Here is a 54,120-nt window from a genome sequence, read left to right on the forward strand (position 1 = left end):
GCTTTCCCGGCTCGCGTCGCGCAAAACACCGTAAATCAACGCAAAGCACAGAGTCGGGTTCTCGGATGGCATTCTTCCCCACCTCTGTCCAGCTCATTCCAGCAAGAAACGCGGTCAATCCCGCTTATCTCGGGCGTTTGCGATGTGCGGTGCAAAGCCGTACGATTTTTATACGTGATTTTTAGTTCACTTTTATGTGGCGGTTACGTTGCCTCGGGCGCCTGACCGGTACGCCTGTTCGCCTGTTCCGCCGCAAAAGTGACGTTGGTCCGAAAGATTTGCCCGTGCTTGCCGTTGTAAGGAAGGAACAGGCCGGCATGGTCCGGCCCTGCATACCTGCATTGTTTTGCCGGAAGCCGCCTTGAATTCCTTACCCTTTCCCACTCGTATTGACCTTGCGCTCGTCGATGCCGATGGCTTGCCGGCCGACTGTCCTGCGCGCGGCGAGCCGCCGGGCTTCTGCCCGAAGCTGGACCTGCTGTCGATGGTCAACGCGCTGACAGAGGGCATCCTCGTGTGTGGGTCAGACCGTCGCGTCACTTACGCCAATCCGAGCGCCGCGCGGCTACTGGGTTTGCCGGTGGAAGCGCTGGTGGGGCGTTTGCTGCCCACGGTCGTTAATGCCGCGGTGGACGAGTTCGACGCGTCCATCCACGAGGCCGACTGGCCCGATCAGGACGTGATCGCCGAAGGGCAGCCGCAGTTGAACCAGATTTTCGGGATGCACTGCGTGGATGGCCGCACGGTGTGGGTTTCCAGCAACTGGACGCCGCTGTATGCCGATGGCGGTCATTCGATGACGGCCTCCCCGCGGGCTTCGGAGGCTGGTGCAACGCCATACTCGGTGCTGGTGTCGCTGGTCGACATCACGCAGATCCGCGAAGCGCAGCAACGCATCCGGCACCTGGCCACGCACGACACGCTGACGGGGTTGCTGAACCGCTCCGCGCTGGAGGATCGCCTGGAGCACGCGCTGGCGATTGCCCGCCGCAATCGCTCGCGCGTCTCGGTCATGTTTCTTGACCTGGATCGTTTCAAGAACGTCAACGACACGCTGGGCCACCAGTTTGGCGACATGCTGCTGCGCGAAGTGGCGGCCCGCCTGCAGGCCTGCGCGCGCGAGGCCGATACCGTGGCCCGGCTGGGCGGCGATGAGTTTGTCGTCATGCTCGAAGCGCTCGACGGGCTGGGCACGCGGCGCGTGGCCGAGCGCATTCTCTCGGCCATCAGCGCGCCGTTCTATATCGAAGGGCAGGAGCTGTACCTGGGTGTGTCGATCGGGATTGCCGTGGCGCCGCACGACGGCGACGACCCGAACACGCTGCTGCGCAAGGCCGATGCCGCCATGTATCTGGCAAAGGAGCGCGGCCGCAACAACTTCCAGACCTTTACGAGCGACCTGGACGACCGCGTCTCGCGCCGCTTCCGCATTGAATCGGGCCTGCGGCGTGCGAGCGACCGCAACGAGTTCTACGCCGATTACCAGCCGCGCGTGGACGTCAAGAGCGGCCGCATCGTCGGCGTGGAAGCCCTCATCCGCTGGAACTCGGCCGATTTCGGCCGCATGATGCCTGGCCAGTTCATTCAGGACGCCGAAGAAACCGGCCTGATCGTCGAGATCGACCGCTGGATTCTGCGCGCTGCCTGCGACCAGCTTGCGCGCTGGCGCCGCATCGGGCTGCCGGACTTGCGCATGTCGATCAACCTGTCGGGCCAGGCATTCAGCTCTGGGCAGTTGAGCGCGATGGTGCGTGGCGCGCTATCAACCAGCGGCTTGCCCGGCAACGCGGTGGAACTGGAGATGACCGAAGGCATTCTGATTCGCGACGATCCGTCATTGCATGCGTTGCTGACCGAGCTGCGCGCGATGGGCGTGTCGCTGGCGCTGGACGATTTCGGTACCGGATATTCGTCGCTGTCGTATCTGCACCGCTTCCCGATCGATACGTTGAAGATCGACCGTTCGTTCGTGCAAGACCTGCCCCATGTGGCAGAGCGCGCGGCCATCACGCGGGCCATCATCATGATGGCGCAGGCCATGGGCATGAAGACCGTGGCCGAAGGCGTGGAGACCACCGGGCAACTTGAATTCCTGCGCGAAGTCGGCTGCGACGAGTTTCAGGGCTATCTGCTCACGCGGCCGCTGGAGCCTGCAGCGGTGCAGGACCTCGTGCGCGAGAACGCCCGCCGCTACGGCGAGCGCGTTCCCCGGTTTCTATAAGTCTTGAGTCTATTTAGGGTCCCGGAAAGCGTAGCGAGCGGCCCGAGGTTGGTGGGAGAAGCGCAGCCGTACATGTGTACGGCGCGCATCGCACCGCCAAGATCGGGCCGCGCAGTAGCTTTACGGGACACCCTAGAGTTGCAGGCCGTTGCTGACCACGTACATGGTCAGCTCGGCGTTGTTGCGCAGCTTCATTTTCGAGAGCACGCGCCCCCGGTACACGCTGACCGTCTTGACGCTGATCTGAAGCGCCTCGGCAATCTCGCCCAACGTGCGGCCGGAGCCGAGCATGCGCAGCGTCTGGAATTCGCGGTCGGAAAGGATGTCGTGGCGGGGCTTGTCCCAGTCGACGTTCAGGTTGTCGGCCAGGACTTCCACAAGGTCCGAAGGCAAGTATTTCTTGCCCTTGGAGATGGCGTTGACGGCGGCCAGCAACTGCGGCTGGCTGGCGTCCATCGGCAGATAGCCAGCGGCGCCCGCCTTGAGCGCCCGGACGGCAAGCAGCGCTTCAGGGTGGCGGCCCAGTGCCAGCACAGCCAGGCGCGCATGCTGCTGGCGCACGGTCTTGATGGTCTGGAATTCGTCTCCGGTGGCCGATTCCACCGAGAAGAGCATGACGTCCCACTCGCGCTGGGCGAGCAGGTCGTTATTGGCATCGCGCAGGTCCGGCACGGCCTCGATCTGCCGGGCCAGGCGCGAATCCTTGAGGATCTGGCGCAGGCCGACACGGGCAATATCGTGCGGTTCGACGATCAGGACATTGAGCATGGTGGGTGTTGCGGGTCAAACGCGGGCTCGCATCGAGCTCTTCTTTCCGCCCGCAGGCCTTCCGGCCGAACTGGCGGGCTTGCAACTCCCCATCTGTGCACTGTGTGGCGCTCTATATATAGAAGGATGCTGGCGCCTATGGACTGGTCGATCGAGTATAGCCGAGGGCCTGCAGGCCAAGAAGCAGGCTCGTCGCCTCTTTTGGAGGGGTGCCGAATGTCAGGCGGCCGCAAGCCCAAACCGCCGCCGACGCACAAATTTGTCAAGGCGACCCTAAACTTTCCTCAGAGGCCACCGATAACCTGAGTACAACGCAGACCTGATCCCCTTCAAGTTGCAGGTCACGTTGCCCGGCCTAGCCGGAATTAGCAAACACGGGCAACAAACCATCGGGAAACTTAGGAGCCGTCATGTCCCTCAGCCTCAATACCAACATCTCGTCCCTGCAAACGCAGCAAGCTCTGTCGCAATCGCAGTCCGCTCTGCAAACGTCGCTGCAACGTCTGTCGACCGGCCTGCGCGTGAACAGCGCAAAGGACGATGCCGCTGCTTACGCTGTGGCTTCCAGCCTGACGACCACGCTGAACTCGCAAACCCAAGGTATCCAGAACGCCAACAACGCACAGTCGTACCTGCAAACGGCTGACTCGTACCTGGGCCAGGTTGAAAACAACCTGCAACGTATGCGCCAACTGGCTGTGGAAGCCAACAACGGCGGTCTGTCGACCACCGACCAGGCCAACCTGGACAAGGAATACCAGCAGCTGGCCACCGCCAACAAGAACATCGAAACGAACGCCAACTACAACGGCGCCAAGCTGTTCGATGGTTCGGTGACCTCGACCACGTTCCAGTACGGCCAAAGCGCATCGACCGACGTCGCCACCGTCACCAACGCCAACCTGGCGAGCTTTGGTACGCTGTCGAGCACGAGCGTGACCTCGACTGCCAACGCAACGGCAGCTCAGGCGGCCATCGATACCGATCTGGCCAACCTGAAGTCGGCACGTGCCAGCCTGGGTGCACAGCAAAGCGGTCTGAGCTCGACCATCAACACGCTGACCTCGTCGAACACGGCCCTGTCGGCTGCCAAGTCGGCCATGGTCGATACCGACTACGCTTCGGAAACGTCGAACATGACTCGCCAGAACATCCTGCAGCAAGCGGGTACGGCGATGCTGGCGCAAGCCAACTCGGCACCGAACAGCATCCTGAGCCTGCTGAAGGGTTAATCAGTAAGTTGGATGCAGCCCAGCCGCTTCGCGATTGGGCCAAGGGCCGGCGCTCCTCGGGGCGTCGGCCTTTTTTCTTTTGTCGGATACCCCACTTTTTCGTGGGTGGCGCCTGCATAACCTGCCCTAAAGAAGCTGCGGCCAGTGCCGTTGTGTAGAGAGACTTCCGCCGGCGCAGATGCTTATCGGACCCGATCATGGCGACTACCACTACCACCTCCTCAACCAGCAACTACGTTCCGCCGATCTCCATTCCGGGCATCGGGACGAGCATCGACGTCAATTCGCTGGTGTCCAGCCTCATGAAGGTGGAAAGCCAGCCTCTGACGCAACTGCAGACGCAGCAAAGCTCGTACCAGACGCAGCTCTCGGCCGTGGGTTCGCTCAAGAGTGCGCTGTCGACCTTTCAGACCGTGCTGTCGAACCTGACGAGCGCGTCGAACTACAGCGCGATGAAGGCCAGCGGCTACGACACCTCGATGCTGAGTGCGTCGGTGACGGGCTCGGCGCCTGCAGGTTCCTACGCGGTCAATGTCACGCAGCTTGCGCAATCGCAGGTGCTGGCGGCGCAGGGACAGACGTCCACCACGACCGCCATCGGCAGCGGCGCGTCGACCACGATTTCGTTCTCGTTCGGCTCGGTGTCGGGCGGCTCGTTCTCGGGCGGCAAGTACACCGGTTCGACGTTCACCCAGAACGGCAACCTGGCGGGTGGCTCGATCACAATCGATTCGTCCAACAACACGCTCGCGGGTATCCGTGATGCGATCAACTCGGCCAACGTGGGTGTGTCGGCCAGCATCGTGAACGACGGCAGCGGCAGCCCGTACCGCCTGGTGCTGACGTCGACCGCGGGCGGCTCCAGCTCTGAGATGAAGATTTCGGTGTCGGGCGACTCGACGCTGCAATCGCTGCTCTCGCAAGACCCCGCCGGCACGCAGAACATGACCGAAGTGACCACGGGCCAGAACGCCCTGGCCACCATCAACGGCATTGCTGTGCAGAGCCCGACCAACACGTTGTCGAACGTGGTGGACGGCACATCGTTCACGCTGTCCAAGACGGGCAGCACGAACGTGACGGTCGCCAACGACCCAACGGCCACCACCACCGCCGTCAACAACTTCGTCAGCGGCTACAACGCGCTGCGCGCGCAACTGAATTCGCTCACCAACATCGACACCGCCAACAGTGCCAACAACGGCCCGCTGGCGGGCGATGTGAGCACCAAGACGCTCATCAACCAGATTACCGACGTGCTCGGCCAGGCGGTCGGCAACGGCAATTACCAGTCGCTGGGCAGTGTGGGCGTGACGATGAATTCCGACGGCACGCTGTCGGTTGACAACACCAAACTGTCGGCTGCGGTTGCAAAGTCGCCCAGCCAGGTGGCCGGTTTGTTTGCCGGTACCGGCACGGCCACCGATTCGCTGGTCAGCGTGCCGACGTTCTCGGATTCCACGCAGTCCGGCAGCTACGCCGTCAACGTGACGCAGTTGGCCACGCAGGGCACGCTTACGGGTTCGGCCGCCGCCAATACGACCATCACGGCGGGTGTGAACGACACGCTCGCGTTCAACATCAGCGGCATGTCCGTCAACGTGACGTTGGCGGCCGGCAGCTACACCGCGGCGACGCTGGCTGCGCAGATCCAGAGCCAGATCAACGCATCGACCACGCTGCAAGGCGCCAAGGTTAACGCGTCGGTGTCGGCTGATGCCAGCGGCGTGCTGAGCGTTACCGATAGCCAGTTCGGCTCGGTGTCGGCAGTGTCTGTATCAGGGGCGGGTGCTTCGTCGCTCTTCGGCGCGAGCCCGACGGCCGCCAACGGTCTGGATGTGCAGGGCACGATCAACGGCGTTGCTGCCACCGGTTCGGGGCAGAACCTGTATGGCATCAGCGGTTCGGCAACCGACGGCTTGACGGTGCAGGTGGCCGGCGGCCCGCTGGGCGCCCGTGGCACGGTCACGGTGCAGCGCGGTTACGCTGCCCAGCTCAACACGGTGATGACCAACCTGCTGTCGTCCAGCGGCATGGTGCAGAACGAGACGGACTCGATCAACAGTTCGCTCACCTCGCTTGCCAGCCAGATCACCGCCATGCAGACGCGACTGGATAACAAGCAGGCGCTGTACTACACGCAGTTCAACGCGTTGTCGGCAGCGGTGGCGAGCATGACGAACACAAGCAATTACCTGACGACGCAGCTCGCGGCCATTACAAAGCAGACTTCGAGCAGCAACTAAGCCAGGTTCAGGTTTAGAGCACAACCCAAAACAAAACAGACTACAGCGAGGACCTTTTCCATGTACGCTGCACGCCGTGCCATCGGTGCCTATGCGCAAGTCGGCATCGAGACGTCCGTGGTAGACGCCAATCCGCACCGCCTGATCGCCATGCTGTTTGAAGGCGCGCGCGCCGCCATCAACCTGGCTGGCGCCGCCATCCAGCGTGGCGACGTGCTGGCCAAGGTGAGGGCGTTTGACAAGGCCATCTCGATCATCGGCCAGGGCCTGCAGGCCAGCCTTGATCACCAGCGCGGCGGCGACATCGCCGTGCAACTGAACACGCTGTACGACTACATGCTGCGCCGCCTGCTGGTGGCCAACGGCAACAACGATCTGACGATCCTTGCAGAAGTGGATGGCTTGCTGGTCCCGCTGCAGGATGCGTGGCTCGCCATTGGCCAGATGGGCCAGCCTGGCGCCGCCGTGGCGAACAGCCACCTGAGCGTTGTGAGCTGATTGCCGGTCGTTTTAGTAAAGCGACCTTTGACTGAATTCGGCCCAACTGGAGCCAATATGCACCGCAACATCCCGATCAAGGACAGCGAAAGTCTGTTCACCTGCTACGAAGCCATCGCACGTCTGACCGCCGAAATGGTCAGCGCGGCCGAAGTGGGTAACTGGGAAGTCGTCAGTACGCTTGAACGCGAGAGCGCCGCCTATGTGGATGCGCTGCGCCGTTCCGAGCCGCATCCGCAACTCTCGCGCGCAGACGTGGAGCGCAAGCGCACGCTGCTCGTACGCATTCTGGAAGATGACGCCCGCGTGCGTGCCATGGTGTATCCGCGCCTGGACCGCCTGCAAAAGCGCATCGACACGGCGCGCCGTGCCACCACCGCAAGCAACGCTTACGGCAGCATGGCGCGTTATTGAGACGAAGCGTCCTGCAGTTGTTTTGACAGCGTCAGATAGTGCTCGGACTTGCGTGCGAGCGCGTGACTCTGCATCTGGTACACGATCGCCAGTTGCTGGGCAGCGAGGAAGCTGCCCCGCCCGACGACGCTGCCGTCCATCTCCGGCTGATCGCCGATCTCAAGGCAGCGGGTGAAGACCTGTTCTGCCAGCGGTAGCCACCGGGCGCCCGCCTCATCAGGGTGTTTGGCCGCCGCATCCAGCAAGACCAATCCCAACGCAAAGCAAAGGTCCGGAAAATCTGGCCACGTCTGGATGGCGACATCGCCTTGCGCGAGCGCTTCTTCAACGCGATCGGCCTTGCCCAGGCTGTACACATAGCGCAGCGTCAGGTTGCGGCGGTACGGCGCATCAGGCGGCGCCAGACTGAAGGCGCGCGCGTAGTAATTCACGGCCTTTGCGTAGTCTTCGTGATGCAGCTCGGTTTCCTTGCCGAGCTGATACAGCACATACGGATCGTCCGGCCGATGCGCGAGTTCATCGAGCAGCAGCTGCATATTGCGCTCGCCTTTCTTCTGCATCTTGGTCGCGGTATAGCCGTCGTGGCGCACCACGATTGGCACGCGCGCCGCAGGCAATGACGACACGGGCTGCTCGTGAATGCGCCCCGTGTAGTGCACGCCACGGGGCAGCACACGCGGGATCCACGCAATCAGCTGGCTGGCGGCTTCGGCCGCGTCGGTATCGTTCTTGACGCACACCACGCCGACAGTGGGCTCCGCACCGCTGAGCGTGCGCAGATGTTCACCACCGCTTTCCAGCCATTCGTCAGCGTCGAGGATGAGGTTCCAGTCGGCGTTGGCTGCCTGCAGTGCGGTGTTGCGCGCGGCTGAGAAATCGTCTGTCCAGGCCATGTGGCTGACGAGCGCGCCGCACGACTGAGCAATGGCCACAGTGTCATCCGTGGAGCCCGTATCCAGCACCACCATGCGATCGACAAACGGCTTCGCGCTGAGCAGGCAGCGCGCAATGCTGGCGGCTTCATTGCGGGCGATGACAACCAACGCCAGATCGACGGAAGCGGACGGGGCGCTCATTCGCGGTCATCCGCCGTGGCAAGGGCGTCGAGCAGCTTGCGCAGCACGTTGCGCGTGGCGCCAATTTCATCGCGTTCGAGCGGAATCTTGCACGCAAGCGCTTCGGGCACCTTGGCGGCGCGTTCGCGTAGCGTGCGGCCGGCATCGGTCAACTCAATAACGACGCGGCGCTGATCATCGGGATCGCGCGTGCGGGTGACGAGGCCCTGTTCTTCCAGGCGCTTGAGCAGCGGCGTCAGCGTGCCCGTATCGAGGTACAGCGTGCGCCCGAGGTCACCCACGGCGCACGGTGCCTGCTGCCAGCACGCCAGCATCACGAGATATTGCGGATAGGTCAGGCCCAGCTCATCCAGCAGCGGGCGGTAGAGGCGCGTCAGCAGATGGCCGGCGGCATACAAAGGAAAGCAAAGCTGCTGATCGAGCGCCAGCACGTCGTTCACGGAAAACTCCCGGGGGGACGGTCTGGCGCCCGAGCGGCGAGTGCCGCATCGGCCCGAAAAGGACTAAGCGAGGCTCAGCGCGTGACCGTGTTCAATTGGACGTCAATATTGCCACGGACGGCATGCGAATAGGGGCATACACCATGCGCGGCAGCCACAAGCGCCTCCGCCGTCGCCGGATCCACGCCGCCCAGGGTGGCAGCCAGCGACACTGTCAACGCAAACCCGCCATCTTCGCGCGGGCCAATGCCCACCGTGGCCGTGACCGATGTCGACGCCAGCTTGATCTGCTTGCCACGTGCAACATGCAGCACAGCGTTTTCAAAGCAGGCGGCATAACCGGCGGCAAACAGTTGCTCCGGGTTCGTGGCGGCACCGCCTGCGCCGCCGAGTTCGCGCGGCAGCGAGAGGGGCAGATCCAGCGTGCCGTCGGCGCTGCGAACATGGCCAGCACGGCCGCCTTCAGCGGTGACTTGGGTCTGGTAGAGCGTCTTCATGGTCGGGTCCTCTTATATGGGAAGCCCGGTCGGCGACACGTCGGCCGGGAGATCGATCCTGAAATCGATGGCGCAATTATATTGCGCACAATATAAATAGCAAGGAAAACCAGAAACCCTCTTCCGGAACGTGGAGACGGGCGGAGGGGCGGAGGGGCGTGATCTCAGATCGACATGCTCATGATGCTTTGATAAGCCGAGACCAGCTTGTTGCGCACCTGCACGGCAGTCTGCATGTCGATGTTGGCTTTTTGCAGCGAGAGCATCACGTCGTGCAGGTCGACGTCGTTGTTGCCCATCTCAAAGCTGCGCGAAATGGCTTCGGCCTTTTGCTGTGAAGCGTCGACACGGTCCAGCGACGACTTGAGCACGGAGCCGAAGTCGACGCTGGGTTTGCCGGCATCGCCGCTGGTGGTGCTGCCGCCGACGGCGCTTGCCGGTGCCAGCACGCTGTTCATCAGCGAGACCACGGAATTGGCGTTGGAGAGGTCCATGTTGGCGTGACGTGACTCAGGGGAATTTGGCGAGCGTTTCGAGTTCCGACACGAAGCGGACTTCACGGCCGGCCGGCACCGCAATGTCCATCGGGATTGGCGTCACGACGATGGTGTGATGCGGAATGGCAGCATCGTCGTCGAGCACCAGAAACTCGGTTTCTGCAAAGCCGTGCGCGTGGTGGAAGACCTGCAGCGGGGCGCGGCGCAGGGTGGCGTACTTGGGCGGCTCGGGCTTGAACGGGTCGAGCTTGGTCAGGTATTCGAACGCCGCATTGACGCGGTACAGGTCATACGGCGCGGGCAGATCGGACACTTCACCCAGCGCGCGGACGCGGTTGGCGATGTAATAGTTGTCGATCCAGTTGCCGCCTTCATGCGTGCGCAGGCGCAGCGCGACCTTCATGCGCGCCAGCACGAACTGGTTGATGGCGTTTAGCCACTCCGGGCGCTCGGCTGCCGGCAGCGTGTGCGAAAACTTGCCGAACAGATATTCCAGACCGCCACGATACCGGTCCCACGCATGCTTCACTTCTTCGTTGCCGGCCTGGGCGCGGGTCTCGTCGGCAAAGTAGCGTGAGACCGACCGATAGAACGGCGTCTTGCTGAAGTACACCGCGCTGGAGCCGAGCATTTCTGCCGCGTGTACGAAGGCGTAGAACGCGTGTTCCGGCGCGCTGAAGTAGATGCGGTCCATCACCTCGCGGCGTGCCAGGTAGATCTCCGGAAACAGGTGGTGCGACAAGACCAGCGCCAGCAGTTTGGCGTAGTCGTGCTGCTCGATCAGGTAGTTGTCGTCCTGGCGATAGAACGCGGTGACATCCTGCCGCGTCGGCAAGTCGTGAATGAACCACGGCGCAAAGATGACATCCACGCCCGGGTTCCGCTCGAAGATGTCGATGTTGTTGTTGATCTCGGCTAGGATCGGCAGGTCATCATCGGCGTGGTAGAGCACGTACTTGCCCTGCGCGCTGCGATAGAGCTGGTTCAGGTTTTCTGCCGAGCCCAGGTTGGACGGGCGGCGGAAATACCGGATGTTCAGCTTGTCCTGATAGCGGCCAACGACCTCTTCGGTGGCGTCTGTCGAGCAGTTGTCGCCGATTAGCAGTTCGTAGCTGAACTTCAGTTCGCCAATCTGCGAGACGAGTTCTGCAAGCAGGTTGTCGAGATAGCGGGCGCGGTTGTAGGTCGGGATGCAGACGCTCAACGCGACCTGCTGGATGACCTCGCCGTGCTTCACGGGCGCGACGTCCTGCAGCGCTTCGGGTTGGATTGCTTCGATCTCACTCATGGATGAACTCGCGCCAGTTGAGGGTCTGAGGGCACATGTACTGTTTGCCGGCCGGGCCATGGTTGGCAATCAGGTCCAGGCTGCTGACAAACGGGGTGAACGCGCCATGCAGTTGCGGATACGGCCGCATGGCGTAGTTCATGTATTCGACGGCGATGCCGTGCTGCTCGAACTCGGCATGGGCTAGGTAGTTCTTGGCGCCGTGCCCGGTGATGTAGGTATCGCCTTGCAGCTTCTGCACGATCGCGAGCACGCGATCGGTATTGCGGCCGGGAATGTCCAGTTCAGGCGAGTCGACAAACTTGCTGTCCAGCTCGATGCCCAGGTAGCGGCACACCGCGCGCATGGACGCCAGCGCCAGCTCGCCCATGTTCGGGTAGTCGGCTTCGTACACGGAGCGCACCAGCGCCAGCATGTCGCTTGCGTGCGGTGCGGCGTCGTAGGCCTGCTCCAGCATGCGCAGATGCTGCGCGCGCCAGTCAACGTTGGTGGCGGGTTTGACCTCGTCGATGCGCGCGCCGAGGTGGAACTTCTCCAGCGGCACCGTCATCCAGCGCGTGCCGGCCGGCTCCTTGATCTGCACGCGGTTGGTGAAGCTGCCCTTGGAGAACTGCACGTCGGCGTAGTTGACGAGCACGTCGGCCAGCATGATCTGCTCAAGCAGGCCGACCCACGGGAACAGCATCGGTTGTGTGATCACGACCTTCATGACGCCAGCATCCGTTCCATGAGGACAACGTCGTGCCAGCGGTTGTCTTGCAGGTAGTGGCCAGCCAACGTGCCGATGGTCCGGAAGTCGAGCTTCTCGTATAGCGCGATGGCGCGTGTGTTTTCGGCCAGCACTTCCAGCGTGATCTTGCGCAGACACAGCGTTTCGCTGGCGTAAGCAAAGGCGGCTTCGCATGCGGCGCGCCCGTGGCCCTTGCCTTGCGCAGACGACGACAGGCAGATGCCGAGCGAAGCGTGCCTGTTCACCGCATCGATGTGGTTCAACTGCAGGTAGCCCAGCACGCTGTCATCTGCCTGGCTGGCAATGACAAAGAGCACCAGGTCGCTCTGCTTGGATTTCGCGATCAGCCAGTCGCGCACGCTCGCGGCCGAGTTGGGTCGCGGGCGCGTCATGAGCTGCAGCTGCGTCGGCACGTCGTTGCGCAACGGCAGCAGTTGCGCGATGTCGCTCTCGCGCCATTCTCGAAGGACGAGTGAGCCGCGCGCGATCATGGCTGGAAGCGGAAATAGCGGAAGCGATTCGGATACGCCGCTTCAACGGTGTGCCGCACTTCGTCCGCAATGACGGGGTTGACGGCCAGGTACACCACCTCAACCTCATCGGGAATGCTGTCCAGCGCCACAACCGGCTTGCCCGCCAGGGAAGACCCTTGCAGGTACGGGTTCTGATCAACAAACGCGCGCAGGGCATGCGGCTGTTGCAGGTTGCTTGCGGTGTAGGCGCCATAGAAACCGGCGCCATAGATCACGGCAGGTGCGCTGCCGTGCTGCGTTTCAAAGTCGGTCAGATGGCTGGACGCTTGCTGCCAGAAGTTGGCCAGCTTGTTGGCTGCGCTTTGTGTGTCGGCCAATTCTTGTGCGTCGACCACCGGCGCGACTTTGCTGTCGCCAGGACGGCGCACGGCGGTCACGGCGAATGCGCCACGGTGGCTCTGCGCATCGGCATCGAGCAAGTCAAACCCGTGGTTGGCCAGCAGTGTCTGCAGCGACGTATGCGTGAAGTGGTTGACGTGATCCGCCACCAGAAAATCCACCGAATTGGTGAATGTGTTCGGCACGATGGCGTACAGGCGGCCGCCGTCGCGCAGCAGGCCGTGGATGTTGCGCAGCGCCGTCTTCAGGTCTGGGATGTGCTCCAGCGAGAAGAACGAGGTGACGACATCGAACGAACGCTGCCATGCCGGCGGAATCGTGTACGTGGCCCATTCTTCCGGGCTCAGGAATTTCTCCCAGAAGCCCACGTAGCGGTCGCTGATGTCGAACAAGTGGACGTTCACGTCCGGACGCTGCTGCTTCAGCAGGCGCATGGTCGCGCTCTTCGCACAACCGAAGTCGACGACGCGCGCACCTTCCGGTAAGGCGAGCTTGCGCTGGAACGTGGCGACCTGGTGGTCGGCGCGGAAGATCTTCTGGCCGTTCTCGACGGCGTAAATCTGGTCTTCCTCCTCGCTGTTGACGAGGATGTCGTACTCGGTGTCGTAAAAGCTGCCGTTGTCACACAGCTCGACGGTCTGGATGTGGCCGCACGCGGCGCAGCAGAAGACCTCGAGCGTGCCGTCCATGGCGCGGCGCAGGGACGACAGCGAGCTCTGCGGCGCTGCGCGGTAAATCGGTTCTGGCAGCGGTTGCTGGCAGACATTGCAGGGCAGTGCACCTTGGGTCATGGTCAGGCTTCCACGGAGAGTTCGGGGTGGACGGTACGGAAATCGACGCCGTTGGCGTACGAACCCTTCCAACCGTGCGAGCGCCCGGTCGGCTCGCAGAAATTGAAGTAGCGAAACTGCATCGACCACCGTGAGCGCAGGCTCGTGTTGTGGCCCGATGCGTGCAGCACCAGAAAGTCGACCATCACCAGATCGCCCGGCTTGGTCAGCGGTTGCACGTGCGGATAGCGCGCGAGATAGCTCGCCTCATTCTTGATCAGCAATGCATAGGCGCCTTGCTTGCCGGCGTTGTCCGGATCGGCGCTGAAGACGGGCAGCGGGCCTTCTACGTGCGAGCCGGGGCAGAACTCCACCGGCCCGATCTCGGGCGTGATCTCCACTAGCGGGCTCCAGAACACCACGCCATCAAGGCTGCGCAACTGGGCCGGATATTCTTGATGCCAGTTGGCGCGAAATTTCTCTTCACGCGGGTTATCGATGCGGATGCCGGAGCCAGCGTGCGCAATGCCCGGCAGCGCGCCGGGGCGCACGCTCCGAACGAGCTGCTCATGGCGCTCGTCGCCCAGCAGGCGGACAAACGCGGGGATCTGTTTCACGGCGTCGTACACCTCGGCGCCGTATTTTCGATTGGCTTTGATGACCGCCTGATAGCCGTCGTCGAATCGTTCGGGCACAAACGGCGCGCGCTCGATGTCGAGACGGTATTTGTCGATCACCAGCCCGATGATGTCGTAGATCGCTCGCTGAATCGGCTCCACCTGCGACGGCGCGTAAAAGTCGCGCAGGATCAGCAGGCCGTCGCGCTGGAAGGTTTCGATCTGATCGGGGCTCAGGATGCCAGGCATGTCAGCGTCTCCTGATGTTCGCGCACGAGATCGAGCACGACGCCGCACACCGTCTCGATGTTCTCGCTCGACATGTCGTGATACGACGGCAAGTTGATGGCGCGCTCGGCAATCGCGTAGCTGTTGGGCGCGTTGTGGCGCGCCGTGGCGGCGGACGTGCCGAACAGCTCGGTTTCGCTCAGCGGATAGAAGAACACGCGTGCGTCGATGCCGCGGCGCGAGAACGCAGCCAGCAGCCCGTCGCGCGTGATGCCCAGCGCTTCGTCAAACACGACGGTGGGCATCCAGTAGCTGTTTAGCGTGCCGGGCGCCTCGGGGTTCAGTGCAAGGCCGGCAACGCTGCCCAGGTGCGCCTGATACTCGGCGAAGATCTCGCGCTTACGTGCAACCAGTGCATCGATGCGCTCAAGCTGCGCGCAGCCGATGGCGGCCTGCACGTTGGAAATGCGGTACTTGAAGCCAATGAAGTCAGACCAGAACTGTTTGCCACCCGGCACACGGCCATGATTGTTCAGCGTCATCACCCGGTCGTACAGCGCGCGGTCGTTCGTGACAAACATGCCGCCTTCGCCCGTCGTCATGGTCTTGGTGCCATGGAACGAGAACGTGCCGAAAATGCCTTGCGACCCCGTTGCGTGACCGTGCCAGCGCGAGCCAATGGCTTCGGCTGCGTCTTCGATGACAGGAATGCCGTGGCGCCTGCCGATGTCCAGCAGGCGGTCCATCTCGCACAGGTTGCCGTAGAGGTGCGTGGCGATGATCGCTTTTGTGCGCGGCGTGATGGCCGCCTCCACGAGTGCCGGGTCAAGGCACCACGTGTCCGGCAGGATGTCGACAAACACCGGCGTGGCGCCCACGTAAGTGATGGGCGATGCCGTAGCGATCCAGTTGGTATCGGCCAGGATCACCTCGTCCCCGGCTCCGATGCCGAGCGCTGCCAGGCCCATGTGCATGGCACCGGTGCAGCTGGACGTGGCAATTGCGTACTGCGTGCCGACAAACTCGGCAAACTGTTTTTCGAAGCGGTTGATATAGGCGTAGCACTGGTCGCCCCAGCCGTTGCGTGCGGCGTCGGTGGCGTATTCGACTTCCAGCTCGGTGATCGACGGCTTGGAGTACAGAATCTTTTGGGTCATGGCTGTTCCTGCAGTTCAGGATTCAGGGCCCGCAGCGTGATGCCCGCAAACGCGTCGGTCAGCGGCGGATGGTTGCGGTCCCGGTCGGAGCATTCGGTAATGGGCAGCGGCCAGGCGATGCCCAGGCGGCTGTCGGTCGGGTTGATCCCGTCTTCAGCGGCTTGCGCGTACGGCGTCGAGGTCAGATACAGCAGCTCGCAATCGTCTTCCAGCGCCTGGAAGCCGTGGGCAAACCCGCGCGGCACCAGCAGGCTGTTGTGGCGTTCGGCAGACAACTCCACCGCATGCCATTGCAGGAACGTCGGCGAACCCGCACGCAAGTCAACGGCCACATCGAACACACGGCCACGCACGCAGCTCACGAGTTTGATCTCGGCATGCGGCGGGTATTGAAAGTGCAGCCCGCGCACGGTGCCGCGCTTGGCCGAATAGGAGTGATTGATTTGCGCGACCGGGCTGTCGAAGCCGGCGGCGGCCAGTTCATCCGCACAGAAGAAACGCGTGAAGTAACCGCGATGGTCACCCATCACCTTGCGGCCGATTTCAACCACGCCGGCCAGCGGTGTCGGTTGGATGGTGAAACGGCTCATGCGGCGCTCCTGGATGTGGCAGCAGACGCGACGGCGGTGAAGCGGTCGATCTGCTGGTCACAGAGCGCGCGTGCGCCCGCGGTCTTTTCATGCAGATGCCGATACCACGTGGCGGTCTGTTCCAGCGCGGTCTCGAACGGCCACGCTGTCTGCCAGCCTAGCTGCTGGCGTGCCCGGCTGGCGTCCAGATGCAACATGCCGGCTTCGTGCTTGCCGGTGGCGGCATTGGCGTCCAGGTGCCAGATCAGCGCGGGCCAATGGTGTTGCAAGCCTTGCAAGACCTGTTCGACCGTGCGCGTGGCGGCGCTGTCCGGGCCGAAGTTCCAGGCGGTCGCGCAGGCTGCGTCACCGGCCAGCAGCTGTTGCGCGAGCACCAGGTACCCATGCAGGCAATCCAGAACGTGTTGCCACGGCCGCGTGGCGTGCGGTGAACGGATGATCAGCGGCGCACCGGCACGCATCGCGCGCTCGGCATCGGGGATCAGCCGGTCTTCGGACCAGTCGCCGCCGCCGATCACATTGCCTGCGCGGCCCGTGGCCAGCAGCGGGCCGTTGGCGAAGAAGGCGCGCCGGTAGCTTGCGGCCACCAGTTCGGCGCAGGCCTTGGATGCGCTGTACGGGTCATGGCCGCCGAGCGCATCGGTCTCGCGATAGCCCCAGGCCCACTCGCGGTTGTCGTAGCACTTGTCGGTCGTAGCCACCACGATGGCGGACAGGTTCGTGCAGCCGCGCGCGGCTTCCAGCACGTTCACGGTGCCCATCACATTGGTGGCGTAGGTGCCAACCGGGTCGTTGTACGACGCACGCACCAGCGGTTGCGCCGCGAGATGGAACACCACATCGGGCCGCGCTGCCGTCATCGCGGTACGCAGGGCGTCCGCATCGCGGATATCCGCCAACGTGTGACCGGCCAATGCAGGTTCCACGTCAGCAGCCGTGAACAGGTTCGGCGTTGTTTGCGGTGCCAGGCTGTAGCCGTACACCTCGGCGCCAAGCTGGCGCAGCCACAGCGCCAGCCAACTGCCCTTGAAACCGGTATGCCCGGTCAGAAAGACGCGCTTGCCAGCCCACGCGCGCGGGTCGAGTGTCACCACTTTTTCCACGGTGCACTCCCCGCTTGCCAAAGGGCTTCCAGGCTGTTCTTGTCGCGCAGCGTGTCCATCGGCTGCCAGAAGCCGTGGTGCTCGAACGTGTTCAGTTCGCCCATCTCGGCCAGGCGTGCCATTGGCGCGCCTTCCCACGGAGTGTCTTCGCTTGCGATGTATTCGATGACCGCCGGATCGAGCACGAAGAAGCCGCCGTTGATCCAGCTGCCGCCGTCGCCGGGGGGCTTTTCAGTAAAGCCGGTCACGCGTGCGCCGTCGCGCTGGAGCATGCCGTAGCGGCCCGGCGGCTGCACGGCCGTCACGGTGGCCATCTTGCCGTGCTCGCGGTGGAAGGCGATCTTGCTGGTGATGTCGATGTCGGACACGCCGTCGCCGTAGGTGAAGCAGAACGGCTCGTTCGGGTCCAGATAAGCGGCCACGCGCTTCAGGCGCCCGCCGGTCTGCGATTGTTCGCCCGTGTCGACCAGCGTGACGCGCCAGGGCTCGGCGTGGCGTTCATGCACGGTCACTTCGTTCTTCGACATATCGAACGTCACGTCCGACATGTGCAGGAAGTAGTTGGCGAAGTACTCCTTGATCACGTAGCCCTTGTAACCGAGGCAGATGATGAAATCGTTGATACCGTGCGCGGCATAGATCTTCATGATGTGCCACAGGATCGGGCGGCCACCAATCTCGATCATCGGCTTGGGCCGCAGGTGCGATTCCTCGCTGATGCGCGTGCCGAGGCCCCCGGCCAGGATGACTGTCTTCATGATTGCTTGCTCATGCGGCGGCGACTGCGCTGCGTTCCTGCATCTGCCGCGCGAGGTCGGAATATTGGTTCGACTTGATGGCCAGTGTGTCGGCCAGGGCGCGGTAGGTCAGCGCCAGGTACTTTGCCGCGGCAAAGCTGCCGCGCCCGAACACGGCAGCGTCCAGCTTGGGCTGCTCGCCAATCTCCAGGCACTTCAGGAACGCGTTTTCCGCCATCGGCAGCCACTGCTTTTCGGCCTGGGCCGGGTGTTTTGCGGCGGCTTCAAACATCAGGTGGCCGAGCAGGTAGAAGTAGTCCGGCGAGCCAGACCATTCGTCCATCCACTCACCGGCAAGGGTGATGGCCTCGTCCAGCTGCCCGGTCTGGCTCAGGCACGCCAGCAGGCAGATACACAGGTCATGCCGATAGGGCGACTGCTTGGGCGCCGTCGCCACGGCGCGCCGGTAATACTCGGCGGCCTGGGCGGCGTCGCCCTGGTTGATCTGGAAATCCTTGCCGAGTTGGTAAAGCACGTACGGATCGTCCGGGCGCGCGGCCAGCTCCAGCTGCAGCAGGGTGTGGTTGCGCCCGCGCTTCTTGTCGAGCTTCACGTCCAAGTAGCCGTCGTGGCCGATCACCAGCGGCAGGCGGACCCGTTGTAGATCGGCATCGGGTTGCTCGTGGATGCGGCCCTTGTAGCGCACGCCGCGCGGCAGCAGGCGCGCAATCCAGCTGTTGGATTGCTCCACCTTGCCTGAGACTTCAAACCCGCTGCGGATGCACACCACGCCCAGCAACCGGCCGAAGGTGCAGGCGTCGCGCAGCTCGTCCGTGCCGCTTTCAATCCATTCGTCGGCGTCCAGCACGAGGTTCCAATCCGCATTGGCGGCGGCCAGCGCGGCATTGCGGGCGGCGGAAAAGTCATCCACCCACGTGAAATGGTGCACCTGCGCGCCGCACGCCTTGGCAATCGCCACGGTGTCGTCGGTCGAGCCGGTGTCCAGCACGATCATGCGGTCGACGTGCGGCTTGGCGCTCATCAAGCAGCGCTCGATGCAGGCGGCCTCGTCGCGGGCGATGACGACCAGCGCAAGACTGCCCCGGGCGGGCTTGGCGCGGTGTTTGGCGTGTTTGGACATGCGGCGCGAAGAAAAAGAAGCGTAGAAAAGTGACTTCAGATCGACATACTCATGATGCTCTGGTACGCCGAGACGAACTTGTTGCGCACCTGCACCGCGGTCTGCATGTCGATGTTGGCCTTCTGCAGCGAGAGCATCACGTCGTGCAGATCCACGTCGTTGTTGCCCATTTCGAAGCTGCGCGAAACGGATTCAGCCTTCTGCTGCGACGCGTCAACCCGGTCCAGCGACGACTTGAGCACCGCCCCGAAGTCGACGCTGACCTTGGCGCCGTCGCCCGTGGCCGAACCGACGCCCCCGCCAATGCCACCCACCGTGCTGGACGGTGCCAGCACGCTGTTCATCAGCGAGACCACTGAATTGGCGTTCGTAATATCCATGTGAAGAAAGCTCCTCTTTTCTCTGTCTTGCTTGCGGCGCGGTTGCTTAGCTGCCTGGGCCGGCTTTCTTGGGGGCTTTCCACCCCGGCCGGTTGGTCGCTATGGCGCCACGGTGATGCAAAGGTAGCCGCCAGGCCGCCGTTCCCAAGCGCCCAAAAGAACGGGAAAAGGCCCTCTTCTTGGCAATTTGCTTGCGCACCCGCTGCCGATAATGGCAACCACGGAGCCATGCCCAGACATTGGGTGAGCGCTCAAGCAACGTAGTCAGTCAGGAGATTTGGGATGCCAACGACAGCCGATTCGGTTGCTGTCGCCGACACGCTCGGTACGGTCGATATGCCGGCGGTGGGCCAGGGCGCGATGACGCGTCAGAAAGCGGGAGGTGCAGGTGCGCTGGGCGCCCTGGGCCCGCTCGGCCGTCTGTCGCCGCGACTGCTGCTGATGATCGGCGGTGCCGCGCTGGTGGCTGTCATTGCCGCCGCGATGCTGTGGAGCCGCGCTCCGGACTACCGCGTCCTGTACAGCAATGTGTCCGACAGCGACGGCGGGGCGATCATCGCTGCGCTGCAGCAAATGAATGTGCCGTACCGCTTTGCCGAAGGCGGCACTGCCATCATGGTGCCCGAGACGAGCGTGCATGAAGCCCGTCTGAAGCTCGCTTCGCAAGGTCTGCCCAAGGGCGGCCAGGCCGGTTTCGAGCTGATGGAAAACCAGAAATTCGGCACCAGCCAGTTTGCCGAGCAAGTCAATTACCAGCGCGCCCTGGAAGGCGAGCTGGCCCGCACCATCCAGGCCATGCAGGAGGTGCAGTCCGCCCGCGTGCATCTGGCAATGACCAAGCCGTCGGTGTTCGTGCGCGAGCAGGCCAAGCCCAGTGCGTCGGTGCTGCTCAAGCTGTATCCGGGCCGCATGCTCGACCGCTCGCAGGTGCAGGCCATTGGCCACCTGGTGTCGAGCAGCGTGCCGAACCTGCCCTTGGCCAACGTGACGGTGGTCGACCAGTCGGGTCGCCTGCTGTCGTCGTCGTTCCAGGACACTGCCTCGGGCCTTGACCCGACGCAGTTGAGCTATGTGCGCGACGTCGAGCAGGGTTATATCAAGCGCATCGAAGCCATCCTCGGCCCCGTGGTGGGTGAGGACAACGTGCGTGCGCAGGTGACGGCCGACGTCGATCTGGACAACACCGAGCAGATGGCCGAGACGTATCGTCCGAACCAGGACCCGGCCAACGCAGCCGTGCGCAGCACGCACACCGCTGAAGCCACGCAGAACAAGGCCGACGCACAGGGCGGCGTGCCCGGCGCGCTGTCCAACCAACCGCCGACCGCGCCGCGCATGTTGCCGACCGCACCGGCGCCGGCCTCGGCGTCGCAACCGGCGGCAACCGGCCCGAATGGCCAACCGCAACAAGCGGCGGCCGCCAACACGAGCGGCAGCACAACCAGCGGCAACTCGTCGAGCACCCGCGACACCACGACCAATTACGAAGTCGACAAGACCGTGCGCCGCACCCGCGCCGCAGTGGGCACCGTGCGCCGCCTGTCGGTGGCCGTGGTGGTCAACTACCGTGGCGACGGCAAGACCTGGAAGCCGTTGTCGGAAGCCGAGATGGCCAACCTCAACGCGCTGGTCAAGGATGCCGTGGGCTTTGACGCCAAGCGCGGCGACTCCGTGAACGTGGTCAACAGCCAGTTCTCGGGCACGCTGCCGATGGCCAAGGACGACCTGCCGCTGTGGAAGCAGCCGGAGATGATCCAGTACGCCATCCAGGCGGCCAAGTATCTGGCGCTGGCAATCGGCTTCCTGATCCTGGTGTTCGCGGTGATCCGTCCGGCGATCCGCTCGATGGGCAAGAAGGCCGAGGCAGCAACGCCCACCTTCGTCGGCCGCGAAGGCGAAGACCCGAACGCCCCGATCATCACCGGTGCCGCCGCTTCGGCCGGGCCGGAGCTGGAAGGCCCGGGGGCTGCCGGCGCTGATTCCGAAGATCTGCCGGACGCGTTGCCGCAACTCAAGAACAACGACTTCGAGAAGAAGCTCGAGACCATGCGCCGCGTGGCACAGAGCAACCCGCGCGCAGTCGCGGCCGTCATCAAACAATGGGTGAGTAACGAATGAGCGCCGAAGGACTCCAACGCAGCGCCATCCTCATGATGTCGCTGGGCGAAAGCGAAGCCGCCGAAGTGCTCAAGCACCTGGGCCCGCGTGAAGTGCAGAAGCTCGGCGCCACCATGGCCGCGCTGAAGAACGTGTCGCGCGAGCGTGTGCTCGACGCCTTTGACGCGTTCTTCATCGAAGCCGAAGACCTGCCGCTGGACGTGGATTCCAACGAGTACATCCGCACCGTCTTCCGCAAGGCACTGGGCGACGACCGCGCCGCCAACATCATCGACCGCATCCTTTCGGGCGGCGACACCAGCGGCATCGAAGGCCTGAAGTGGATGGACGCATCGTCGGTGGCGGAGCTGATCCGCAACGAACACCCGCAGATCATCGCCACGATCCTGGTCCACCTGGACCGCGATCAGGCTTCGGAAATCCTGACCTATTTCACCGAGCGCCTACGCAACGACACCATCCTGCGTATCGCCACACTCGACGGCATTCAGCCCAGCGCCCTGCGTGAGCTGAACGACGTGCTGACCAAGCTGCTGCAAGGCAACGACCATCGCAAGAAGAACGCGATGGGTGGCGTGCTCACGGCAGCGGAAATCCTCAACCTGGTGCCGAGCGCCGTGGAAAGCTCCGTCATCGAAGGCGTGCGCTCACGCGATCCGGAACTGGCCGATGCCATCGTCGAGAAGATGTTCGTGTTCGACAACCTGATCGATCTGGACGGCCGTGCGCTGCAGACGCTGCTGCGCGAGATCAGCCAGGACGTTCTGGTGGTGGCCCTCAAGGGCGCCAAGCAGGAGTTCCGCGACAAGGTGTTCGCCAACATGTCGCAGCGTGCCGGCACGATGCTCAAGGAAGAGCTGGAAGTGCTGGGCCCCGTCAAGGTGTCGGAAGTCGAAGCGCAGCAAAAGGAAATCCTGGTTGTTGCGCGCCGCCTGGCCGACGAAGGCGAGATTACGATCGGCCGCAAGGCGGAGGACGCTTATGTCTGACCGCACTGGTTGCCATGTTGTGACGGAGCGCTGAGATGCCACGTCCGCCGATCATCCCGCGCGATACGCTGGTCAACTGCCAGCCGTGGGAGCCGACCGACTTCGAGCGCCAGGCCGCACAGGCCGCCGCTGCAGCCGCGCCGCCCCCGCCGCCGCCCGAGCCTGAAGAGCCGCCGATTTCCGAAGAGGAATGGCAGGCCGCGCTGGACGCGGAGCTTGCCACCGCCCGCGACGAAGGCCGCCGCGATGGTTTTGCGCAAGGCTTTCAGGATGGCTTTGAACAAGGCCGCCGCCAGGGTGAGGAAGACTCAAAGCACATCGCCACGCTGATGCAATCCGTGCGCGATGCGATCGACCAACTGAACGGCAGCGTTGCCGAAGAGTTGGTTGATCTGGCGCTGCAACTGGCGCAGCAGTTTCTGCGCGGCGCGCTGCATGCGCAGCCCGAGCGCATCCTGCCGCTGATTCGCGAAGTGCTGGGCGACGCGCCCACCGCACCGGCGCCCGCCATGTTGCGCGTGCATGCCGATGATGCAGAGTTGATCCGTCAGACGCTGGGCACCGAGCTGGCCGCCGCCGGCTGGACGCTCATCGTCGATGCCGCCATCGAGCGCGGTGGCTGTCGCGTGCAGACCCGCTTTGGTGAAACCGATGCCACGCTGCAAACCCGCTGGGCCGAACTGACCCGCGCGCTGGGCCGCGATACCGCATGGCTTGCCAGCGAGCGCTCGGAAGCCGAACGCGTGGCAGGAGGGGCACTCCATGTCGCTTGAGACCATGCAGCCGGCAGCGCAGAGCGCCGTCAACAATCCCAACGTGCGCATGTGGCAAACCCACTTGCAGCAGACCGCGCAGCGTGCGCGTCTGGCGCGCCCGGTGGTGACGTGCGGCAAGCTCACGCGTGTGGCCGGCCTGGTCATGGAAGCCGTTGGCCTGAAGCTGCCGGTAGGCAGCGCCTGCCGCGTGGAACTGCCGCACGGTCGGCACGTGCTAGCCGAAGTAGTTGGCTTTGCCGAAGAGCGCGCCTTCCTGATGCCGCAAACGGATCTGGTGGGCGTGGTGCCCGGTGCGCGCGTGTTCCCGCTGGAGCCGCAACGCCTGCCGGTGACGAGCGAAGACGGCGCCAACCCAACGATTTCACACAGCAAATACCTGCCCGTGGGGCCGCGCCTGCTGGGCCGTGTGGTGGACGCCAACGGCGAGCCGCTCGACGGCAAGGGGCCGCTGGGTGCGCATGAAGACCTGGCCTGGGGCACATTGAACCCGGCACCGCTGAACCCGCTCAAGCGCAAGCCGATCGAGCACGTGCTCGACGTGGGCGTGCGCGCCATCAACGGTCTGCTGACCGTTGGTCAGGGCCAGCGTCTGGGTCTGTTCGCCGGCTCCGGCGTGGGCAAGAGCGTGTTGCTGGGCATGATGGCCCGCTATACCGAAGCCGACGTGGTGGTGGTGGGGCTGATCGGCGAGCGCGGCCGCGAAGTGAAGGAATTCATCGACGAGATCCTTGGGGACGAAGGCATGGCACGCTCGGCCGTGGTGGCCGCACCGGCCGACACCTCGCCACTGATGCGTCTGCAGGGCGCCGCTTACGCCCACACGATTGCCGAGTACTTCCGCGACCGCGGCTGCAACGTGCTGCTGATCGTCGATTCGCTTACGCGCTATGCGATGGCGCAGCGCGAGATCGCCCTGGCCATCGGCGAGCCGCCGGCCACCAAGGGCTACCCGCCCTCGGCGTTTGCCAAGCTGCCCGCGCTGGTCGAGCGTGCCGGCAACGGCATGGTGGATGCCAATGGGCGCGGCGGCTCCATCACCGCGTTTTACACCGTGCTGGCCGAAGGCGATGACCAGCAGGATCCGATTGCCGATGCGGCGCGCGCCATTCTGGACGGTCACTTCGTGCTTTCGCGCAAGCTGGCCGAGCAGGGCCACTACCCGGCCATCGATATCGAACAGTCGATCAGCCGCGTGATGTCGGCCATCGTGCCGCGCGAGCAGCTCGATACGGCCCGCCGCTTCAAGCAGCTCTATGCCCGCTACCAGCGCAACCGTGACTTGATTGCCGTGGGAGCTTACGCACGTGGCAGCGACCCGGTGACCGACCAGGCCATCGCGCGCTACCCCGACATGGAAGCGTTCCTGCAGCAGGGCATGTTCGAGAACGAAAGCCGCGAGCACACGCTGGAGAAGATGCAGGGAGTGTTGGCATGAAACGCCCGCTTGACACTGTGAAACCGCAAGCGTTGCGCAAGCCGGAGGCTAAAGCCGCCGGGTTTGCGTCCGATGGGTTGATGTAACGGGAAGCTGGAGGGTCTACCGATGACCGCCATGAACAAGCCGTTCCGCCTCGAAACCGTGCTGGAACTGGCGCAGAAGGACACAGAGAAAGCCACGCAGGAAGTCGGCCGCCTGATGAACACGCGCGAGGCCGCCACGCAAAAGCTGGCGCTGTTGTCTGACTACCGCAACAACTATCACCAGCAGATGCTGAGCACCGCCGAAGGCGGCATGGACATCACGCGCCTGCGCAACTACGCGGCCTTTATCGACCGCCTGGGCAATGCCGTGCACCAGCAGAAGGGCACCATCAACGCGCTGGAGCAGCAGCTCGCGATGAGCCGCGCCAACTGGCTGGAAAAGCAGCGCCGCGAGCAGTCGTTCGACATCCTGCGCCAGCGCCATATTGAAGAGCAGCGCCTGGACGAAGAACGCCGTGCCCAGCGCGACAACGACGAACACGCCGCCAAGGTGATCCGCATGCGTGCGGCACAGGGCGGCAATTGAAGACCAACGCGAACACGCAGTCGCAAGATGGAGTCAACGTGGGTTTGAGTGCCACCCCCAACACCGCTGCCAAGGACCTGGGCGCCATGCTGTCGGCCGGCAATGCTGCCGCCGCCGACAAGACACAGGCCTCCTCGTCGGGCACCGATACGTTCGGCAACCTGTTGTCGGACCGCCTGGCTCAGGACGCCGCGCGCCGTCGCGCCGATGCACAATCCGCCGCCGACGATGCCAGCCGCCGTGCCGATATCGCCCGCAAGGATGTCGCACGCACCGGCGCCGCGCGCAACGATCAGGATGCGAAACCGGCCGATGCCAACACCCCGGCGCAAGCTGTTACCACGCCGGCCAGCGGCACCGTCGATACGGCCAACGCCAAGCCGGCGCAGCCTGCCAACGCCAAGGATCTCGATACCGCTGCGCAGCAGGCCGTGGTCGATCCGGCTGCACAACTGGCGGCGCAGATCGAGGCCGCCCGCCAGGCTGCGCAGCAGGCCGCAGCCGCGCAACAGCCGCTTGCCCAGCCCGCAGCCCAATCGAATACCAACGCCGATGCCGACGCGACGACGCCGGCTGCTGGCAAATCGTCCTCAACTGACGCCGCGGCACTGGCCGCCGCAACTGCGGCTGCCAACGGGACGCAGGACGCCGCAGACCCGGCCACGACGGCACAGGTCGGCCAAGCTGGTTTGCCCGCCGCCAAGGACGCCAAAGCCAACGCCGCAAACACGCCGACGCCACCTGCCACTGCACTGCCCGACAGCGGCACGCTGGCTCAGACCATGGCCCGCACGCGCGCCGTTGCCGACAACACGCCGGCCGCCGTGCGCCAACTCGGCAGCACGTCGCCTGCAAAAGGCGCAGATACCGACCGCGGCCTGCCGCGTCGCAGCGATCTGAGTGCACACAACGCCACCGCGCAAACGCCCGCCGCCGTGACCGATGCCACCAGCCACGCCAGCAATGGCGGTAACACTGGCAATTCGGATAACGCCGGCACGCAAGCCAATGCGCAGGGCAACGGTATGCAGTTTCAAGGCGTGCTGTCGCGCGCCAATGGCGACGCGAGTATGGCCGCACCGACCTTTGCGGTGGGCGGCGCCAACGCAGGCGCTGCGGCAGGGGCAGCGATCACGCCGCAGCAAGTCCACACGCTGCCCACCTTTGGCGATGCTGCATGGCCGCAGAGCATGGCCAGTCAGCTCGCCTTTATGCAAGTGCATCGCCAATCATCAGCCGAGCTGCAGTTGAATCCGGCCGAGCTGGGCGGCATGCACGTCAAGCTGGAAGTCGACAACGGCGCTGTCAACGCGAGCTTTGTCTGCCAGCACCAAGCCGTGGCCGAACTCGTGCAGGACGCCATGCCGCGCCTGCGCGACGCCATGCAGCAAGGCGGGATGCAGCTTGCGCAAACGTCCGTCAGCACGGGCGACTTCAGCCAGCAGCAGAGCGCATCGCAAGGCTCGTCGGCGCAAAACCAGGGCGGCGGTCCGGGCAACGGTGGCAGCGGCAGCCGGTATGGCAACGGCGGCTCGCAAGACCGCACCGATACGCTGACGGTGACGCCGCGCCGTGTGTCCAGCCACGAAGGTGCGATCGATACATTCGCCTGACGATGACCGGCGGCGCCTAAAGTTTGAGGCCGGCCGGCCGTTAGTACGCAGGAATGCCATGCATAAATGGCCAGCCGCAAGGCAACGAAAGAAGGACGGGAAATAACCACGCGAGCACGCCGCGCACAGGTTTGGCGCGGCAGCGTTGCAAATGAATAACAAGGGGGTCAAGTCCGACTGGCGAAGAAGGGATCAAACGGGGATCATTTCGCCACATCCGTCCTCGGACGGATGCACACGGACCGATGCGGGGTGTCCGAGCCGGGGGGCTGGCGCACCGCATGTTTGCCGTACTTACGGGAGAGCGCACCGCGAGGTGCGCTTTTTGTTTTTGTGCGCCAGCGCCGTTCTAGAGCCGAGCGCATGGCGGATGCCTCAGGCGCCTGCCTCGGCCGTTGCCAGTGTGGCGGGCGTGACCGACACCACGTGCTCCACGCCGTAGCCGCGTGCCACCCACGCATCGATACCGCCATGCAGCGGACGCACGCGCTTGAAGCCGCGTCCCATCAGCGTGCGCGCCACCATCACGGCAGACGCCTCGTTGGGGCAGGCGCAGTAGATGATGATCTCGCGGTCGGGGCCATCGATCTCGATCGCGCGGTGGCTGGCGGACATGTCGTACAGCATCGCCCCCGGAATGCGTTGCGGCTGCAGCATGCGCGAGCTGTCGGCGCGCACGTCGATGATGACAGGAGCCGCGCCCGATTCGATCAATGCATGCAGCTCATCGGGCGAGATGCGCGCCATCTCCAGCATCTTGCGAAAGCGCCAGCGCTGCAGCCAGCGCGCAGCCACATACACCGCTGCAAGCAACGCGATCAGCAGTACGGCTCGCGTGCCGAGTTGGTCGAGCTGGTGCAGCGCCTGGTCGATGCTGTCATGCGCCACGCGGCCCAGCATCAGCCAGAGGGTTGCCCAAACTGCCGAGCCCACCAGGTTGTACAGCGCAAACGTGCTGAACGGCGTGCGCATCGTGCCCAGCAGCGCAGACGATATCGTCGACAAACCCGGAACGAATTTCGCAATGAGCAGCATCGGCGCGCCCCAGCGCTCGAACTGCGTGCGCGTGCGTCGCACGCACGAATCGGGCGATAGCGAGACGCGGCACAGGAGTGCCATGACGTGCCGGCCATAGCGCTTGCCTGCGAAGTACCACAGGCCGTCGCCCAGGAGTGCACCGGACACGGCGGCAGGCGCCAGCTCCATCAGGTGGAGCGGTCCATGGAACGTAAGCGCACCGGCCACCAGCAGCGTCGGCACGGCAGGCAGCGGCGCACCGGCTTGCGTCAGCAGCACATTCAGGAATACGGCAAACGCGCCGTATTCGGCGATCAGGGGAAACAGGTCATGCATGGCAGGAAGGGCGCGGCGGGCGGGGGCGAAAGCGTCTGCCAAGTTACCGCATTCCGGCGCCGCCCGATAGCCATGTCACCGGAATGCGCTCGACGATATGCGGTTCGTGTGGAATTGGCGTGACAATGAACGCTTCATACCGCTCCTGAAACCTGCCGCCATGTCTTCTGCAATGCCCATCGACGTTGCCGCTTCCGTGCACGAATCGGGTGCCATCGCTATTCGTCCGGCTACCGTGGCGGATTTGCCGACCATCGTCGGCATCTACGCACACCACGTGCAGACCGGTACCGCCAGCTTTGAGATCGACGCTCCTGATCTGGCCGAGATGACGCGCCGCTTTCACGCACTGCAGGATGCCGGCATGCCATACGTTGTGGCTGAAGCCGACGGCGTGCTGCTCGGCTATGCGTACGCCGGCCCGCATCGCGCCCGGCCCGCGTATCGCCACACGGTGGAAGACTCCATCTATCTCGACACCGCAGCGCAAGGGCGGGGCGTTGGGACGTTGCTGCTGGAGGCGCTCATCCGCGAATGCCAAGCGCGCGGCTTCAAGCAGATGGTGGCGGTGGTGGGCGGCGGCCGCGAAAATCCGGGGTCAGCCAAGTTGCACGCGCGCTGCGGGTTTCGGGAAGTGGGCGTGTTGGAGGCGGTGGGCTACAAGTTTGGGCGCTGGCTGGATTGTTTGCTGATGCAGCGGGCCTTGTGAGGTGAGTGAGGCGGCGCCGCATCGCATGGCCGGCAGGCCCCATGCCTTGCGGGTCGCTTCAAGAATACGGTTCAGTGTTTCAGTTTCAGTCATTCAGTTCGCGTTAAGTTGGTTTGAGCGCGGCACGTTTAGTAAGTGGTACGCACGAGCACGGCCAGATACATCGCGCCGCCGGCAAATAGCCCCATCCCGATGACGAGCAGCCAGTCGACGAAGGCCGCGTTGCCGCTGGTTGCAGGCCTTGGACCGGCGTTCGGTTCGTGCTTCATGAAGGTCTCCGTGTCAGAGCAGGTGCCCGAGCTCGCGCAACGCCGCGCAAAACAGCGCCACCATGATCACCAGATCGACCTGCCGGCCCCGCGGCCAGACGCGACGCCGGAGGTGGCGGTTCACGCTACCGGGAGCCATGCCCTATTTTTGTTCGAGGCAGTGCTGACCATCTTTCCTTCTCCCTGCGACATTGTTTTGAGCGCATCGCATGTCAGTATTTTAGATGTTTCTAATTTTATGTCAAGAAACGTCTAAGCATTACTGTTTAGAATGTTGCGCTTTGGCACGAAAAAACCCGCCGAAGCGGGTTTGTGTGTTGAGAAGTCGATGCTCTGTGCGCGCTCAGAAATCGCCCATGCCTGACCGGTACTTGACCCGGCCGACAATGTCGATGTGTTCGAGCTGCTCGGGTGCCACGATGAACGGATCGTGCTTCTCCTTGTTGTCGCTGACCACCCGGATCGAGCCGTCGGGTAGGCGGAACAACCGCTTCACCAGCATCTCGCCGCAATACACCAGCGCGAACACGCCGCCGCCCGTGGGGATGCGCCGATCAGCCTTGTCGACCACCACCGTGTCGTCATCAAAAAGACGCGGCTCCATGCTGTCGCCACGCACCTTCACCGCCACCAGGTGTTTGGGACTGGCGTCCAGCCGGCGGACGTAATCGGCCTGGAACGGCAGGGGTTCTTTCTCTTCAACGTGCCACGTTTCGCGCCCGTTGCCGGCTGAAAGCGCCACGTCGACATGCGTAATCAGGATCGTCGTCTCGGCCGGCAGTTCGTCCAGGCTGTTGTACGTGGTGATGGGGCGTGCGGGAAAGCCTTTGCTGTGCGCCGAAGCGCCGGCGCTCGTGCGCACCACGTCGCCGGCGCTGCCGCCGGCAGCTTGAGCGACGGCATCGGAGAAGGGCGTGTCCATCACACGGTCGGCAAACCCCAGCTTCTTCTCAAGACGGCGCGCGGCAATGTCACCGATGCTGCGACCATCCTGGTAGGTGCGCGAGAGAAACTGTGCCACCTGCGAACGCGAATACCCGTACAGACGCTCGAACGCCGAGCGGTCTCCGTTGACGAGGGTCTGGATCCAGTAGGTCAGCCACTGGCGGCGGTTGTCGTAGATGTCCATGGGTCGCATTAGAGCAAGAAATTTCTAATTTGTGTATTAGAAGTGTCTTGACGCAACAGTTTAGAACAATCTAAACTTCTCTGCATCGACCGGCTTCCCGCTCGCTGGAGGCACCGCAGCCGATCCGAATCTTGTTCAATCCGCGCGCCACCCCGCGCCGACTGGAGGCTTTTTCCATGACTGTCACCCAAACTTCGATGGATGTTTTTCGACGTGGCCGCACCACGTCCACGGCCAAGCTGCAGTGCGACCGCATTGCCGATTACGTGGCACGCAGCGGCACCGCCACGATTGCCGAAATCGCGCAGGCGCTGCGCATTGAAAAGTCGAGCGTCTCTGCGCGCCGCAGCGAATTGATCGCCGCTAAGCGGCTGGAGCTGGATGAGGAGCGCAAGTGCGGCGTCACAGGCCGCTGGGTGCAATCGGTGCGCGCGGTGCCCGCGCAGGTGCGCGTCTTTCAATAGGCGCTGGCGCCGTCGCGCTTTCGCGCTGTCTTGAGTGATCAAGACAGGCGAGTGACGCAACTCGATATCGGCATCAACAAGCAACGAACATACGAGGACAAGGGACATGGGTATTGAGGACCGTCTGGAGAACTGGAGTCGCGTGGTGCGCGACCCAAGCTGGCAACCGCAGTACTGTGCATCGTGGGCACGCCTGGCCGTCGCCATGCGCGATGCGGAAAGCGGCGCGCCGCAGGCCATTGTCAGCATCGATGTGAACGACGGCTGGCTGGTGGAGCACGCCTGGCAGAAAATTGCTGACCCTGTAGCAAAGCGCTTGCTGCAGTATCACTACGTGCATCGCATGCCGGCAGAGATGGTGTGCCGCATTCTCGTGCGCAAGTACGGCGCGTCGCCGCATACGCTTAAGCACTGGAAGGTGCGGCTTGCGAAGGCGCAGTCGATCATGTCGCACGTCATCGATTCGGAGGTCGCTCGCGCGCAGATGGCGAAGGCCGTGCATGCTGCAGCCAAGGCCGCAGCGGCGGCTCCGATGGCCGCCTGAAAATTTTTTGTTTTTTTCTTCAGCCCCCTTGCACGGTTTATATCCCCTTCGTATTCTGTTTCCCAGATGTTCGATTGCCCTCGCGGCGTAACCGGTTCAGACCGAGACATGCACCCCACTGGGGTGCATTGACTTACCCAGACGAAGCGCAGACGTAGCGAAGAAAAGCCCGCCACCCAGCGGGCTTTTTTGTTTCTCCGCTTTGCTCACTGATGCACTTGCACGCAACACCTGCCTCGACGTCACTGCACCGTGACCGATCCGATCGGGGCCGTTTCAAACCTGGATGCAACTCACTCGATCGATCACGCATTCCTGCGCGCATCGATGAAGGCGCTTGTCTTATGGCAGATCTCTCCGATGTTTCCAATGCACTCGTCACGCTCGTCACCGGCGTGGTTTATCCGAACGGAATCAGCCAGCCGTCGATCACGGGCAATCCGGTGGTGGTCTACAGCGGCTGGCCCAACATGACGCAACTGAAGACCGACCTGCAGGCCAACAAGGCGCACGTCTCGGTCTTTCCGATCACGAGCCATCAACGGCATGCGAACACCGCGTTCTCCGACTGGACCGTGGCCACACCGCCGGCCAACACGCTGGCCTTGAGCGTAACCGCACAAACCGTCATGGTGAACGGCACCGTCAGCGCGCCGCAGAACGTTGTGCTGCTCGTGGATGGCCGGGCGTATGCCTACGCCGCGCAGGCCAGCGATACGCCGGCCAGCATCGCGGCGGCGCTCGCTGCGCTGGTGGCGGTCGATCAACCGGCAACGGCTGCTGGCACGTCGATCACCATTCCGAACGCGACGTATATCTCGCCGCGCGTGGGTGGCATCGGGACCGTGCAGCGCGAGACGCGCAGGCAAGAGCGCACGTTCCTGATCTCGACGTGGGCGAATGGCGGCGCGCCGCGCGACGTCATTGCCGGCAAGGTCGATTCGGTGCTCTCGGGCATCGTGCGCTTGACGTTGCCCGACCAGGGCGCCGCGCTGCGCTACAAGCGCGGCCATCAGCATGACGATCTGACCAATGGCATCTACCGGCGTGACCTGCGGTACGCCGTGGAGTACGCAACCATCGTGACCGACGCGGCCTACCAGATTGCGACGGGGGTGGAGAACGTGACGGCCGGTGCCTCGATGGACGCACAGTTTCCTGTTCGGACCATCGTGCAGTAATCGAAGTCAACCAACCGCGCCGCCCCTAATCATTCGGGCGGTTTCTTATTGCCGGCCGCCTTTGTGCGGCCATTTTGTTTTCTCACTTGGAGGCACGCATGCCGATCGTCCAGCAGGGCAGCATCAATACCACTGCACTCATCGTTCCGGACCTGTACGTCCAGATTGTTCCGCCGCAGGTCACCCTGCTCAACGGCGTTCCCACCAACGTGCTCGGCGTGGTCGGCACGGCCACCTGGGGCCCCGTCAACTCGCCGACACTGATCGGCAACATGGCCATGTATGCGCAGACGTTCGGCGCGATCCAGAACCGCACCTACGACATGGGCACTGCCGTGGCTGTGGCAGTGCAACAGGGCGCCAACAACTTCCGCTGCGTGCGCGTGACCGACGGCACCGACACCGCTGCCACGGTGGTCGCCCAGACCAACGGCGTGACGTTCACCGCCAAGTACACGGGCTCGCTGGGCAACACCGTCACGGTGGCGCTGTCGGCAGGCTCGGCAGCCAACACGTGGAAAGTGACCGTAGCCGCGCCCACGCTGGCGCCGGAAGTGTTCGACAACATCGGTGCAGGCCAGACCGGCAATGCGCTGTGGGTGGCGATCGCCAACGCCATCAACAACGGCGTCAGCGTGATGCGCGGCGCTTCGCAAATCATCACTGCCACCGCAGGCGCGAGCACGACCGCACCGACGGCCGCCACGCTGCAACTGGCGGGCGGTACCGATGGCGCGGCCACCATCACCGGCTCTGTCCTGCTCGGCCAGGACACCGTGCCGCGCAAAGGCATGTACGCGCTGCGCAACCAAGGCGTGTCGATCGCCATGCTGGCCGACTGCACCGATGCGACGACCTGGCCGACGCAGGTGGCGTTTGGTCTGTCCGAGGGCATTTACATGATCGGTACGGGCCCGAGCGGCGACACCATCGCCAACGCCGTGACTGCCAAGAGCACCGCCGGCATTGATTCGTACGCCTTCAAGCTGCTGTTTGGCGATTGGGTTTACTGGCTCGATACCGTCAACGGTGTGACGCGCCTGGTGTCGCCGCAAGGGTTTGTCGCAGGCCTGCTGGCGAACCTGTCCCCGCAGAACAGCAGCCTGAACAAGCAGATCTACGGCGTGGTGGGCACGCAGAAGACGTTCGCGAACCAGAGCTACAGCTCGGCCGAGTTGCAGGCACTGATCCAGGCGGGCATCGATGTGGTGACGAATCCGGTGCCGGGCGGCGCGTACTTCGGTTGCCGCGCCGGGCACAACACCAGCTCGAACGCACTCACACAGGGCGACAACTACACGCGCATGACCAACTACATCGCCAGCACGATCAACGCCGGCATGGGCAAGTACGTGGGCCAGTTGCAGTCGGCCACGGTGCGCGCGCAGGCAGCGGCCACGCTGTCGAACTTCCTCAGCTCGATGGAGCAGCAAGGGATGATCGGCGCGGTCAATGGCGGCCCGGCGTTCTCGGTGCAGATCGATGCGAACAACAACCCCATGAACCGCGTGGCGCTGGGCTACATGCAGGCCGACGTGAAGGTGGTCTACCTGTCGGTCATCGAGAAGTTCCTGGTGAACGTGGAAGGCTCGCAAGCCACGGTGATCCGCACTTCGACCGCGAATCAGTAATCCACCTGACACCTGTCAATCAACCTTCTGACCTCGCATAACACGAGGCATTTTCTTTTGGAGAACGTTATGCCGATTCAAGGCTACTCCGTCGGCCGCGACTACACTCTGGTCATCCAGACCGCAAGCGGCGCGCTGCAACCGAACAAGATCACGGCTTTCAAGAGCAAGCAGGACGTGACCGACGTGCGTGTCAAGCGCCTGGACGGTATTACCGACCACGTGCGCTTCTTCGACGGCTGGTCAGGGTCGTTCGATGTGGAGCGCCAGGACGCCACGCTCGACAACTACTTCGCGCAACTCGAAGCGGGCTACTACGCAGGCGTGAACGAAGCTCCCGCGCAGATCTACGAAACGATTCAGGAAGCCAATGGCTCGGTCTCGCAGTTCCGCTATGACGGCGTCCTCATGACGCTGGCCGATGCCGGCACCCGCGCGGGCGATGCCACTATCAAGCAATCCGTCAACTTCGTGGCCTCGCGCCGCATCAAGGTGTCCTGATGACCAACGTGACCATCACTCCGTCTGAACAGATCATCAAGGCCGCTGCGAAAGAAGCGGTGGTCGACGATGCACTGGGCCGCAAGATCACGCTGCGCAAGCCCAGCCCGCTGGCCAATCTGGACTTTGCCAAGGCCGCGGGCGGCAGCGAGCTGAACATGCTCTACCTGGCCGAGGTCGCGCACCTGAAGTTCGTCAGCGCGATCGATGGTGATCCGGTGCCGACGCCTGCCTCGGAAGCCCAGTTGCGTGCGCTGTATCAACGCCTGGGCGAAGAAGGCAACGAAGCCGCGCAGCGCGGTGTGGCGGCCAGCTTCCTCAACGTTGCCACGTCGGAGTCCGAGCTAAAAAACTCCTGACGAACGGCCCGTTTCACGAGGCGATGTGGCTCGTGCATAACGGTGTTCCGTTCGACGTGGCGTTTTCACTGGACGACACCATGCGGCAGGCGATGGCCATCAAATGCAGCGAGTTCCATGGCGCGGAGTTCGACCTGAGGACGATGTCTTTCAAGGAGCGCGAATGAACCTCTCGTCGACTGAGATGGCGCGTCGCCTGACCGATTTGGAGGCGCGGGTGCCGGAGGCGTTGTCGCAGGGGCTGGCTGCAGCCGTTGCGGCAATGGAGGCGGCGGCCCGCGCCAAGGCTGTGGAGAGTGCGGCGGCCGCTGGCATGACCGAGGCGGCGCGCGTGAATGCGCTGCGTGACTCCATCGGCAGCGAAGTCAAAGGGTTGGAGGCGGCCATCGGCTCCAACGCAAACCAGGCTGTCGTTCTGGAGCTAGGCAGTGCGCAGACGCCACCGCACCCCTTCCTGGGTGTGGTGGCGAACGAGCACGCCGACGCGGTGCAAAAGAGCGTGGGCGATGCGGTGACGGCGGCGCTGGAGGGCCGCCCGATCGATCCCACCGCAAACGCGCACACGTGAGATCGGTGGCCTCAACAGACGAACAAGGATTCCTATGAGCCTCGATGCTTACAAGATTGGGATACAGATTGCGCTGGTGGATAACGTTTCGCGTGGGTTGCTGGCGATCGCCGCGCAGTTCGAATCCGTCAACAAGAGCGCGGAGAAGCTGGAGACCCGGCTGGAGAAGGTCAAGAAGCTGACCGAGTTCGGCACCGGCTTGTTCAAGGCGGGCAACGAAGCTGTTCACATGTGGGACAAGCAGGTGGACGCCGCATCGAAGTGCCACGCTGCGCTCGAGCGTATCAGCCGCTTTGACCCTGGCGCCGCAACGGCGAACGAGAAGTTCCTCAGAGGGCTGGACATCAAGGGCATGTCGCTCACCGATGTTGGGCAGCTGTTTGGCGGGGCGCAGACCATTCTGCAGAATTCGACCCAGGCGCAGGATGTGACGAAACTGCTGGCCCAGGCTAGGACGGCCTTTGGCGCGGCAACCGGCGTGAAGGACGGCACGCAACTGGACAGCATGGCGCTCTCTGCGCTCAAGGTTGCACAGATGCGCGACGGCGTGATCGGCGGAGACGGCAAGATCGATACGAAGAAGGTGGAAGAGACCTTCAACATGCTCGTCAATACGGCGATGGCCAGTGGCGGCGGTGTGCTACCGAAGGACTACCTTGAGGCGATGCAGGGAGGCAAGGTGTCCGGCGCACTGAAGCCGTCTGAGGCTGCGGCCTTCGGGCTGAAGCAGTTCATGCAGGCCAATGGCGGCTCGAAGGCGGGCATTGACGCCGTGTCTGCGCTCCAGGGCTGGGCGGTAGGGAGTATGCCGGCCACGGTCGCGCATGAGCTTGAGCGTGTCAAGCTGCTGGACTCGAGGGGCGTGCATCGCGACAAGGCTGGGCGCATCACCAGTGTGGATGCGACCGGTATGACGGACGCGCCAGCCTTCATCGAGAATCCGCTTCAGTACGTGACGAGTGTGATCGTGCCGGCGCTGCAGAAAAGCGGATTTAGCGGAGATGCTCTCAACACCAAGTTGGGCAGCCTGCTCGGCATGAAGGACGAGAAGAACATCCTGGAGCAGCTTCAGCGTGACAAGGAGCGAGCCGGGCTGTATCTCGAGAATGCCCGGAAAGGACCTGGCGCGGTCAAGCTTTACGAGAAGGAAAACGAAGGGTTCGAAGGGAAACTCAAGGACTACGAAGCCAAGAAGACGAACCTCAATATCGCGCTTGGCGAACATGTCCTGCCGTTGGCGATCGCGGGGTTGGAGAAGTTCAATGGCTTGATTGGCAACATTACGCACCTTGCACAGGAGTTTCCGGGAGTGACAACGGCCGTCATGGTGTTTGTCACGGCGTTGAAGTTCATCAAATCGGCCGCTTCAAGTTTGCCGACATTGGGTGGCGAGGCGGGAGGTGGTTTCCTTGGCTCGTCCTTCACAAGGGCGGCTGCAGGATTGCTGACAGGTCCTGTTGCGCGCGTCGTCGGAGCCGGTATGGTCGGCTGGGGAATCGGTACCGCGCTCCGCGGCCCCGCGGACTCGGCAATTCGCTCGATGACAGGCGGCAAGAAGTCCCAGCTTTGGGACTTCATCACTGGAGTGGATAGAACGAAGCTGGTCGCCACAGGCGGTTACACGCAAGCCGAGTTGGATTCGGTGAAGAGCGGTGGAGGCGTGAAGCTAACTGCAGGAGCGCGGGAGCGCCTGGATTCAGGTGAGTTGGGACGTGCCTGGTTCAGACGCTCTATTGCGGGGCCACAACAACCCGAGCAGCGCTCCGACATCAAGCTGGTTCTGAGGGACGGTCGGCTGCTGGCTGACGTTGTGTTTGACCACCTCCAGTCAAATCTGGCGCGCCCGCAGATTGGCGCAAGCGATTTCAACTCTCGCATGAACCTCATGCCCTCTGGACTCTGATCGAACATGCCCGACTTCGCTCTCAAACTCGGAAGTTTCCAGTTCAAAGATTTGGAAGTACCCGAAAGTATCCCGTTTGGAGGGACGCAGAAACTTGCCATGCATGACTTGGTGGGTGGCACGCGCGTCATCGATTCGATGGGGGCGTTCTGCGGGCCCGTGGAATGGTCCGGCTGGCTGCTTGGCAAGGATGCGCTCGCACGCGCCAGAGCACTGGATGACCTGCGTGAACGCGGCGCTTCGTTGCTGCTGCAGTGGTCCGAGATCTACTACGCCGTCGTTATCCGAGACTTCCGCGCGGACTTCCAGCGCTCTTACAAGATCCCTTACAAGATCACATGCGAAGTGGCCAGTGATTTGTCGAAGTTTGCGGGCAACGACGCAGACCAAAGCATCGATGGCCAGATCAAGAATGATGCCTCTGCCGTGACGGATATGGGCAGTGCAATTGGCGATAGCACGCTGTCTGGTCTGATCGGTTCAGCCAATTCAGCGATCGACACCGTAGCGAGTTTTGCCAACGCGGCGCAGTCAACCCTGAGCAGCGTTCTGCAGCAAGTGACGGCGGTGCGTGATCGCGCTCAAGCCCTGATCGCATCAGCCAACACCATGCTGAAACAGGTCACGACGCTGGGCGGCATCTTGCCGAATAACCCCGTATCGCAGCAGGTGGAAAAGTTGGCTGGCCAGGTGACTTCCGCATTGAACCTTCCGGTGCTGGTTCAGCTTGACCGCGTTGCCGGCCGCATGCAGAAGAACATCGAGTCGATCTACAAGAGCGCCAAGCACGTGGTGACGGTCGGCGGCGATCTGATGAAGATGGCAGCCAAGGAATATAACGATGCAATGGCTTGGACCAGCTTGGCCAGGGCCAACCCAGATCTCTTGTGGGACCCCCTGGTGCAAGGTGTAAAAACCCTGATCGTGCCACCGAACAAAGATAGTGCCGGCGGCTTGCCGAAGCCCTAGCGTGCCGCTTTCATTAACCGGACAGCCCCGCAATGCGGGGCTTTTTTCTTATGAGCCTGAACAAGCTACCCGTGATACCCGGTGTACGGCAGCCGCGATCGATCGTAAAGGTGGGCGGCGAGCGCATTCCGGCGTGTGTGAGTTGGTCGGTCCTGAGCAATTCGTACGAGCAGGCGGACACATTCCAGGTCACTCTCGCAACGGCTGTCTTGCCGCCAGATCGCGACGCGAACTGGTTCTCCAGTCAGCTTGAATTGCTGGTCGAGATCTTTGCTGGCTTTCCGTCGAATCCCAGCCAGTACGACGAGGCCGAACTTGAAAGTCTGATCCATGGTCGTGTGGACAGCGTTGAACTGGATCCGGTTTCGGCTCAACTCACGCTGAGCGGCAGGGATCTGACGGCGCTGTTTATCGATGAGAAGGTGACGTTGCAGTTCCAGAATCTGACCGCCTCAAGCGTGGCAGCAAAGCTGGCAGCCGAGCATGGCCTGCAAGTTGCAGGTCCGGCCACCAAGCAGAGCATCGGTAAAGCCTACGCACGTGACAACGTAAGCCTGACGCATCAGCAAACCGAGTGGGATTTGCTGGCCGCGCTCGCTCGGGCTGAAGGGTTTATCTGTTACGTGACTGGCAAGACGGTGCACTTCGAACCGCGTCCTGCGCCCGCAGCCGAACCGTACGAGCTACGGTGGGGGCGCGATGAGAGGGGCAACGCGGAGGCCAACATGGCAACCCTGCAGCTTTCGCGCGATCTGACGGTTGCAAAAGGCGTCACGGTCGAAGCGCGCTCATGGAATGCGAAGCAGGGTAAGCGATTCGTCGCCCGCTACACCAATGCGCCAGGTGGCGATCAGGGCCAGAAGCCGACGCATACCGTCGAGCGCAACGGACTCGACCAAGCCGGAGTTAAGCGTCTGGCCAAGCAGAAGTACGACGAAGTCGCGCAGCACGAAATGAAGCTACGTGCCCGTCTGCCAGCGGACCAACTCCTCACGCCCACCGACACCCTCCGTCTGACAGGTACCGGCACCCGTTTTGACCAGGACTACCTCATCGACAGCATCACCCGCAGCATGAGCCTGAGCGAGGGTTATGTGATGGACATCTCGGCCAAGAACATCAACAAGGGAACGAGCAAATGATCCAACAGCTTCGCAACCAAATGGTGCTCGCCGCGATGATGGCGCAGTCCAATCGCGCCGAGAACCGCATGGGCATCGTTACCAGCTACGACCCGGGTACGGCCTCTGCGCGCGTACGCCTCCAACCTGAAGACCCCGCCGACCCAGCGCGCTCGCTGACCGGCTGGATGCCCGTTGCCTCTGCCTGGGTCGGCAATGGCTGGGGCATCGATGCGCCGGTCAGCCCGGGCGATCAGGTGGAGGTGCAGTTTCTTGGCGGCGACATCGAGAACGGCTACATCTGCGCGCGTTTGTTCAGCGATCAGGCGCGGCCGACCGGCGCGCAGTCGGGCGAGTTCTTCCTGACACACGCGTCGGGCTCCAAGCTGCAATTCCACAACGACGGCACGGTCACGCTCATCAGCGCAGGCACGCTCACCACCCAGGCGCCGCAGTGGAACCACACGGGGCCTGTGCAGATCGACGGTGCGCTGGTGGTTACGCAAACCATCACGGGCCAGGCGGGCATGGCGGTGTCGGGCAACAACGGCACGGGCAACTCGATGAGCATCAGCGGCAATACGCAGTTCAGCGGCCAGGTTTCGGCGAATGGCCACCGGATCGACGACACACACCGCCATACGGGCGTGCAGTCCGGGTCCAGCAACACAGGGAGCGTGGCATGACGCAGCAACTTCTGAACGACGCGAACCACTGGGTGGGCGGCGACATCATGGTGTCGCCCACCGGCGATCTGGGTCTGGCCAGTGCAGACCTGCGAACGCAGCAACGCATCGTGCGGCGCCTCGTCACCAACCCTGGCGACTACATCTTTCACACCGACTACGGCGCCGGCCTGCCGCAGAAGATCGGTGAAACGCTGGACGTGCCAGCGCTGCGCGGGCTGATTCGCTCGCAAATGCTGCAGGAAGCCGGCGTTGCGCAAGAGCCCGAGCCGCAGGTGGATGTCGCGGCCATCACCGGTGGTGTGAGCGTGCGCATTCTGTACAGCAGCGCAGTCACACGTGAGCCGGTGTCCCTTCAATTCAATGTGAGCAAGTGATATGTCCATTCAGACGCAAGACTGGGTGACGCTCGTGCGTAACCAGGTGGCGGCCATTCAGGGCTACGCCAAGGTGCTTGTCGACCTGACCGTCGGATCGGTGCTGCGCGCCGTCGTTGAAGCCAACGCGGCGGTCACGGTGTGGCTGCAAGGGTTGATCCTGCAGGTGCTGGCGATCACTCGAGCGGCAACCTCGAGCGGCGCCGATCTCGATACGTGGATGGCCGATTTCGGCTTGGCACGCCTGGCCGCGGTGCCGGCCACGGGCAGCGTTACGTTCTCACGCTTCACGGTCACGCAGCAGGTGCTGGTGCCGCTGACAGCCGTGGCGCAGACCGGCGATGGCACGCAGCAGTTCAACGTGGTGGTCGATACGACCAATCCTGCCTATAGCGCCGCGCTGGGGGGCTATGTGATTGCAGCCGGTACGGCCAGCGTGAGCGTGCCAGTGCAAGCGGTCACGCCAGGCGCGGCGGGCAATGCAGTGGCGGGCGCTGTGTCCACCATCGTGGGTGCCATCCCGGGCGTGGACACAGTCAGCAATACGGCGGCGTTCGTCAACGGCGCGGATGCCGAGCCCGATACGGCATTCCGATCACGCTTCATTGCTTATGTTGCGAGTCTGTCGAAGGCCACCAGAACGGCCATCGGCTCGGCCATCGCCAGCGTGAAGCAGGGGCTGACGTACGTGATTCTGGAGAACCAGACCTACGCCGGGTTGCAGCAGAACGGCACTTTCATCGTGATCGTGGATGACGGTACGGGCGCGCCCACATCAACGCTGCTTGCCAGCGTGAGCAACGCCGTGGATGCCGTGCGCCCAGTGACGAGCACGTTCTATGTGTATGGGCCGGTCGTCGTCAACGCTACCGTCTCCATGAGCATCGCCACCGCTGCGGGCTACACGCACCAGGCCGTCGCGTTGCAAGTGCAGGCGGCCTTGCTGAGCTACATCAACAGCCTGCCGCTCGGCACGGCATTGACGTATTCGCGGCTGGCGCAGGTGGCGTATGACGCGTCGCCGGCGGTGACCAACGTCACGGGCACTTTGCTCAACGGCAGCACAGCGGATTTGCCGGCCACAAGCCTGCAGGTCATCAAAGCCACAACCAACTCCATCACGGTGACGTAATGGCAACCGGTGACCAACAAGACATCTTCACGCGTATACGAGGGTATCTGCCGCGCTGGTTCGGCGATGTGGCGCAGTCGCCCATCCTCAACGGGTTGCTGCAGGGCCTCGCGTACAGCGGCGCTTACGTCTACGGGCTGTATGCCTATGCGAAGCAGCAGACGCGCATCCTGACCGCCACTGACGGCTGGCTCGACATGATTGCAGCGGATTTCTTTGGCTTGTCGATCCAGCGCAGGACCGGGCAATCCGACGCATCGTTTCGCGCAAACATCGTCGCCAACCTGTTTCGTGAACGCGGCACGCGCGGCGCCATCATTCGCGTGCTGACCGACCTGACCGGACGTGCCCCGACAATCATCGAACCAAGCCGCCCCGCAGACTGTGGCGCCTACGATGCGCCGAACAGCGGCTACGGCATGGCCGGCGCTTACGGGCAGGTCTCGCTGACGTATCAGGCGTTTGTGCAGGCGTATCGCCCGCTTGGCAGTGGCATCCCGAACGTGGCCGGCTACAGCATCGTCACCACAGGCTACAGCGCGCCCTCGCAAGGCGAATACGTCGATACGTCGATGAGCAGCAACACTGTGTCCGACGCCGACATCTACGCCGCCATCGAATCGGTGCGGCCCGCCGCTTCCATCATCTGGACGCGCATCAGTTCCTAGGCGCGGACCCACGCGCTTTCCTTACCACCGACAGCCCGGCAAGACGCCGGGCTTTTCTTTTGGAGAACAGTCTTGGATCGTCAGATTGTCTACAGCGGCCAGGTGCCGCAAACCACGGACCTGCTGAACACAAACCGGCAGACCATGATCGCGCTGGCAAAGCTCTGCGCCGATCTGTTCGGCACGTCTACCGTCATCTCGGGCCTCGGCTGCGTGCCCACCACGCCCGCGTCGATGAGCGTGACCATCAACCCGGGGCAGATCTACCAGCTCGCCAATGTGGACGGCACGCTGTACAGCGCGCTGCCGCAAGACACTGCGCACAGCATCCTGAAGCAAGGCATCTTGCTGGATGCGCAGTCTTTTACCCTCACGGCACCTGCCACGTCCGGCCACAGCCAGAACTACCTGATCCAGGCGGCTTACCTTGAGAACGACGTCAACAACGTCGTGCTGCCGTACTACAACAGCGCGAACCCGTCGCAGGCATTCAACGGGCCGGGCGGCAGTGGCAACGCGCAGCCGACGACGCGGGCGGGGCAGGTGTCGTTGCAGCTTGTGGCCGGCACCGCCGCAGCCACCGGCACGCAGACAACGCCGGCAGTAACCGCGGGCTACGTAGGGTTGGCCGTTATCACAGTTGCCAACGGCCAGAGCACGGTCACCAACGCCAGCATCGTCCCGTATCCCAATGTGCCGACGGCACCGACGGGTGGCTTTCTGGCGGCGATCGGCGAGCGCTATTCCAGCATCCAGAACGTCGCCGCATCGAGCACGCTCACCACGGCGGCGCTTGGCGCACTGGTTAATGTCACGGCCACCGGCCAAACCATGACGCTGCCGCCCGCCGCCAACTGCCCGAACGGCACGAGCATCTGCGTGACCTACATGCAGGCCAGCGGCTCAACCGCCGTCACGCGCAATGGCGCCGATACGCTCGCGTTCGGCCAGGGCAGCAGCGCCAACAGCCTCACGTTGAATCCGGGTGAGGCGGTGCAGTTTGTATCGAATGGGGTGAACGGGTGGGTGAGTGCCGGGCAGACGTTGACGACTGGGGTGACGCCGCCGCAGTTTGATAGCAGTGGGAAGTTGGCTACGACGGCGTTTGTCCAGCAAGCGCTGGGTAGCTTCTCTGGGGACCGCGGCGTTGCCGCGACGGGCGTTTTCACCCTGACGCTGGCCGATGTGGGTAAGCGTATCGAGCTTGGTGCCGGCGCAATTGCAACACTTCCATTGTGTTCCAGTGTTCCCAAAGGGGCAGTGATTTTTGTTTCCGCCAGTCCGGCGGTCACGAATGCTGTGATTCAACGCCAAGGCTCCAATGACACTATTGCATTCAATAACTCTGGCGCCTATACGAGCTATACCCTGGGGGCCGGTTGCGATGTTCTGCTTGTGAACGACGGAGGTATTTGGCGCGGCCACCTCGGGACTGAGACGCTGCGGACGTCGAATCTTTTTTCGAACTCATTGCAGTCAAGCGGTTACCAGAAGCTGCCAAGCGGTTTGATCATCCAATGGGGGTATGCGAATGGCTCTGCATCCACCGACATGACAGTGACGTTGCCGATCACCTTCCCGAACAAATTTGCTTCTGTTGCTTTCGCGGGCGACTACACAGTGGGCAGCGGCTTGGTCGCAGCCGTGGCTTGTTGGATTAATGGACCATCAAGCTTCACCAGCCGGTCGACCGTTACGGTTTCGACTCATTGGATCGCAATTGGATACTGAAGACATGACTCGCAAATTCGCAGCATATGACCCCCAAGGCCGCATCATCGGCTACTACGACAACATCGACAGCCCCGTCCCCGATGGCATGACCAACGTCATCGAAATCACGCAAGACGAGTGGCTCGCCTGCATCAACCAGCCCGGCTACACGGTGGTCAACGGCGCTTTGGTCGCACCGTTACCACCGACTACCGAGGCGCTGCTGGTACAAGAAAAAGCGCAGCAAGCTACGAAGGTCAGTACCGCTTGCGTCGCCGCTCTCATCACCGGCTTCACCTCATCCGCACTCGGCACGCCCCACACGTACCCATCCCAAGACGACGACCAACGCAACCTCCAAAGCGCCGTCAGCGCCTCGGCTGTCGCACCGTCAAACTGGACAACACCCATCTGGTGCGCCAACAACGATGCCTGGTCCTTCACCGCGCACGCGGCCGCACAAATCCAGCAAGTCAACGCCGACTGGCTGACCCACCGCGTCGCCGCGCAGCAGAAGTACGCCGACCTGATCGCCAGGATCAACGCCGCAACCAGTATTGAAGAGGTGCAAGCCATCGAGTGGTAAGCACCGCCATCCCAGCAACACAGCCCGCCTTCGCGCGGGCTTTTTCATATCCGGGGGAACCATGTCTGAACCCATCAGCGGCAGCGCCGTTGCGGGGGTGGCGGGCGCTGCTGCCTTCAAGGCGCTTGGCGGGTTCGCGGCCGTGGCTTTTGCTGCGACTGTGCTCGCCACCATCGTCGTCATGGTGATGACGTTGCCTCGCGCCCGCGGAGAGTGGGCCGTGGCGCTCATCTCCACCGTCATCGCCAGTGTGGGCGGCGGCGCCACCGTCATCCAGTACTTCGGGGTAGCGCATTGGATCGGCTCGGCCAACGGTGCCATGGCACTCGGCGGCATCTACTTTGTCTGCGGCCTGCCTGGCTGGGCGTTCGTGCGCTGGGTCTTCAACTTCATCAACAAGCGGCGCGATGCCGACCTCGCCGAGGTCGTCGACGACGTGCGCGAATCCCTGCACAAGGCAAACCATGGCTGAACCGCTTCTTACTGCGGTGCAACTGCGCGCTGTCATGCCCAGCGCCGGCGGGCGCGCCGATGTGTTCGCCCCCATCCTGGCCGACGTGTTGCTGTTCCGGCAGATCAACACGCCCGCACGCATTGCCGCGTTTCTTGCGCAGGTCGGGCACGAATCCGGGCAACTGCGCTACGTGCGCGAGCTGTGGGGGCCGACGCTTGCGCAGCGCGGCTACGAAGGGCGTGCCGACCTCGGCAATACGCAACCCGGCGACGGCAAGCGCTTTCTTGGCCGCGGCCTTATCCAGATCACGGGCCGCGCCAACTACCGTGCGTGTGGCATTGCGTTGGGCCTCGATCTCGAAGCGCAGCCCGAGCTGCTCGAGACACCCGCGCACGCCACGGCATCAGCCGCGTGGTTCTGGCTGATCAATGGGCTCAACCGCTTTGCCGATCAGGACAGCGACGCCGCCTTCGTGCAACTGACGCGGCGGATCAATGGCGGCACGAATGGCCTCGATGATCGGCGTGCACTGTGGTTGCGCGCTCGCGCCGTGCTTGCAGGAGGAACAGCATCATGAGCTTGCTCGACCCGCGCTTTTGGGGTGGCGCGCTCCTGGCTTTGGGGCTGGCGTTTGGCCTCGGCTACGGCACCGGAGATCTGCATCGGCTTCAGATCGAGCGATCGCATGCGCTGCAAGCCAAGGTGGTCGCCGCACAAACGGAGGTCCGCCAAGCCACGGTGACTGCCCAGGTGAGCGATCGAGCCGCCCAGGCCGAGGCGCGCATCCAGACCGTTTTCCGTGACCGCATCGTTTACCGAGACCGCGAGGTACCCCATGAAATCGTTGTGCACGACGATGCTGCTTGTCGCATCCCTGGTCGCTTTGTCGGCATGTGGAACTCCGCCAACCGGGCCGAGCTTCCCAGCGCCGCCGGCCTCCTTGATGAAACCGCCAGTGGCGTTGTCCTCTCTGACGTTGAAGCCCAGCACGAGCGCGAGGCCGAAGCTTTCCACAGCAACGCCCAGCAACTGAAAGACTTGCAGGACTGGGTGATTCAGCAGCAGGAGGCTGCGAAGCCTCAATAGAAATAGATATTGGGTTTGCCGCGCCCAGTGACGCTCAATCGATGATGTCGGCACAGGCGTCAGTGGGCGCGGCCACCACATGCCCCACCAGCGGCACCATCTTCAGGCCTGCCGACGCCACCCGGCACGGCGCGGCCACCACGCCGCAGCCGGAAAGGCATGCAGCAACAAGCAAGGACACAGCGAGCAGAAGGCGTTTCATCGTGGATGGGTTTGAAAGCGAATGCCGGGCAGTGTGACACAGAGTCTTTCGCCAACCTGTGCGCGTTTGTATCGGGAAATGACAATCTGTGCGGGTCTCGCAACCATGATGCGATGCGTCAGAGCGCAACAATAAAACCCGTTCGAAAGCCGCACAACGCTGACTTTGGGTGAAAAAGTCACATTCTTGGTTTGCGCAAATAAACCCGCTAGCCTTTGCTGCAAGCCGCAAAGCCACTGTTGATGCGGGTTTTCCCTTAATTTCACATATCGCAACAATAAATTGTCTGTCGCGACATTTATTGTCTGAACAGGCTCGCCTACGATGACTTCATCGAATGCGGCGCCGCAGCGAAAAAGAAGATCCCGGAAATGCCCGGATCACCTGCCCGACGCGCTGCGCCCATCTGGAGAAGACATCATGAAAGCCCAACGTACCCTGATTGCTGCCCTGATCGCCCTGGCAAGTGTGCCGGCCCTGGCAGCAGCCAAGTTTGACGTGTACACGCAAGGTGCTGCGCAGGTCAGCCAACGTTTCGACGTGTATTCGGATGGCGCTAAGGCTGGCGACAAGTTCGATCCGTACACGCAAGGCGCCAAAGCCGGCAGCAAGTTCGATCCGTACACGGAAGGCGCACTGGCCCGTGCCGGCAAGTTCGATACGTACACCGAAGGCGCCAAGGCCGGCAGCAAGTTCGATCCGTACACGGAAGGCGCACTGGCCCGTGCCGGCAAGTTCGATACGTACACCGAAGGTGCCAAGGCCGGTAGCAAGTTTGATCCGTACACGGAAGGCGCACTGGCCCGTGCCGGCAAGTTCGATACCTATACTGAAGGCGCCAAGGCTGGCGGCAAGTTTGACCCGTACACCGAAGGCGCCGTGGCCTGAGCCTGGTTCGTCCCGCAAAAACGCCCGCACACTGCGGGCGTTTTTGTTTGCGTCACCGGGAAGCGCGATGATTGCGAACCGAGTTGCCATTGCGGCGTCTTACTCTCATCGCAACCAGGAAGCCATGATGATTCGTTTCCGTCGTCCGACCCGCTCCCTCCTGGGCCTTACGCTGGCCGCGGCCGCCATGCTGGCCGGCTGTGTGACCGTCACGCCGGGCCCATTCCAGATCACCGTGCGCGATGCCGATGACACGGTGCTGGAGCAATTCCAGTTCCAGGCCGGCTCGCAGGGGTCGCTTGAAACCGCCATGATCGGCATGTGCCGCGTGTATCCGGAAGCCACCGTCATCGCAGAGCAGCTCTCAACGCACGAGCGCCTGCGGGAGCGCTGCAAGCGCTCGTTTGCTTCAATGTTCTCGCCAACCTGATGCTGCGCTGAAGCGGCTACCATGTCGCCTCATCGGCTGGCGGTGCCGGCCTTGTGTGAACATCCCGAGCACGCACCTGAGGCGCATGTGAACCCGCAAGACAAGTCCTCCGAGATTTCCCAGGTTTCCCGCTTTGCGGCAACACGGCCGCGCCTGCTGTCTGCGTTTGCGCTGGGCGCTATAGCGGTCGTTGTTGTGCCAGCGCACGGGTGGCTTGCGCGCCTGCTGCTCGGCTGGGACATCGCCGTGTGGGCGTACCTCATCCTGATCACGGTGATGATGCTGCGTGCAGACCCACACCGCATCCGCGCCGTCGCCCGCCGTGAAGACGAGCGTGCCTCGGCCGTGCTGGCGGTGGTCTGCTTGGGCGTGGTGGCCAGCATGGTGGCCATTGCGTTTGAACTCGCGACGGCCAAGTCGGCGGGGCATGCGCAGTCGTCGCACTACCTGTTCACCGGTATCACGGTGCTGGGCGCGTGGCTCATGGTGCCGATGATGTTCACGGTGCACTACGCGCATCTGTATTACCGTGCGCCCCACGAGCCCCCGCTGCAGTTTCCCGACGAGCAGCTCGAGCCCGATTATTGGGATTTCCTCTACTTCTCCTTTACGATCGCGGTCGCCAGCCAGACGGCCGATATCAGCATTCGTTCGCGTGCAATGCGGCGCGCGGTGCTGGGGCAATCGCTGCTGTCGTTCTTCTTCAATACGAGCATCCTCGCCCTCTCCATCAACATTGCTGCCGGCCTGTTTTCATGACGATGCTGCCTCCCGAGCTTTCTCCCAGCGCACCCACTCGCTCCATCAACGCTGTCAGCTACGTGCTGGTGGCGGCGATGATTGCGGCCGTGCTGTGGCTGCACCTGCTGCCGGCCGCCATTGCCGGCTTTCTCGTCTATGCATTGGCGCGCAAGCTGGAAGCTCGCTTACGCGAGCGCAGCAGGCTGTCCCAGCGCGCGAAGTCGATTGCGGTGATCTGCGTGTCCGTGGTCGCGGCCCTTATTCTTGCAGGGTTTGGCATCGGGATCGGCCGCTTGGTCGAGCACGGCCATGGGCTCGAAGGCATGCTTACACGCATTGCCGACGTGCTCGACAACGTGCGGGAATCGTTGCCGGCGGCGGTGGTCAATTACGTTCCGCAATCGGTGACCGAGCTGCGTGTGCAGCTTGTGCAGATGATCAAGGAACATGGCCATCAGGTGTCGACCCTCGGTATTGACGGGTTGCGTGCCAGCGCATTGATGCTGGTCGGGCTGATCCTGGGGGCGATGGTGGCGTGGTCGGATACGCTTGACCCCGAGCACCACAAGCCGCTGGCCGCAGCACTGGTGGACCGGCTGAGCCGGTTGACCGACGCGTTCGAAGCCGTGGTGTTTGCGCAGGTGAAAATCTCCGCGCTCAACACGGCGCTCGCCGCCATCTACCTGCTGGGTGCGCTGCCGCTGTTCGGGCAGCACGTGCCGTATTCCAAATCGCTGATCCTGCTGACCTTCGTGGCGGGGCTCATTCCCGTGGCGGGCAACCTCATCTCCAACACGGCCATCGTTGTGATGAGCGTCACCGCATCGTTGGAGCTGGCGGTGGCATCGCTCATCTTTCTGGTCGTGGTGCACAAGCTGGAGTACTTCGTGAACGCGCGCATCATCGGCAGCCGCATCGATGCGCGCGCGTGGGAGCTGATCCTCGCGCTGATCGTGATGGAGGCGTTGTTTGGTTTGGGTGGCGTGATTGCCGCGCCCGTGCTGTACGCCTATTTGAAGCGCGAGCTGACGGACGCCGAGCTGATCGGCTGAGACGTTTCTCGTGTGGGGTTGAGGTGCAGGGTGACCCGCCAGCGCCCCCGCGCTGACGGCATCGGCAGAAAAGAGCGCGCCCTACGGGACGAGGGGCGCGCAATAACTCGCTGACCGAGAGACGTCAGCGAGCCGAGGGTCGGTACACGGGAACGAAGCGGGCGGCGGGCGCGTGGCGTTGCCGGTGACATCCACGGCTTCGGACGTGACGAAGCAGCAGACGACCCGGTCGTCGAGCAAGGCCTGATAAAAAAGGTCTCCCATCGCGCGGCATAGCGTTCCCGTTAGCAGGATCATCATGGCTCCCCTCCCATGTTGGCCGATGTGCGGCATCGTCGATGCTGGCCATCGGTTCGGTTTGCGGATCGTTGTGTGTGTGAAATTGCTTACGCAGCGTATCCGTCAGGCTGTCGACACTGGCGCCTTGCGGTTGCTTCTGGCGTCGTGCTGCAGTCCATGCTGCCGAGTATAGAAAGCGTCTCCTGAGCGGCCATGCTCCGAACGGAGTAGCTCCGCGCGCGAAAATGGCTAACACGTTAGCTGCCTGCCAGGGCAAGCTGGGCAAGGGTTTGCGGGAAGATGGCCGGTGTTTTGGTGGAAATGGCGCCGCGCGGGCTGACGCTTTTGCCCCGACAGTAAATTGTCCGGTTTGCGTTAATCGTTGTCGAATTTGCGGTAACACGCCTGCACCGTTTAGGCGCAAGATTGAGCGCTTCCTCGCCTCATCCTCGTTACCCCAAACCATCATGCAAACCACCGCAAACGGCACGGCCGCTGCATCGGCAGCCCCCGCCGCGCAGGCCGACAAGACCGGCTTTGGCGTGATCGGCGCCATCAGCTTCGCGCACTTCCTCAACGACATGATGCAGTCGTTGATCCTGGCGATCTATCCGCTGCTCAAGGGCAACTTCCACCTCGATTTCTCGCAGATCGGGCTGATCACGCTCACGTACCAGATCACGGCGTCGCTGCTGCAGCCGATGGTCGGGCTGTATACCGACAAGCATCCGAAGCCGTATTCGCTGTCGGTGGGCATGGGCTTCACGCTGGTGGGGCTGGTGCTGCTGTCGATGGCGCCCAACTTTGGCACGGTGCTGCTGGCGGCGGCGCTGGTGGGCACGGGCTCGTCGATCTTCCATCCGGAATCGTCGCGTGTGGCGCGTATGGCGTCGGGCGGCCGTCATGGGCTGGCGCAGTCGCTGTTCCAGGTGGGCGGCAATGTGGGCAGCGCGATGGGTCCGTTGCTCGCGGCAATCATCATCATGCCGTATGGGCAGCACAGCCTAGCGTGGTTTTCGATCGCGGCGCTGATCGCTATCTTCGTGCTTTACCACGTAGGCGGCTGGTACAAGCGTGAACGTGCCGCGGGCCATGGTCGCAAGGCGGGTGGCCGGGCGCATGCCGCGGTCAAGCTGTCGGGCAAGCAGGTGGCGTTTGCGATGACGCTGCTGGTCGTGCTGCTGTTCTCCAAGTACTTCTATCTGGCGAGCCTGAACAGCTATTACACGTTTTTCCTGATCACCAAGTTCCACCTGTCGGCGCAGACGTCGCAACTGTTCCTGTTCCTCTTCCTGTTCTCGGTGGCGGTGGGCACGATCGTGGGCGGGCCGATTGGTGACCGCGTGGGCCGCAAGGTCGTGATCTGGGTGTCGATCCTGGGCGTGGCGCCGTTCACGCTGCTGCTGCCGTACGCCAACCTGTTCTGGACCGCCGTGCTGACGGTGATCATCGGGCTGGTGCTGGCCTCGGCGTTCTCGGCCATCCTCGTGTATGCGCAGGAACTGATTCCCGGCAAGGTCGGGATGGTGTCGGGCCTGTTCTTCGGATTCGCGTTCGGGCTGGGCGGCATTGGCGCCGCGGTGCTCGGCAAGCTGGCTGACGCAACCGACATCTACAACGTCTACCACCTTTGCTCGTTCCTGCCGCTCATCGGCTTGCTGACGGTGTTCCTGCCGGATATCGAACGCAAGCGCCAGCAGGCGGCATAACGCGCCGCACATCGCGTGCAGATGCAACGCGGCGGACGTCCCCTCCCGGGCGCTCCGCCGCTTTGCTTTTGGCGTTACTTCTCGACGGCGTGGGTCGGGCCCGGCCACACGCCGGTCATCTCGATCTCGCGCCGGCCGGTCAGCCATTGGCCGAGCGGGCTGGGCCAGCGGAACGCGTAGTTGTCGCTGTTCACGACGCCCTGGAACTTCACGTCGACCTGAATATCGGTGGCGTTGAGCGGGATGTTCGCGACCGTCTTGGAGATGCCGCCGCTGAGCGAGAACTCGTCGCTGCGCGGGCCTTGCGGTGTGTTGTAGCGCAGCTTGATGTGCGTGACGTAGGTGCAGCCCGGCTTGTTGTTGAAGTAGATCTCGAAGCCGCCCAGGCGCGTGATCCAGTTCGGGATCAGCAGATTGCCGTCGAACGACGCAAACGTGTAGGCCACCGGAATGGGCGCCGGCGCCTGCTTGCCCGGCTCGAACGGCCAAAGGTGCTGATCGACGCTCTTGGTCTGGTTGACCGACACGAACGATCCCTTGCCCGTCGCGCTGCCGAGCATGTCATGCACGGCACCCGCCGAGCCCGTGATCGAGAACGACGAGTTGTTGTCTTGCGAGCCGACGTTCAGCCCGCTGTTGGCCAGGATCACGCTGGTCACCACACCGAAGCCCTGCGCGATGTTGCCGCCCGAGCCCATGCTGACGGACTGCGCCTGCTCGGCCAGCCACTTGATCGTCTCGGGCCGCGTAAGCTGCGTCAGGTCGTTGATGTACGACTCCGAGGCAATGCCGAATTCCGAGGCGATCGACCCGACCGACGAGAACTCCCATTTCACTTCCACGCCCGCGTTGATCTTGGTGCCGCTTTCAGGATCGGTGGCCGAGCCATCGAGCTTGACGTTGGTCTCAGTGCGGTGGACGTTGTTGGTCGACAGCTTCCATTGATTGGGGACGGTGCGCGTGTTGACTGCCACGCCCGGCGTTTCCGGCTTGACGGGCGTGAAGTCGCCGGTGTCGGGCGACACAAAACCGACGGCGCCGGTTCTGATGGTGGGGGCGAGCGTCCAGTTGCCCCAGTAAGCTGCGCGGCCGTTGCGGATGAGGTCAGTGAAGGCGCGATTCCATTGCATGGTTGCACTCCAGGTGTGATGTTGTGCTGCGAGTCAGGTTTGCGCGGTGGCGTTCATCGCTGCGTGGCGATGGGCAGGGCGCGAGGGCACTGTCTCAAACAGGCTGGCGCCTGTTAATGCAGCAGAAGACCTGGGACAGACGGCATGGGCGCAGGCATGGGCAGGCTGCTCTGCGTGGCATCACGCAAGCCGCGCGAGCCCCAGCGCCAATCCCAACCCGATCAGGATCACGCCAATCACGCGGTCCACGATGCGCTGCCGCGCCAGCAGCGAACGTCGCAACGCACCCGACGCAAACACCGCCGCCACCAACGCAAACCACACCGCGTGCGCCGCCGACATGAACACGCCGTAGCCGAACTGCGCGGCCAGCGGTGTGCCAGCGTGAACGACCTGCGTGTACGTGCTGACCACGAACAGCGTCGTTTTTGGATTGAGCGCATTGGTTAGAAAGCCCATGCGCAGCGCGGCGAGGGTCGATAGCGTCGGCGTGCTGGTGCCGTGGGCGGTTGCCTCACCGTTGGGCAACGCCTTGGCCGACAGCGTCTTCCAGCCAATCCACACCAGGTAGGCCGCACCCACCAGCTTGATGCCCTGCAGAAGCGCTGGCGCATGCGCAATCAGCAGCCCCACGCCGAACATCGTGTAGAACACGTGCACCTGTACGCCCAGCGCAATGCCCAGCGCGCAGAGCACGCCCGCGCGCCGCCCATGCAGCAGGCTGTTGCGCGTGACCATGGCAAAGTCCGCGCCCGGACTGATGACGGCCAGGATGGTGATGACGGCAACAGCAAGGAGTTCGGTCATGTCGGGCGCAATCGCAAAGTGAGGATGCGCCGATTCTGGATGCGTCCGTCATCGCTGAAAATCGATTTATGATGCCGTTTTTAGGTGAGAAAAACTGACAGATGGCGCTGCCTCCGCTGAATACCCTGCGTGTGTTTGAAGCTGCCGCCCGGCATGGCAGCTTCGTGCGTGCGGCGCAGGAATTGCACGTTACGCATGGCGCTGTCAGCCGCCAGATACGGCAGTTGGAAGCGTCTTTGGGGGTGGAGCTGTTCGAGCGGCGCAACCGGGCAGTCTTCTTGACGCCGTCGGGCGAACAGTTGCGGCTGGCTGCCACCGATGCGTTCGCGATTCTCACAGATAGCATCGACCGGATTGCCCGTCGGGCCACGTCTTCAGCGCTGGTCGTGTCGTGCGAGCCGACGCTGGCGATGCGGTGGCTGATCCCGCGGCTGTCGCGCTTTCAAGCGCGGCATCCGGCCATCCAGGTGCAT

At 63.2% G+C, this 54,120-nt stretch carries 62 protein-coding genes (1 of these 62 only partly in view); 40 read left to right on the forward strand and 22 right to left on the reverse strand.

The features are described 5' to 3' along the window. Nucleotides 1-185 (forward strand): hypothetical protein (locus ACCD03_RS18355; RefSeq protein ID WP_413412483.1); only part of this gene is annotated, 185 nt, incomplete at its 5' end. Between the two features lie 299 nt (nt 186-484). Beyond that, nucleotides 485-2,221, forward strand: coding sequence for an EAL domain-containing protein (locus tag ACCD03_RS18360; protein ID WP_413412519.1), 1,737 nt, complete (start codon nt 485-487; stop codon nt 2,219-2,221). A 132-nt stretch (nt 2,222-2,353) separates the two neighbouring features. On the opposite strand, the gene ACCD03_RS18365 is transcribed toward ACCD03_RS18360, so the two are convergent. Then, nucleotides 2,354-2,989, reverse strand: coding sequence for a response regulator transcription factor (locus tag ACCD03_RS18365; RefSeq protein ID WP_024977602.1), 636 nt, complete (start codon nt 2,987-2,989; stop codon nt 2,354-2,356). A 410-nt stretch (nt 2,990-3,399) separates the two neighbouring features. Here ACCD03_RS18365 and ACCD03_RS18370 point away from each other — a divergent pair, with 410 nt between their 5' ends. The 4 genes from ACCD03_RS18370 to ACCD03_RS18385 all read left to right on the forward strand — a co-directional run bounded on the left by ACCD03_RS18370 (nt 3,400) and on the right by ACCD03_RS18385 (nt 7,379). Next, nucleotides 3,400-4,221 carry a flagellin gene (locus tag ACCD03_RS18370; RefSeq protein WP_316676533.1) on the forward strand — a complete coding sequence of 274 codons (822 nt, stop codon included), beginning with the start codon at nt 3,400-3,402 and terminating at the stop codon, nt 4,219-4,221. A gap of 197 nt (nt 4,222-4,418) precedes the next feature. After that, complete coding sequence (fliD, locus tag ACCD03_RS18375; protein WP_325650639.1) at nt 4,419-6,467, forward strand: flagellar filament capping protein FliD; 2,049 nt, start codon at nt 4,419-4,421, stop codon at nt 6,465-6,467. A 60-nt stretch (nt 6,468-6,527) separates the two neighbouring features. Next, complete coding sequence (fliS, locus tag ACCD03_RS18380; protein ID WP_045203494.1) at nt 6,528-6,965, forward strand: flagellar export chaperone FliS; 438 nt, start codon at nt 6,528-6,530, stop codon at nt 6,963-6,965. A gap of 57 nt (nt 6,966-7,022) precedes the next feature. Continuing rightward, entirely contained in the window at nt 7,023-7,379 is a 357-nt protein-coding gene (locus ACCD03_RS18385) for a flagellar protein FliT (protein ID WP_027679883.1), read from the forward strand. On the opposite strand, the gene ACCD03_RS18390 is transcribed toward ACCD03_RS18385, so the two are convergent. The 15 genes from ACCD03_RS18390 to fliE (ACCD03_RS18460) all read right to left on the reverse strand — a co-directional run bounded on the left by ACCD03_RS18390 (nt 7,373) and on the right by fliE (ACCD03_RS18460) (nt 19,502). Next, nucleotides 7,373-8,455: a glycosyltransferase family 2 protein gene (locus ACCD03_RS18390; RefSeq protein ID WP_325650636.1), complete on the reverse strand. Its 1,083-nt coding sequence runs from the start codon at nt 8,453-8,455 to the stop codon at nt 7,373-7,375. The genes ACCD03_RS18385 and ACCD03_RS18390 overlap by 7 nt on opposite strands. Beyond that, nucleotides 8,452-8,895: a MarR family transcriptional regulator gene (locus tag ACCD03_RS18395; protein WP_325650634.1), complete on the reverse strand. Its 444-nt coding sequence runs from the start codon at nt 8,893-8,895 to the stop codon at nt 8,452-8,454. Before ACCD03_RS18395 ends, ACCD03_RS18390 begins: the two co-directional genes overlap by 4 nt. 74 nt (nt 8,896-8,969) lie before the next feature. Further along, on the reverse strand, nt 8,970-9,392 hold the full coding sequence (locus tag ACCD03_RS18400; protein WP_325650632.1) for an organic hydroperoxide resistance protein: 423 nt from the start codon (nt 9,390-9,392) through the stop codon (nt 8,970-8,972). A 164-nt stretch (nt 9,393-9,556) separates the two neighbouring features. After that, on the reverse strand, nt 9,557-9,886 hold the full coding sequence (gene fliE / locus ACCD03_RS18405) for a flagellar hook-basal body complex protein FliE (protein WP_325650630.1): 330 nt from the start codon (nt 9,884-9,886) through the stop codon (nt 9,557-9,559). A 16-nt stretch (nt 9,887-9,902) separates the two neighbouring features. After that, nucleotides 9,903-11,177, reverse strand: a complete 1,275-nt coding sequence (locus ACCD03_RS18410) for a glycosyltransferase family 2 protein (RefSeq protein ID WP_045203489.1) — start codon at nt 11,175-11,177, stop codon at nt 9,903-9,905. Beyond that, the gene (locus tag ACCD03_RS18415) at nt 11,170-11,886 is read right to left on the reverse strand and encodes a WbqC family protein (RefSeq protein ID WP_325650627.1); all 717 of its coding nucleotides are present in this window, start codon (nt 11,884-11,886) and stop codon (nt 11,170-11,172) included. Before ACCD03_RS18415 ends, ACCD03_RS18410 begins: the two co-directional genes overlap by 8 nt. Then, nucleotides 11,883-12,398 carry a GNAT family N-acetyltransferase gene (locus ACCD03_RS18420; RefSeq protein WP_413412484.1) on the reverse strand — a complete coding sequence of 172 codons (516 nt, stop codon included), beginning with the start codon at nt 12,396-12,398 and terminating at the stop codon, nt 11,883-11,885. Before ACCD03_RS18420 ends, ACCD03_RS18415 begins: the two co-directional genes overlap by 4 nt. Continuing rightward, nucleotides 12,395-13,570: a class I SAM-dependent methyltransferase gene (locus tag ACCD03_RS18425; RefSeq protein ID WP_413412485.1), complete on the reverse strand. Its 1,176-nt coding sequence runs from the start codon at nt 13,568-13,570 to the stop codon at nt 12,395-12,397. The genes ACCD03_RS18420 and ACCD03_RS18425 overlap by 4 nt, the downstream gene beginning before the upstream one ends. A 2-nt stretch (nt 13,571-13,572) precedes the next feature. Further along, the gene (locus tag ACCD03_RS18430; protein WP_413412486.1) at nt 13,573-14,415 is read right to left on the reverse strand and encodes a phytanoyl-CoA dioxygenase family protein; all 843 of its coding nucleotides are present in this window, start codon (nt 14,413-14,415) and stop codon (nt 13,573-13,575) included. Continuing rightward, nucleotides 14,400-15,551, reverse strand: a complete 1,152-nt coding sequence (locus ACCD03_RS18435) for a DegT/DnrJ/EryC1/StrS family aminotransferase (RefSeq protein ID WP_413412487.1) — start codon at nt 15,549-15,551, stop codon at nt 14,400-14,402. The genes ACCD03_RS18430 and ACCD03_RS18435 overlap by 16 nt, the downstream gene beginning before the upstream one ends. Next, the gene (rfbC, locus tag ACCD03_RS18440) at nt 15,548-16,141 is read right to left on the reverse strand and encodes a dTDP-4-dehydrorhamnose 3,5-epimerase (protein WP_413412488.1); all 594 of its coding nucleotides are present in this window, start codon (nt 16,139-16,141) and stop codon (nt 15,548-15,550) included. The genes ACCD03_RS18435 and rfbC overlap by 4 nt, the downstream gene beginning before the upstream one ends. Continuing rightward, nucleotides 16,138-17,244, reverse strand: a complete 1,107-nt coding sequence (gene rfbG, locus ACCD03_RS18445) for a CDP-glucose 4,6-dehydratase (protein ID WP_413412489.1) — start codon at nt 17,242-17,244, stop codon at nt 16,138-16,140. Before rfbG ends, rfbC begins: the two co-directional genes overlap by 4 nt. Then, on the reverse strand, nt 17,229-18,002 hold the full coding sequence (rfbF, locus tag ACCD03_RS18450) for a glucose-1-phosphate cytidylyltransferase (RefSeq protein WP_253541327.1): 774 nt from the start codon (nt 18,000-18,002) through the stop codon (nt 17,229-17,231). The genes rfbG and rfbF overlap by 16 nt, the downstream gene beginning before the upstream one ends. Before the next feature lie 10 nt (nt 18,003-18,012). After that, a complete protein-coding gene (locus ACCD03_RS18455) occupies nt 18,013-19,122 on the reverse strand; it encodes a glycosyltransferase (RefSeq protein ID WP_413412490.1) in 1,110 nt (369 codons plus the stop codon). Between the two features lie 35 nt (nt 19,123-19,157). After that, nucleotides 19,158-19,502, reverse strand: a complete 345-nt coding sequence (fliE, locus tag ACCD03_RS18460; RefSeq protein ID WP_045203479.1) for a flagellar hook-basal body complex protein FliE — start codon at nt 19,500-19,502, stop codon at nt 19,158-19,160. A 282-nt stretch (nt 19,503-19,784) separates the two neighbouring features. On the opposite strand from fliE (ACCD03_RS18460), the gene fliF reads away from it, so the two are divergent. The 6 genes from fliF to ACCD03_RS18490 all read left to right on the forward strand — a co-directional run bounded on the left by fliF (nt 19,785) and on the right by ACCD03_RS18490 (nt 27,006). Continuing rightward, nucleotides 19,785-21,620: a flagellar basal-body MS-ring/collar protein FliF gene (fliF, locus tag ACCD03_RS18465; RefSeq protein ID WP_253541332.1), complete on the forward strand. Its 1,836-nt coding sequence runs from the start codon at nt 19,785-19,787 to the stop codon at nt 21,618-21,620. Beyond that, on the forward strand, nt 21,617-22,609 hold the full coding sequence (gene fliG / locus ACCD03_RS18470) for a flagellar motor switch protein FliG (protein WP_024977623.1): 993 nt from the start codon (nt 21,617-21,619) through the stop codon (nt 22,607-22,609). The genes fliF and fliG overlap by 4 nt, the downstream gene beginning before the upstream one ends. A gap of 35 nt (nt 22,610-22,644) precedes the next feature. After that, on the forward strand, nt 22,645-23,382 hold the full coding sequence (fliH, locus tag ACCD03_RS18475; RefSeq protein WP_316676568.1) for a flagellar assembly protein FliH: 738 nt from the start codon (nt 22,645-22,647) through the stop codon (nt 23,380-23,382). Next, nucleotides 23,372-24,820: a flagellar protein export ATPase FliI gene (gene fliI / locus ACCD03_RS18480; RefSeq protein WP_325651253.1), complete on the forward strand. Its 1,449-nt coding sequence runs from the start codon at nt 23,372-23,374 to the stop codon at nt 24,818-24,820. The genes fliH and fliI overlap by 11 nt, the downstream gene beginning before the upstream one ends. Nucleotides 24,821-24,928: 108 nt before the next feature. Next, entirely contained in the window at nt 24,929-25,393 is a 465-nt protein-coding gene (gene fliJ / locus ACCD03_RS18485; RefSeq protein WP_316676574.1) for a flagellar export protein FliJ, read from the forward strand. 38 nt (nt 25,394-25,431) lie between these two features. Next, complete coding sequence (locus ACCD03_RS18490; RefSeq protein WP_413412491.1) at nt 25,432-27,006, forward strand: flagellar hook-length control protein FliK; 1,575 nt, start codon at nt 25,432-25,434, stop codon at nt 27,004-27,006. 375 nt (nt 27,007-27,381) lie between these two features. On the opposite strand, the gene ACCD03_RS18495 is transcribed toward ACCD03_RS18490, so the two are convergent. Further along, nucleotides 27,382-28,359, reverse strand: coding sequence for a DedA family protein/thiosulfate sulfurtransferase GlpE (locus ACCD03_RS18495; RefSeq protein ID WP_316676604.1), 978 nt, complete (start codon nt 28,357-28,359; stop codon nt 27,382-27,384). A 160-nt stretch (nt 28,360-28,519) separates the two neighbouring features. Here ACCD03_RS18495 and ACCD03_RS18500 point away from each other — a divergent pair, with 160 nt between their 5' ends. Then, nucleotides 28,520-29,068: an N-acetyltransferase family protein gene (locus ACCD03_RS18500; RefSeq protein WP_413412492.1), complete on the forward strand. Its 549-nt coding sequence runs from the start codon at nt 28,520-28,522 to the stop codon at nt 29,066-29,068. A gap of 128 nt (nt 29,069-29,196) precedes the next feature. On the opposite strand, the gene ACCD03_RS18505 is transcribed toward ACCD03_RS18500, so the two are convergent. Further along, a complete protein-coding gene (locus ACCD03_RS18505) occupies nt 29,197-29,337 on the reverse strand; it encodes a hypothetical protein (RefSeq protein WP_413412493.1) in 141 nt (46 codons plus the stop codon). On the opposite strand from ACCD03_RS18505, the gene ACCD03_RS18510 reads away from it, so the two are divergent. Next, a complete protein-coding gene (locus ACCD03_RS18510; protein ID WP_413412494.1) occupies nt 29,336-29,593 on the forward strand; it encodes a hypothetical protein in 258 nt (85 codons plus the stop codon). The two genes, ACCD03_RS18505 and ACCD03_RS18510, sit on opposite strands and share 2 nt — an antisense overlap. Nucleotides 29,594-29,680: 87 nt before the next feature. Here the strand turns inward: ACCD03_RS18510 and ACCD03_RS18515 are convergent, their stop codons facing one another. Continuing rightward, on the reverse strand, nt 29,681-30,466 hold the full coding sequence (locus ACCD03_RS18515) for a helix-turn-helix transcriptional regulator (protein WP_413412495.1): 786 nt from the start codon (nt 30,464-30,466) through the stop codon (nt 29,681-29,683). 176 nt (nt 30,467-30,642) lie between these two features. On the opposite strand from ACCD03_RS18515, the gene ACCD03_RS18520 reads away from it, so the two are divergent. The 20 genes from ACCD03_RS18520 to ACCD03_RS18615 all read left to right on the forward strand — a co-directional run bounded on the left by ACCD03_RS18520 (nt 30,643) and on the right by ACCD03_RS18615 (nt 46,409). Then, nucleotides 30,643-30,930 carry a hypothetical protein gene (locus tag ACCD03_RS18520; protein WP_325651242.1) on the forward strand — a complete coding sequence of 96 codons (288 nt, stop codon included), beginning with the start codon at nt 30,643-30,645 and terminating at the stop codon, nt 30,928-30,930. Nucleotides 30,931-31,036: 106 nt separating this feature from the next. Then, nucleotides 31,037-31,474 (forward strand): hypothetical protein, encoded by a 438-nt coding sequence (locus ACCD03_RS18525; RefSeq protein WP_325651240.1) that lies wholly within the window; start codon nt 31,037-31,039, stop codon nt 31,472-31,474. Nucleotides 31,475-31,818: 344 nt separating this feature from the next. Further along, the gene (locus ACCD03_RS18530) at nt 31,819-32,655 is read left to right on the forward strand and encodes a hypothetical protein (RefSeq protein WP_413412496.1); all 837 of its coding nucleotides are present in this window, start codon (nt 31,819-31,821) and stop codon (nt 32,653-32,655) included. A 98-nt stretch (nt 32,656-32,753) separates the two neighbouring features. Further along, nucleotides 32,754-34,286, forward strand: a complete 1,533-nt coding sequence (locus ACCD03_RS18535) for a phage tail protein (RefSeq protein WP_325651237.1) — start codon at nt 32,754-32,756, stop codon at nt 34,284-34,286. A gap of 69 nt (nt 34,287-34,355) precedes the next feature. Then, nucleotides 34,356-34,787, forward strand: coding sequence for a hypothetical protein (locus ACCD03_RS18540; protein WP_325651235.1), 432 nt, complete (start codon nt 34,356-34,358; stop codon nt 34,785-34,787). Beyond that, nucleotides 34,787-35,146 carry a hypothetical protein gene (locus ACCD03_RS18545; protein WP_260773614.1) on the forward strand — a complete coding sequence of 120 codons (360 nt, stop codon included), beginning with the start codon at nt 34,787-34,789 and terminating at the stop codon, nt 35,144-35,146. The genes ACCD03_RS18540 and ACCD03_RS18545 overlap by 1 nt, the downstream gene beginning before the upstream one ends. 32 nt (nt 35,147-35,178) lie before the next feature. Further along, nucleotides 35,179-35,313 carry a hypothetical protein gene (locus ACCD03_RS18550; protein ID WP_260773752.1) on the forward strand — a complete coding sequence of 45 codons (135 nt, stop codon included), beginning with the start codon at nt 35,179-35,181 and terminating at the stop codon, nt 35,311-35,313. Beyond that, entirely contained in the window at nt 35,310-35,714 is a 405-nt protein-coding gene (locus ACCD03_RS18555) for a hypothetical protein (protein WP_413412497.1), read from the forward strand. Before ACCD03_RS18550 ends, ACCD03_RS18555 begins: the two co-directional genes overlap by 4 nt. Before the next feature lie 34 nt (nt 35,715-35,748). Next, nucleotides 35,749-37,617, forward strand: a complete 1,869-nt coding sequence (locus ACCD03_RS18560; RefSeq protein WP_413412498.1) for a hypothetical protein — start codon at nt 35,749-35,751, stop codon at nt 37,615-37,617. A 6-nt stretch (nt 37,618-37,623) separates the two neighbouring features. After that, nucleotides 37,624-38,586 carry a hypothetical protein gene (locus tag ACCD03_RS18565; protein ID WP_413412499.1) on the forward strand — a complete coding sequence of 321 codons (963 nt, stop codon included), beginning with the start codon at nt 37,624-37,626 and terminating at the stop codon, nt 38,584-38,586. Between the two features lie 50 nt (nt 38,587-38,636). Continuing rightward, nucleotides 38,637-39,728 carry a phage late control D family protein gene (locus ACCD03_RS18570; protein ID WP_325651225.1) on the forward strand — a complete coding sequence of 364 codons (1,092 nt, stop codon included), beginning with the start codon at nt 38,637-38,639 and terminating at the stop codon, nt 39,726-39,728. Continuing rightward, a complete protein-coding gene (locus tag ACCD03_RS18575; protein ID WP_252693789.1) occupies nt 39,725-40,393 on the forward strand; it encodes a phage baseplate assembly protein V in 669 nt (222 codons plus the stop codon). The genes ACCD03_RS18570 and ACCD03_RS18575 overlap by 4 nt, the downstream gene beginning before the upstream one ends. Further along, nucleotides 40,390-40,770, forward strand: a complete 381-nt coding sequence (locus ACCD03_RS18580; protein ID WP_413412500.1) for a phage tail protein — start codon at nt 40,390-40,392, stop codon at nt 40,768-40,770. The genes ACCD03_RS18575 and ACCD03_RS18580 overlap by 4 nt, the downstream gene beginning before the upstream one ends. A gap of 1 nt (nt 40,771) precedes the next feature. Continuing rightward, the gene (locus ACCD03_RS18585; RefSeq protein WP_413412501.1) at nt 40,772-41,902 is read left to right on the forward strand and encodes a baseplate J/gp47 family protein; all 1,131 of its coding nucleotides are present in this window, start codon (nt 40,772-40,774) and stop codon (nt 41,900-41,902) included. Further along, entirely contained in the window at nt 41,902-42,570 is a 669-nt protein-coding gene (locus tag ACCD03_RS18590) for a hypothetical protein (RefSeq protein WP_413412502.1), read from the forward strand. The genes ACCD03_RS18585 and ACCD03_RS18590 overlap by 1 nt, the downstream gene beginning before the upstream one ends. Before the next feature lie 144 nt (nt 42,571-42,714). Continuing rightward, complete coding sequence (locus tag ACCD03_RS18595) at nt 42,715-44,301, forward strand: hypothetical protein (RefSeq protein WP_413412503.1); 1,587 nt, start codon at nt 42,715-42,717, stop codon at nt 44,299-44,301. Continuing rightward, nucleotides 44,291-44,869: a hypothetical protein gene (locus ACCD03_RS18600; protein ID WP_413412504.1), complete on the forward strand. Its 579-nt coding sequence runs from the start codon at nt 44,291-44,293 to the stop codon at nt 44,867-44,869. The genes ACCD03_RS18595 and ACCD03_RS18600 overlap by 11 nt, the downstream gene beginning before the upstream one ends. 61 nt (nt 44,870-44,930) lie before the next feature. Continuing rightward, nucleotides 44,931-45,341 (forward strand): hypothetical protein, encoded by a 411-nt coding sequence (locus tag ACCD03_RS18605; RefSeq protein WP_175537094.1) that lies wholly within the window; start codon nt 44,931-44,933, stop codon nt 45,339-45,341. Then, entirely contained in the window at nt 45,334-45,900 is a 567-nt protein-coding gene (locus tag ACCD03_RS18610) for a glycoside hydrolase family 19 protein (RefSeq protein WP_413412505.1), read from the forward strand. The genes ACCD03_RS18605 and ACCD03_RS18610 overlap by 8 nt, the downstream gene beginning before the upstream one ends. Beyond that, complete coding sequence (locus ACCD03_RS18615) at nt 45,897-46,409, forward strand: hypothetical protein (protein ID WP_413412506.1); 513 nt, start codon at nt 45,897-45,899, stop codon at nt 46,407-46,409. Before ACCD03_RS18610 ends, ACCD03_RS18615 begins: the two co-directional genes overlap by 4 nt. A gap of 34 nt (nt 46,410-46,443) precedes the next feature. Here ACCD03_RS18615 and ACCD03_RS18620 read toward each other — a convergent pair whose 3' ends face one another. Beyond that, nucleotides 46,444-46,611, reverse strand: a complete 168-nt coding sequence (locus ACCD03_RS18620; protein WP_413412507.1) for a DUF6726 family protein — start codon at nt 46,609-46,611, stop codon at nt 46,444-46,446. Between the two features lie 420 nt (nt 46,612-47,031). Between ACCD03_RS18620 and ACCD03_RS18625 the strand changes: the two genes are divergently transcribed. The 5 genes from ACCD03_RS18625 (at nt 47,032) to ACCD03_RS18645 (ending at nt 51,710) form a co-directional block, all read left to right on the forward strand. After that, complete coding sequence (locus tag ACCD03_RS18625; RefSeq protein WP_325651204.1) at nt 47,032-47,499, forward strand: hypothetical protein; 468 nt, start codon at nt 47,032-47,034, stop codon at nt 47,497-47,499. A gap of 127 nt (nt 47,500-47,626) precedes the next feature. Then, the gene (locus ACCD03_RS18630; RefSeq protein ID WP_045203558.1) at nt 47,627-47,929 is read left to right on the forward strand and encodes a hypothetical protein; all 303 of its coding nucleotides are present in this window, start codon (nt 47,627-47,629) and stop codon (nt 47,927-47,929) included. An 87-nt stretch (nt 47,930-48,016) separates the two neighbouring features. Further along, nucleotides 48,017-48,688: a DUF1345 domain-containing protein gene (locus ACCD03_RS18635; protein ID WP_413412520.1), complete on the forward strand. Its 672-nt coding sequence runs from the start codon at nt 48,017-48,019 to the stop codon at nt 48,686-48,688. Next, the gene (locus ACCD03_RS18640; protein WP_413412508.1) at nt 48,685-49,722 is read left to right on the forward strand and encodes an AI-2E family transporter; all 1,038 of its coding nucleotides are present in this window, start codon (nt 48,685-48,687) and stop codon (nt 49,720-49,722) included. Before ACCD03_RS18635 ends, ACCD03_RS18640 begins: the two co-directional genes overlap by 4 nt. A gap of 746 nt (nt 49,723-50,468) precedes the next feature. Further along, complete coding sequence (locus tag ACCD03_RS18645; protein WP_316676587.1) at nt 50,469-51,710, forward strand: MFS transporter; 1,242 nt, start codon at nt 50,469-50,471, stop codon at nt 51,708-51,710. A gap of 74 nt (nt 51,711-51,784) precedes the next feature. On the opposite strand, the gene ACCD03_RS18650 is transcribed toward ACCD03_RS18645, so the two are convergent. Then, nucleotides 51,785-52,840 (reverse strand): hypothetical protein, encoded by a 1,056-nt coding sequence (locus tag ACCD03_RS18650; protein WP_413412509.1) that lies wholly within the window; start codon nt 52,838-52,840, stop codon nt 51,785-51,787. 180 nt (nt 52,841-53,020) lie between these two features. Further along, the gene (locus tag ACCD03_RS18655) at nt 53,021-53,647 is read right to left on the reverse strand and encodes a LysE family translocator (protein ID WP_024977635.1); all 627 of its coding nucleotides are present in this window, start codon (nt 53,645-53,647) and stop codon (nt 53,021-53,023) included. 101 nt (nt 53,648-53,748) lie between these two features. Between ACCD03_RS18655 and ACCD03_RS18660 the strand changes: the two genes are divergently transcribed. Then, a protein-coding gene (locus ACCD03_RS18660; protein WP_413412510.1) for a LysR family transcriptional regulator crosses the window boundary here: on the forward strand, nt 53,749-54,120 show its beginning. Its footprint extends 495 nt past the window's final position; the window shows 372 of its 867 coding nt (coding positions 1-372); its start codon is at nt 53,749-53,751; its stop codon lies off the right edge, out of view.

The organism is Ralstonia sp. Ralssp135, assembly GCF_047304345.1.
Classification (GTDB): Bacteria; Pseudomonadota; Gammaproteobacteria; order Burkholderiales; family Burkholderiaceae; genus Ralstonia; species Ralstonia chuxiongensis.

Excerpts from the sequence above, each read along its gene's own strand:
- ACCD03_RS18360 (WP_413412519.1), top strand. The coding sequence starts at position 485 with ATGGTCAACGCGCTGACAGAGGGCATCCTCGTGTGTGGGTCAGACCGT.
- ACCD03_RS18365 (WP_024977602.1), bottom strand. The coding sequence starts at position 2,989 with ATGCTCAATGTCCTGATCGTCGAACCGCACGATATTGCCCGTGTCGGC.
- ACCD03_RS18370 (WP_316676533.1), top strand. The coding sequence starts at position 3,400 with ATGTCCCTCAGCCTCAATACCAACATCTCGTCCCTGCAAACGCAGCAA.
- fliD (WP_325650639.1), top strand. The coding sequence starts at position 4,419 with ATGGCGACTACCACTACCACCTCCTCAACCAGCAACTACGTTCCGCCG.
- fliS (WP_045203494.1), top strand. The coding sequence starts at position 6,528 with ATGTACGCTGCACGCCGTGCCATCGGTGCCTATGCGCAAGTCGGCATC.
- ACCD03_RS18385 (WP_027679883.1), top strand. The coding sequence starts at position 7,023 with ATGCACCGCAACATCCCGATCAAGGACAGCGAAAGTCTGTTCACCTGC.
- ACCD03_RS18390 (WP_325650636.1), bottom strand. The coding sequence starts at position 8,455 with ATGAGCGCCCCGTCCGCTTCCGTCGATCTGGCGTTGGTTGTCATCGCC.
- ACCD03_RS18400 (WP_325650632.1), bottom strand. The coding sequence starts at position 9,392 with ATGAAGACGCTCTACCAGACCCAAGTCACCGCTGAAGGCGGCCGTGCT.
- fliE (WP_325650630.1), bottom strand. The coding sequence starts at position 9,886 with ATGGACCTCTCCAACGCCAATTCCGTGGTCTCGCTGATGAACAGCGTG.
- ACCD03_RS18410 (WP_045203489.1), bottom strand. The coding sequence starts at position 11,177 with ATGAGTGAGATCGAAGCAATCCAACCCGAAGCGCTGCAGGACGTCGCG.
- ACCD03_RS18415 (WP_325650627.1), bottom strand. The coding sequence starts at position 11,886 with ATGAAGGTCGTGATCACACAACCGATGCTGTTCCCGTGGGTCGGCCTG.
- ACCD03_RS18420 (WP_413412484.1), bottom strand. The coding sequence starts at position 12,398 with ATGATCGCGCGCGGCTCACTCGTCCTTCGAGAATGGCGCGAGAGCGAC.
- ACCD03_RS18425 (WP_413412485.1), bottom strand. The coding sequence starts at position 13,570 with ATGACCCAAGGTGCACTGCCCTGCAATGTCTGCCAGCAACCGCTGCCA.
- ACCD03_RS18430 (WP_413412486.1), bottom strand. The coding sequence starts at position 14,415 with ATGCCTGGCATCCTGAGCCCCGATCAGATCGAAACCTTCCAGCGCGAC.
- ACCD03_RS18435 (WP_413412487.1), bottom strand. The coding sequence starts at position 15,551 with ATGACCCAAAAGATTCTGTACTCCAAGCCGTCGATCACCGAGCTGGAA.
- rfbC (WP_413412488.1), bottom strand. The coding sequence starts at position 16,141 with ATGAGCCGTTTCACCATCCAACCGACACCGCTGGCCGGCGTGGTTGAA.
- rfbF (WP_253541327.1), bottom strand. The coding sequence starts at position 18,002 with ATGAAGACAGTCATCCTGGCCGGGGGCCTCGGCACGCGCATCAGCGAG.
- ACCD03_RS18455 (WP_413412490.1), bottom strand. The coding sequence starts at position 19,122 with ATGTCCAAACACGCCAAACACCGCGCCAAGCCCGCCCGGGGCAGTCTT.
- fliE (WP_045203479.1), bottom strand. The coding sequence starts at position 19,502 with ATGGATATTACGAACGCCAATTCAGTGGTCTCGCTGATGAACAGCGTG.
- fliF (WP_253541332.1), top strand. The coding sequence starts at position 19,785 with ATGCCAACGACAGCCGATTCGGTTGCTGTCGCCGACACGCTCGGTACG.
- fliG (WP_024977623.1), top strand. The coding sequence starts at position 21,617 with ATGAGCGCCGAAGGACTCCAACGCAGCGCCATCCTCATGATGTCGCTG.
- fliH (WP_316676568.1), top strand. The coding sequence starts at position 22,645 with ATGCCACGTCCGCCGATCATCCCGCGCGATACGCTGGTCAACTGCCAG.
- fliI (WP_325651253.1), top strand. The coding sequence starts at position 23,372 with ATGTCGCTTGAGACCATGCAGCCGGCAGCGCAGAGCGCCGTCAACAAT.
- fliJ (WP_316676574.1), top strand. The coding sequence starts at position 24,929 with ATGACCGCCATGAACAAGCCGTTCCGCCTCGAAACCGTGCTGGAACTG.
- ACCD03_RS18495 (WP_316676604.1), bottom strand. The coding sequence starts at position 28,359 with ATGCATGACCTGTTTCCCCTGATCGCCGAATACGGCGCGTTTGCCGTA.
- ACCD03_RS18500 (WP_413412492.1), top strand. The coding sequence starts at position 28,520 with ATGTCTTCTGCAATGCCCATCGACGTTGCCGCTTCCGTGCACGAATCG.
- ACCD03_RS18510 (WP_413412494.1), top strand. The coding sequence starts at position 29,336 with ATGAAGGTCTCCGTGTCAGAGCAGGTGCCCGAGCTCGCGCAACGCCGC.
- ACCD03_RS18505 (WP_413412493.1), bottom strand. The coding sequence starts at position 29,337 with ATGAAGCACGAACCGAACGCCGGTCCAAGGCCTGCAACCAGCGGCAAC.
- ACCD03_RS18515 (WP_413412495.1), bottom strand. The coding sequence starts at position 30,466 with ATGGACATCTACGACAACCGCCGCCAGTGGCTGACCTACTGGATCCAG.
- ACCD03_RS18520 (WP_325651242.1), top strand. The coding sequence starts at position 30,643 with ATGACTGTCACCCAAACTTCGATGGATGTTTTTCGACGTGGCCGCACC.
- ACCD03_RS18525 (WP_325651240.1), top strand. The coding sequence starts at position 31,037 with ATGGGTATTGAGGACCGTCTGGAGAACTGGAGTCGCGTGGTGCGCGAC.
- ACCD03_RS18530 (WP_413412496.1), top strand. The coding sequence starts at position 31,819 with ATGGCAGATCTCTCCGATGTTTCCAATGCACTCGTCACGCTCGTCACC.
- ACCD03_RS18535 (WP_325651237.1), top strand. The coding sequence starts at position 32,754 with ATGCCGATCGTCCAGCAGGGCAGCATCAATACCACTGCACTCATCGTT.
- ACCD03_RS18540 (WP_325651235.1), top strand. The coding sequence starts at position 34,356 with ATGCCGATTCAAGGCTACTCCGTCGGCCGCGACTACACTCTGGTCATC.
- ACCD03_RS18545 (WP_260773614.1), top strand. The coding sequence starts at position 34,787 with ATGACCAACGTGACCATCACTCCGTCTGAACAGATCATCAAGGCCGCT.
- ACCD03_RS18555 (WP_413412497.1), top strand. The coding sequence starts at position 35,310 with ATGAACCTCTCGTCGACTGAGATGGCGCGTCGCCTGACCGATTTGGAG.
- ACCD03_RS18560 (WP_413412498.1), top strand. The coding sequence starts at position 35,749 with ATGAGCCTCGATGCTTACAAGATTGGGATACAGATTGCGCTGGTGGAT.
- ACCD03_RS18565 (WP_413412499.1), top strand. The coding sequence starts at position 37,624 with ATGCCCGACTTCGCTCTCAAACTCGGAAGTTTCCAGTTCAAAGATTTG.
- ACCD03_RS18570 (WP_325651225.1), top strand. The coding sequence starts at position 38,637 with ATGAGCCTGAACAAGCTACCCGTGATACCCGGTGTACGGCAGCCGCGA.
- ACCD03_RS18575 (WP_252693789.1), top strand. The coding sequence starts at position 39,725 with ATGATCCAACAGCTTCGCAACCAAATGGTGCTCGCCGCGATGATGGCG.
- ACCD03_RS18580 (WP_413412500.1), top strand. The coding sequence starts at position 40,390 with ATGACGCAGCAACTTCTGAACGACGCGAACCACTGGGTGGGCGGCGAC.
- ACCD03_RS18585 (WP_413412501.1), top strand. The coding sequence starts at position 40,772 with ATGTCCATTCAGACGCAAGACTGGGTGACGCTCGTGCGTAACCAGGTG.
- ACCD03_RS18590 (WP_413412502.1), top strand. The coding sequence starts at position 41,902 with ATGGCAACCGGTGACCAACAAGACATCTTCACGCGTATACGAGGGTAT.
- ACCD03_RS18595 (WP_413412503.1), top strand. The coding sequence starts at position 42,715 with ATGATCGCGCTGGCAAAGCTCTGCGCCGATCTGTTCGGCACGTCTACC.
- ACCD03_RS18605 (WP_175537094.1), top strand. The coding sequence starts at position 44,931 with ATGTCTGAACCCATCAGCGGCAGCGCCGTTGCGGGGGTGGCGGGCGCT.
- ACCD03_RS18610 (WP_413412505.1), top strand. The coding sequence starts at position 45,334 with ATGGCTGAACCGCTTCTTACTGCGGTGCAACTGCGCGCTGTCATGCCC.
- ACCD03_RS18615 (WP_413412506.1), top strand. The coding sequence starts at position 45,897 with ATGAGCTTGCTCGACCCGCGCTTTTGGGGTGGCGCGCTCCTGGCTTTG.
- ACCD03_RS18620 (WP_413412507.1), bottom strand. The coding sequence starts at position 46,611 with ATGAAACGCCTTCTGCTCGCTGTGTCCTTGCTTGTTGCTGCATGCCTT.
- ACCD03_RS18625 (WP_325651204.1), top strand. The coding sequence starts at position 47,032 with ATGAAAGCCCAACGTACCCTGATTGCTGCCCTGATCGCCCTGGCAAGT.
- ACCD03_RS18630 (WP_045203558.1), top strand. The coding sequence starts at position 47,627 with ATGATTCGTTTCCGTCGTCCGACCCGCTCCCTCCTGGGCCTTACGCTG.
- ACCD03_RS18640 (WP_413412508.1), top strand. The coding sequence starts at position 48,685 with ATGACGATGCTGCCTCCCGAGCTTTCTCCCAGCGCACCCACTCGCTCC.
- ACCD03_RS18645 (WP_316676587.1), top strand. The coding sequence starts at position 50,469 with ATGCAAACCACCGCAAACGGCACGGCCGCTGCATCGGCAGCCCCCGCC.
- ACCD03_RS18650 (WP_413412509.1), bottom strand. The coding sequence starts at position 52,840 with ATGCAATGGAATCGCGCCTTCACTGACCTCATCCGCAACGGCCGCGCA.
- ACCD03_RS18655 (WP_024977635.1), bottom strand. The coding sequence starts at position 53,647 with ATGACCGAACTCCTTGCTGTTGCCGTCATCACCATCCTGGCCGTCATC.